The organism is Streptomyces sp. NPDC030991, assembly GCF_055571235.1.
In genome coordinates, this window is sequence record NZ_JBVIFR010000001.1 from 477,780 (window position 1) to 535,059 (window position 57,280).

The following is a 57,280-nucleotide window of genomic DNA, read 5'->3' on the forward strand; positions in this document are numbered from 1 at the left end:
TCAGCATGCTCTTGGACTTCAGGGTCTGCAGGGTCGGCGCGAGGTAGACACCGCCCGCCTGGAGGTAGATGCCCTTGATGTCGGGGTTGGCGTTGAGGAGGGTGTCCAGCTTGGAGGCGGCGGTGTCCGACTCCCACTTGGCCGGGATCTCCAGGACCTTCAGCTTCGGGTACTTCTGCTTGACGCAGTCACGGAACGCCTCCGAGCGCTCGCGTCCGTTGACCGACGCCAGGTCGCCCATGATCTGCACGACCTTGCCGGACTCCACCTGCTTGCCCAGGTACGTACAGGCCTTCTCGCCGTACGCGACGTTGTTCGCGCGCACGACCATGGCGACCTTGCCCTTCTCGGGCGCCACGTCCACGGCGACGACGGGGACGCCCTTGCGCTCGGCCTGGTCGAGCCCGGCGGCGATGGCTGCGCTGTCGAGCGGCGCCACGACGAGTCCCTCGACGCCCTGGTTGAGCTGGTTGTTGATGTCGGTGATCTGCTGCGACGGGTCGCTGTTGGAGTTGACCGTCTTCAGCGCGTCCACCTCCTCGGACTTCGCCATCTTCGGCACGTAGTCGTTGTACGACTGCCAGAACGGCGAGGTGAGCAGGGGCAGGATCACGCCCACCTTGCCCTTGCCGTCGCCGCCTCCCCCGCCCGCCGCGCCCGACGTGTCGTCCTTGGTGCTGCCGCACGCGGTGAGGGCGAGGGCGGCGCACCCCAGCAGAGCCGCCGTGCGCAGGGCTGCCGCTCTCGAACTCTTCGCGCGCTTCGTGGTGCCATTCATCGGACCGCTCCTCGGCTCCGGACGTCATGGGCTCGCGGCCGGGTCCGCCGTCCCGATACCTGGCCGCGCCGGAATATTTATCAGACCACTTCGCTCCTCCAACACCCTTCGGCGCCAACTTCTTGCGGATTTACAGGCCCGAGACCCCCGAAAGGTCCGACCACCTGTCTAGTGGTCGGACCACATCGCTGATTAGACTGCACCGCATTCGGCAGTGGGACCCGCACTCGGGAGGACGCCATCGTGGAGCAGACCGCCCCCCAGAAGGGCACCGTCACGGCGCGGGCGATCGAGCAGATCAAGGCGATGATCGGCGGCGGCCGCCTGGAGCCGGGCCAACGCCTGCCCACCGAGCGGGACCTCGCCGTCCAACTGGGCATCTCCCGCAGTTCGATGCGGGAGGCCATCCGCGCCCTGACCGTGCTCGGGGTCCTGGAGGCGCGGCACGGCTCCGGCATCTACGTCACCCAGCTGGAGGCGGGGGACCTCCTGGAGACGTTCGGGGTCGTCGCGGATCTGTCGCGGGGTCCCCGGCTCGTGGAGCTCCTGGAGATCCGCCGCATCCTGGAGTCGACGGCGACGGCGCTGGCCGCGGCGCGCATCACCCGGCCCCAACTCGCCGAGGTCGAGGAGCACTTGGCGGCGATGGAAGCCACCGACGACCCCGAGGAGATCCTCTCCCACGACCTCGCTTTCCACCGGGCGATCGTGGCCGCGGCGGGCAACGACACCATGGCCGCGATTCTGGAGGGGCTCTCGTCGCGCACGTTCCGGGCGCGGGTCTGGCGCGGCTACCAGGAAGAGGGCGCGTTCGAGCGGACCCGGCGCGAGCACTCCCGTATCCACCGGGCGCTGGTCGCCCGCGACCCGGAGGCGGCGCGGGCCGCCGCGGCGGCGCACGTCGGCGAGGTGGAGGAATGGCTCCGGTCCCAGCTGGACTGAGCCAGGGCCCCGGCCCCGCGCCATAAGCCTTGCCCCCTCACCCGACTGCGGCCCGGCGGAACCTGATCGCGCAGTTCCCCGCGCCCCTCAAAGGTGGTATGTCGGACGCGCCACCGTCGTGGCTGGTCGCGCAGTTCCCCGCGCCCCTGAGATGCGCACTTCGTGCGCCATCTCATGGGGGCCTGGAGCTGCGGCGGAGCCGCTTGCTTCAGGGGCGCGGGGAACTGCGCGAGAAGCCCCACCGGGCCCGCGGGCACCCATGCGACCGGCGGAGCTACGGCGCGGCCGCCACCAAAGCCGCCACCAACAACTCCAACGCGGCTTCAAAGGAACTCCCGCCCATCAACGGCAAGTGCCCCCGCACAGCAGCAAGTTCGGGATACCCCGCCGCCGGCAACCCCGCATACACCCCACCCCAGGCCAAGTCATCCGCCCCCCTCCGCTCGACCGGCAGAGCCAAGTGCGCCGCGTCCAACGCCGCATGCCCCAACACCGTGTCGATGAACGCCGCGTAATACCGCACAGCCGTCTCGTCGTCGAACCCCGCCCGCCGCAACAACCCGATCCCCGTATCGACGGCCCGGAACTCGTTGAGGCGTCGCGTCACCCGGTACGCCGCCATCGCGGCCACCCTCGGATGCCTCCGGTAACCCGCGTGCACCCGCAGCGCCATCTCGCACAGCGCCTCCGCCCACGGCATCCCGTCCGGCTCGAAGCCGGCCTGGGCCTCCCCGATGATCCGGTCGGCGAGCGCGAGCAGCAGGTCGTCGGTGTTGTGGAAGTACCGGTACAGGGCGCTCGGATCGCAGCCGAGCGCCGCGCCGAGCCGCCGCACGCTCAGCGCGTCCGGCCCGTGCTGCCCCACCAGCCGCAGCGCGCAGTCGACGATCACCTCCTCGGACAGCACCACGCCCGACCTGGCCGGTCTACGGCGCCGCCGCTCCACCGGAACACGCCCTTCCACCACTGCACCCACTCCTTCGGCCGACCCGTCCCACCCTTATGTCAACACCATTGACGCAACGCTGACAAGGCCGGTTTGATCGCAGCCTCCTCGCCAACGCCTCGCCGAACCCCGCCCGTCCCCGGTCCCAGGAGCCTGCCCATGAGAAGCGATCCCCCAGCTCTGCGCCGTTCCCTCGGTGTCGTCGACGGTGTCGCCATCGCCGCGTCCAGCACCGCCGCCACGACGAGCATCGGCATCGGAATGGGGGCACTCGCCGCGACGGTGGGCCTCCAGTCGCCGGCCGTGCTGCTGGTCGCGTTCCTCCCGATCCTCGGCATCGCCACCGCGTACGCGCGGCTCAACCGCGACGAGCCGAACATGGGCAGCGGATACGTGTGGGTCGCCGCCTCGCTCGGCCCGTGGCTCGGCTTCCTCACCGGCTGGGTCACGCTCGTCGGCACCGTGATCTTCATGGCGTACACGAGCGCGGTGACCGGCTCGGTGTTCCTTCAGTTCGCCAACAAGGCACATCTGCATACGCTGTTCGGCCTCGACCTGGATCCGAACTCGACGGCCCTCAGCACGGTCGTGGGGCTGGTGGTCCTCGCCGTCGTCACCGTCACCGCCGTCACCGGTGTCCGCAAGGCGACCCGGTTGCAGGCGTGGCTGCTGGTCTTCGAGTACGCGGTCCTGCTCGGGTTCTGCGGCTGGTGCCTGGTCACCGGGGAGCACGGCTTCCAGTGGTCGTGGCTGAACCCGTTCGCCGTGCACGACGGCACGGCGTTCGCGCAGGGCCTGGTCCTCGCGGTGTTCTTCTTCTGGGGCTGGGACGCCGCGTTCAGCGTCACCGAGGAGACGAAGGACGTCCGGGACGTGGGCCGCGGCGGCTTCATCGCCCTGTTCACGATGCTCGCGCTGTTCCTGTACGGGTCGGTGGCCTTCCAGCGCGAGATGTCGCTGCCGGAACTGATCGAGCAGGGGCCGGGGGCGCTCACGTACCTCGGCGCGAAGCTGGCCGACGAGCCGGTCGCGAGCCTGCCGCTGCTCGCGCTGCTCTTCTCCGCGGTGGCATCGCTGCAGTCCAGCGTCATCCCGACCGCGCGCGGCCTGTACGCGATGGGTAGGGACCGCACGATGGGCCGGGTATGGACGCGGATCAGCCCGCGCTACGGATCCCCCGCCCTCGGCACGGTGCTCGTCATGGCCGTCGCGGCCGGCGTCGCGCTGCTCGCCCTCGCCATTCCGAAGCTGAACGAGATGATCCTCGCCGCCGTGAACTCGATCGGCCTGACAGTGGCCCTGTACTACGGCCTCACGGCGCTGGCCTGCGCCGTCCGGTTCCGCTCGGCCTTGCGCACCGCACCCCGGCAAGCGCTGCGTTCGGTGGTCGCGCCCGCGCTCAGCGCGCTGGCGCTGCTCGGCGTCGGCGGCTACCTCGCCCGGGACTACGCCACGATGAGCGACCACTTCGAACTCAGCCCGGACAACGGCTGGTTCATGCTGTCCGTGCCCGTGGCCGTCGTCGGGTCCGGGCTCGCGATGGCGGCCGTCGCCAAGTACCGCCGTCGCTCCCCGTACTTCACGACCCGGCGCGGCACCGACACCGACACCGACACCGGGGCCGTCCCACCGACCGCGCTCGAAGTCCCGTAGCCCCGAAGTCCCGTAGTCCCGTAGTCCCGAAGTTCCGAAGTTCCGTAACCCCCTTACATATCGCAGGAGTTGCCGCTCATGTCCGACACCGCATCCGCCGACCTCGTCCTCACCGGCGGCCCGGTCCACACCGGCTCCCCCGCCCGGTCCCGCGCCACCTCGGTCGCCGTCCGCGGTGAACGCGTCGTCGCCGTCGGCCACGACGAGGTACGCGCGCTGATCGGCCCGCGGACCGATGTCGTCGACCTGGCGGGCAAGCTGCTGATCCCCGGGTTCCAGGACGCGCACATCCATCCGGTCGGCGGCGGCATGGAGATGGGCCAGTGCGACCTGAGCGGGGCGACGACGCTCACCGCCTACCGTGATCTCATCGCCGCGTACGCCCGCAGCCGTCCCGGGCCGGAATGGATCACCGGCGGCGGCTGGTCCATGGAGGCGTTCCCCGGCGGCCTGCCCACCGCCGCCGAGCTCGACGCGCTCGTGCCGGACCGGCCGGTGTACCTCGTCAACCGCGACCATCACGGGGCCTGGGTCAACTCCGCGGCCCTGCGCCGCGCCGGGATCGACGCCCGCACCCCCGACCCGGACGACGGCCGGATCGAGCGGGACGCCACGGGCACGCCCACCGGCATGCTCCAGGAAGGCGCGGCGAACCTGGTGGGAAGGCTGCTGCCGCCCTCGACGCGGGAGGAGCGGATCACCGGGCTGCTGCGCGCGCAGGAACTGCTCCACTCGCTCGGCGTCACCGCCTGGCAGGACGCGCTGCTCGGCTCGCACGCCAATCTCACCGACCCCACGGACGCGTATCTCGCCTGCGCGGACGAGGGCCGCCTCACCGCACGCGTGGTGGGCGCGCTGTGGTGGGACCGGGCGCGCGGCATCGAGCAGATCGAGGAGCTGCTCGCGCGGCGGGCGGCGGGCACCCGCGGCCGACTGCGTTCGACGACGGTGAAGATCATGCAGGACGGGGTCGCCGAGAACGGCACGGCCGCGCTGCTGGCCCCCTACCTCGACGGATGCGGCTGCCGGACGGACAACAGCGGGATCAGCTTCGTCGCGCCCGGGGACCTGAAGAGGTACGTCACCGCGCTCGACGCCCACGGGTTCCAGGTGCACTTCCACGCGCTCGGCGACCGTGCCGTGCGCGAGGCCCTCGACGCCGTGGAGGCGGCGCGGCAGGCCAACGGCTGGACCGACACGCGGCCGCACCTCGCGCACCTCCAGGTCGTGCACCCCGACGACATCGGACGGTTCCGGGCGCTCGGCGCGAGCGCGAACATCCAGCCGCTGTGGGCGGCACACGAGCCGCAGATGGACGAGCTGACCATCCCCTTCCTCGGCCAGGAGCGGACGGCCCGGCAGTACCCGTTCGGGGCGCTGCTGCGCTCGGGCGCGACGCTGGCGGCGGGCAGCGACTGGCCGGTGAGCAGCCCGGATCCGCTCCAGGGCATCCATGTGGCGGTGAACCGGATCGCCCCGGACGCGCCCGCCGGGACGCCGGTGTTCCTGCCCGAACAGCGGATCGGGCTCCTGGACGCGCTCACCGCGTACACGGCGGGCAGCGCGTACGTGAACGGGCTCGACGCGGAGACCGGGACGATCGCCGCGGGCCGGCTCGCGGATCTGGCGGTCCTGGACCGGGACCCCTTCGCGGGCCCGGCCGAGGAGATCGGCGCGACGAAGGTGGAGCAGACGTTCGTGGGCGGCCGGCGGGTGTTCGGCTGACCCCTCGGCGGTTCGGGGCCGCGGGGCGGGGAAGTCCCTTCGGCTCAGGCGCGGTGCAGGGTCCAGGTGGTGGGGGTCCGCTGGTCCGGCGGGTTCTGCGCGAGCCGGCCGTCGGAGTCGGCGTTCAGCGTCATACGGGTGATGGCGTTGGTGAGGAGGAAGCCGCCCTTGTCCGCCGTGAGCTGCCAGCGCTGGAGGGTGTTCTTGGCGTCGCACGTCTCCCAGGTGACGGCGGATCCCGGCTCCAGCGGGACGTTGAGCGTGAGCTTCCCGGCGCGCGTCTCCAGGCAGGCACCGGCCGCGTTCCTGAGCGTGGCGTAGCCGTCGGCGGTGCGGGCGACGCGCACCTGGGCGGGGGCCGTGCGGTGGCCGCGGTCGGTGAGCGTGTACGTGCCGTCGGCGAGCGGCACCCGGGTCAGGTCCCGCACCCCGGGGGCGTGGCCGACGGCGTCGGCGCGGGCGGTGAACCCGGCGAAGTCGGCGTCCGGGTGGGGCGCGCCCCAGGTGGCCTGGGCGATGTGGTTGAGCGGCAGGAAGGCGGCCGTGGCGACCTCGTTCTCGGTCTCGCCGCGCCCGTTGTCGGGCCAGAGGCTGATCTTGGCGCCGGTGATGCCGTCCCGCGACGCGAGTTTCTCGCCCTCGAAGCTGCGCGGGTCCCACCGCTCGTCGTACAGCTTCTCGGTGTCGGAGTGGAAGCCGCCGCGGATGACGTAGAGGGAGTAGGCGGCGTTCATCACCGGGTGGCCCTGCGCGATGAGCCGGCTCGGCTTCACGCTCACGTCCAGCCAGTGCTCGACGGTGGTGCCGGGTTTCACGGGCACGGTGTTGGCGCCGGTGAGTCCGTCGTTCCAGATGCGCAACCGCTTGCCCTTGCTCGCGGCGTACGCCTCGACGCGGTCGACGAAGTCGATGAAGGCGTCCTGCGGGGTGGCGTCCGCGCCGTACCGGGCGCGGGCGTAGGCGAGGACCTGCGGGTACTTGGCGAAGTCGGAGCCGAGCATGTACTCGTCGGCGCCCATGTGCCACCAGGTGGCGGGGAACACCTCGCCGTACTCGTCGATGAGGCTCTTGTAGTAGGTGAGGGCCTCGGGCTTGGTGATGTCCAGGCGCGACGGCTGGGCGTTGCCGTCGGTGTCGACGAGCTGGAGGTCGGGCCGGTCCTGGATCCAGGGGTCCATGTGGCCGGGCGAGTTGATCTCCGGGACGATCGTGACGTGGTACTTCTCGCCGAGGGCGACGAGGCGGCGGATCTCGCTCCGGGTGTAGTAGCCCCAGGAGTTGGCCTCCGGGTGGGCGTCGCTCTTCACCTTGAGTTCGAGGAGGAGCTGGTTGAGCTTGTGGTACGCCATGTCGCGCACCAGGTTCTCCAGCCAGTCGGTGGAGATGTGCACGTAGCAGGCGCAGACGCCGACGCCGCGCTCCTTGTACCGCGGCACGTCGACCGTGCGGCCCGCGGGTATCCGCGTGCTCTGGGCGAGGAGTTGCAGGAGGGTGCGGGTGCCGTAGAAGGCGCCGGTCTCCGCGGCGCCGGTGATCTCCAGGCGCCTGCCCGCGGTCAGCTCGTAGCCTTCGGCGCCCAGTCGCTTCTCGCCCGTGTCCACGTCGACAACGATGTCACCGGTGTGGGACGGGCCGCCCGTGACGGAGACGGTCCCCTTGCCCGCGGCGCGCAGGTCGTCGGCGAGGGTGTGGGCGACGCGGCGGGACGCGGCGTCGTGGGCGACGAGCCGGGCTCGGGAGGAGTACGCGTAGGCGCCTTGCGCGGGCTGCCAGTCGGTGACGGCGGGGACGGTGCGGGGTACCGCGGGCGCCGGGTCCGCGTGCGCGGCGGAGAGCGGTGCGGCGGTCAGCATCAGGGCGAGCGCGGCACCGGCGAGTCGCGGTCCCCGCCGCCCGGAGGGCATTTTCGTACGGAACACGGTCAACATGACATCCGATGATTCGCGAGCGGAAGGAAAGAGTCCATGGATAAACCCGGCGGATGCTTGGACATCCGCCGGGACAGACCCGATGACCGGGCGCGGTGGCCCTGCGCGTCCTAGGGCCTGTCTGACAATTCGCGTCGTCGCCCGAAGGGCGGCTCCGCGGCGTCTGGTGCGTGCTCTCGGCGGGCCGGGTGCGAGGCCTCGTACTGGACGTACTTGGCCTGGTGCCCGGTGCGGCGAGAGTGCGTGCCAGGCGTCGTGGGGCAGACGGGAATTGTCAGACAGGCCCTATCGGCCGCGCCACTCCACCTTGAAGACCCAGACGTGCTCGCCGGCCCGGCGGGCCGCGGCGGGCACGTCGATCACGAACGCCCCGCCCCGCACGGTCCAGTTGAGCGGCCGGTCGTGGCCGAGCATCGTGACCTTGTCGCCGGGCCGCACCGGCACCGGCGCCTCGACGATGAGCTCGGCGCCGGGTTCGGCGAGCGAGTGGATGTAGAACGCCTGGTTCGGCCGGACGGTGAACCGCAGGTCATCGCCGAGCTGCGCCATCCGCGACCAGTACGTGGTGGCGTAGATCGCCTCGCCGTTGGTCCGCAGCCAGTGGCCGGTCTCGCGCAGCCGGGTCTGCATGATCTCCGGGATGGTGCCGTCGGCGCGCGGCCCGATGTCGAGCAGGAAGTTGCCGTTCTTCGACACGATGTCGACGAGGCTGTGCACGACCTCCTCGGTGGACATGTACTTGTCGTCCGGGGTCTCGGCGTTGTAGCCGTAGCTGAACGGGTCGAGGCCGCGGCTGGACTCCCATTTGGCGACGACCGTGTTGTCGTACGTCGTGTACTCGGGCGTCGTGAAGTCGTGGAAGCCGATCCCCGAGCGGTTGTTGACGGCGACCTCCAGCGGTTTCGCCCGGTTCTTGCCGTGGTTGAAGTACTCGGCGAGGACGTGCACCGAGTCGTTGGCGCCGCCGATGTCGCACCACAGCAGCTGGGTGTCGTAGTCGTGGACGAGCTCCAGCATCTGCCGGGCCTGGAACTCCTTCACGTAGTCCTTGCCGGCCGTGTAGCCGGTGTAGGGGACGGGCTCCAGCGTGTACGGGTTGCGCGGCGCGTGGCCCATCCACGGACTGTCCGGGTTGAACCACTCGGGCATCGAGAAGTACAGGCCCCGGTGGAGTTCGGGCGCGTACCGCGCGGAGGCGTCGAACAGCGCCTTGACGAGGTCCCTCCTGGGGCCCATCTTGACGGCGTTGCGGTCGCACAGCTTGGTGTCCCACAGGGCGAAGCCCTCGTGGTGCTTGGACGTGAGGACGTGGTACTGCGCGCCCGCGTCACGGAACAGCTCGACCCACGCGCGCGGGTCGAACTTCTCCGCCGTGAAGCGCGGGATGAAGTCGTCGTAGGCGAAGTCCTCGCCGTAGACCTCCTTGTGGTGCGCGTACGTCGGATTGTTCGGGTCCTGCATCTGGTCCCAGTACCACTCGGCGTACTGCTTGCCGACCGGCGCCCACGCGGGCACGGAGTAGACGCCCCAGTGGATGAAGATGCCGAATTTGGCCGAATCGAACCAGTACGGGGCCTGGTGCCCGGAGAGCGACGCCTCGGTCGGCCGGTAGTCGGGCACTCCGAGCGTCAGTTTCCGCCCGACGGTCGCGGCGCGCCGCCCGCGCCCCGAGGCGATCACCCTGCCGTCCTGCACGGTGCCGGGCGCGATGCCGCCCCGGTTGCGGATGCCGACGCGGACGCGGGCCTGTTCGCCGGGGGCCAGCCACTTCACGCGCGCGGGTTCCACCGTGCGTGCGCCGGGCACGTCGACGCCGATGGTGAGGGCGTCGGAGGCGAGGACGGCGACGGTGCCCGCGTTGACGACGGTGGCCTCGACGCTCTGCGCGCCGGACCCTTCGAGGAGCGAGAAGGTGGAGTGCGCGTCGCGCAGCGCCAGCGCCCGCCCCTCGGCGGCCGGTTGCAGGGTCAGCGCGAAGACGTGCAGGGCCGTCCTGTTCTCCTCGGCGGGTGCGAGCGCCGGCAGCGTGATCGCGACGGCCTCGCGTCCCGCGTCGAGTGCGATCTCGCTGACGCCCATGCCGACGGCGTGCTCGTCCTTGGTGCCGTCCGGCGTGTAGCGGTAGGGGGCGGCGACGGTCCGGCCACCCGCGTACCAGTCCGGGGCGCTCAGACCGGCGGTTGCCGTGGACCCGTCGGCGTAGTCGACGGTGACCTGCCCGGACGCGTCGCCGTAGCTGCCCGCGGCGAGGAACAGGGCGGACAGGTAACGGCCCGGGGGCAGTTCGAGGCGCTGGCCACGGGCGACGACGTTGTTCTTCGCGTCCGCGGCGGAGGACGGGAACGCGAAGGGCACGCCGTCGACCTCCAGCCGTCCGGCGGGCAGTTCCTCGCCGGGGAAGGTGTAGCCGCTGCCGTCGAAGCTGCCGCCCCGGGCGGCGGCGGTATCGATGCCGTCGTTGTCGAAGTAGGCGTCGAGCGGCACCGGGACGGGCGCGGGGACGGTGCCCCAGTCACCTCCGGCGATGTCCGGCGACGCCGCGGCGGCCGGGCCGGCGGCCGTCCACGGCAGCGCGGTCGCCGCCGCCACGACGGCCGCGGCTCCGAGGACCTGACGTCTTGGGTACGCACTCATGCACAGCACTCCCTGAAGCGGCTCGGCTTTGCATTCATCGGAGGTCTGATGATGCTGGCGCACACCAAAGTCGTCAATGGGCCGCGCAAGGACGAGAGTTGAGAGAAGCGACCCGATGACACCCGCATGCGGGGGCGGACCTTCCGTGCGGGGGTGGGGCCCCGCGGGTCCACGGGTCCGGACATACGTGCGCCCGCACCCCCGGACCTCCGGGGATGCGGGCGAACGGCCGGGACGGGGCCGCGAGCTCAGTCGACGCTGGGCAGGATGTGCGGTTCGGCGAGGTCGTCCTCGTACCCGGCTAGGCGGATGGGGGCCGACCGGGCCCAGACATCGAGGCTGCCGAGCTTCTCCGGCCGTCGGCCGGCCCGCTCCGCACGTTCCTTCGGTCGTTGGTCGCGATTCGTCTTCTCTGGTGTCACCGCGCACTCCTTGTGTGTCGGGTAACCCGCTCCGGCTGACCGGCCCAGCGTCGCGCGGGGCACCGGACGCCCGATCGGGCTTGAGTAGAGGGCCAGTTCGGGCGCGGTGGCGCCGGTGTCGCTGGTGGGATCGGCCGTGGTGACCGACCTCTCCCCGGACGGCTCCATGGGTACGGGTGGGACCCACGTGCGGTAACCGTCCGGCTACAGAGTAACCAAATGAGCGAGGGTCCGCTCGATGGGGCTGAAACCCGGACGTCCCGTGGGGGTCGCCGGGTGTTCATTCAGCCACGCGGACTCGGCCCACGCGAGCGTATTTCCGTCGCGCGGGCGTACTCCCTCAGGTCCGGCCGGGTGCTTCGTCCGCTCGGCCCCTCACGAGGTCGGCGCGGGCCGGTTCGTGTCGATGCTGCGGCCGGGCTCGTCGGCCGGTCCGGCCGAGGGGCGCGACGTGGCGTCCGGCGAACCCGTGGGCCGGGCGGGCGCCGGGGCCGGCGGCACCTGGCCGTTCGGCGGGGGCGGGCCCGAGGGGCTGGCGGTCGCGGCGCCCGCCGCCTCGTTCGCGATGCCGTCGAAGTCCACGTCGCCGGTGTTCTCCAGCATGGTGATGTGGTCGAGCACCGTCTGGTTGGCGTCGGTGGCCAGCTCACGCACCAGGGAGTTGCGGGTGGTGTGACGGACCTGGGCGACGAGCGCGAACACCTTGCCGTGCGAGTCCCGCAGCAGATTGGCGAACTTGCGCTCGTACTCCTTGCCGCTCGCCGCGGACATCTCGTTCAGCCAGCCCTGCTGCTGCGCCGACGGCTGGTTCGGGAGCTCCACCCCGAGCCTCCCCGCCACCGAGCGCACCCGCTGGTCGAGATCGGTGTGGCCGACGACGAGATGGTCCCCCGCGTCCCTGACCGCCTGGGTCGGGGCACGCTCCATGGCCTGCTGGCCCGCCGGTATCTCCCAGAGCCCGGCGAGCCTGACCTTGACGAGGAAGTCCCGGTCCGTCGCCGACAGCGGACCCCACTGGGTGGCGACGGTGCTCGCGTCCAGGTTGGCCTGCCCGGTGCCCGAGCGGTCGGCGTACGACCAGATCGGGAAGGCCAGGGCACCGAGGGTGGCGACCAGAGCGGCGAGGATGAGGGTGGTGCCGTTGACGCGACGCAAGCAGTCCTCCCGGAGACCGACGTCAACCCGCACGGACGGCGGGCTACTTGGTGGTACGGGAAGATACGGGTGTGGCGGCCGCGGTGTTCAGCTCCTCGCTGGGTTCGCCCTGCCCCGTCACGGTGCGTACGCGCCGCGGCGAGCGCGCCGGGCGATGAGCGTTAACGCCCCGTTGTCCGCTGCGTCGCGTTCCGGCCCCGTCCCCATGGTCTGCTTCCCGACAGCCAGCGCCTGAGCTTCGGGAGGGATCGGTCATGGAACGCGTCGAGCTGCGCACCGTCGAGGAGCTGATGGCGGCGCTGCACGCCTGCCGGGGCACGTGGGACACCCTCGACCGCAGCGGCGACCCGGTCGATCTGCACGATCACGCGCTCCAGACCGCGGCGCTCCTGCGGCGCGGCCGCCCCAGCGACAAGGAGTTGCAGGTCGCGGGCCTGATCCACGATCTCGGGCACCTCCTGCGACCCGGCGACGACGCCGGGCACGCGGACCGGGCCGCGGACGCGGTACGCGGGCTGCTCGGGGAACGGGTGGCGCGGCTGGTACGCCTGCACGTCCCGGCCAAGCGCTACCTCACCGCGGTCGAGCCCGGCCGGGCCCTGTCGGAACAGAGCGCGCTGACGCTCGGCGCGCAGGGCGGCCCGATGACGCCGCAGGAGGTCGCCGCGTTCGAGGCCGACCCGCTGGCCGAGGACGCGGTGGTGCTGCGCCAGGCGGACGACGCGGGCAAGGTGGTGGGGCTGGAGGCCGGGGTCCTGGAGGACTGGCGCCCCGTGCTCGAACTGGTGGCGGCCAGGAACGTAACTTCCGCGCGCAGTCGCTGACTTCATGCTGCCCCTCGCGATTCCTGCACCACCAGAGCACAGTTGACGCATCGTCAGGCATGGGCCGGCCATGAGACGGTACGCGCATGACTACGCGCCCCGCCGCACCGCGCGCCCTCGACGGCAGGGCGGCCGTCGTGACCGGTGCCTCACGCGGCATCGGCCGGGCCGTCGCCGAGGAACTGGCCCGCGCCGGGGCCGCGTTGTGCGTGACGGCGCGCGACCCTCGCGGCGTGCGGGAGACGGTCGCGGCGCTGCGCGCGCAGGGCGCCGACGCCGTGGGCGTGGCGGGCTCCGTCGCGGACCCGGCGCATCTGTGGGAGGTGACGGAGCGGACGATGGCCGCGTACGGCCGGGTCGACGTCGTCGTGAACAACGCGGCGACGAACCAGCCGTACGGCCCGCTCATGGACGCCGACGCGGACGCCTGGCGCACCGCTTTCGCGGTTAACGTCGAGGCGCCGCTGCGCCTGGTGCAGTGCGCGTGGCGGGCGTGGATGGGCGAGCACGGCGGCGCCGTCGTCAACGTCTGCACCGAGGGCGCCGCCCACGTCGGCCCGAACGTGGGGGCGTACGGCACGAGCAAGGCGGCGCTGCTGCATCTGACGGCTCAACTGGCGGGCGAGCTGGGCCCGTCGGTGCGGGTCAACTCGGTCTCCCCCGGCCTGGTCCGCACCGAGATGGCCCGGTTCGTATGGGAACGGGCGGAGGAGGCGGTCGCGGCCGGGCTGCCCAGCGGCCGCATCGGGGAGCCCGGGGACGTCGCGCGCGCCGTGCGCTGGCTGGTGTCGGACGAGGCGTCCTGGATCACGGGCACGGACCTGCTGGTGGACGGCGGCACGCGGGTGCGGGCCGCGGGGCTCGCCGCGACGGGCTCCGCCGTGCACGAGCGGCTGCGCACGAGCGCCCCGGATCCCGACGACCCCGACGCCTGACCCCGGCGTCTGACCCTGGCGGACGGAGCCGCTCAGAAGATGTCCCGCTCGTCGATGCCCGCTCCCCGCAGCTGGTCACGGAAGCGGGTGAAGCGTTGGTCCCGCCCTGCGCGCAGCTCCTCCAGGGGGAGGTCGCAGCCGAGTTCCGTGAGGAGGGCGGTGAACTGCTGGTCGGATCTGATGGCGTGCGCGGCCTCCGTACCGAAGCGGAGTTCCTTCTCGGCGAACTTGCGGGTCATGTCCATACTCGCGTGGTAGGCGCGGTAGGGCCGGGTCCGCGACGAGAACTGGAGGTTCTCCGGGTACTCGGTGCCGTCGAGGTAGTACGTGAGGAACATACCGTCGTCGAACATCTCGCACCGGAAGAACGGCAGGTCACGGTGGAGGTAGGCGGTGGTCGGCAGCGATGTGCGCAAGTCGTGCAGGGCGGTCAGCGAGACGAAGACGCTCGTCTGCAGCTCCTTGATCTTCCGGGCGATCAGCTCCGCCCCTGCGGCCCCTCCCCGCTCGCGCAGCCGCATCGTCACATGGGCCCGCAGACACTCCTCGGCGCGCGGGTCGATGACACAGAGCCTGATCTGGTCCAGTCGGCGAAACGCCCGCTTCTCGCTGCCGAGAGCCAGCCGGAACGTCGCGAACTCGGCGGCGCCCCCTTTGCTGTCATAGCGCGTCGACGCCTCCAGCAACCCCTGGAACGCTTCCCGGAAGGCCCGCTTCGGCACGTCGGCCGACTCGAAGACTCCGCTGGGAAGGGAGGCCTCGAACCGCTCCTGGAACTGGGAGTGGGCGACGTCGATCGCGTATCCGGCGAGTTCCTGGGCCTGGAGCCGCTGCCGGATCGGGTCGAGGAACAGCGAGACCATGACGTAGATCAGGACCGAGGCGATCACCGATTCGCCGATGGCCGCCAGGGCCGCCGACCACTGGTCGTCCAGGTCGAACAGCGGGCCCCAGAGGGTGAGCACCACGCCCACCGCCGTGGCCACGAGCATGACCACGGTCGCCCATAACCGGGCGTACTGGGCGAATATGCGGACGCCGTCGGTGCCGCCCGGAGCGGGAAGGGTCATGCCGTGAGCCTTTCTGCCACGAGTTCGAGGAGATCGGCGATCTCGTCGGTCGCGAGGCGGCTGATCGCCGTCCCGTGGCGCCCCTCACGCTGCTCCCCGACGGGCACGACCGTGGTCGTCCGCGTGAGGTCGCGGCCCTGCAGCACCACCGTGATCACCGGGTGCCCGGCCCCCGGATCGGCGCGGTGCAGGACACGGTGGTCGAGGGCGTAGGTCCGACCCGGCTCGTACCGGACCGTGCGGAGGGCATCGAGCGTCCCGGCGCCGTCAGGAGTCAGCAGGTAGGCGCCGGTGTCGTCGCGCGACAGCCGGTGCACGGGGGTCCGGCCGCGGCCCCGGTCGAGGGTGAAGCGCGTCTCGGTGAGTTCGCCGGAGACGATGTGGGAGGCGAAGTCCCAGCGGTGGTCGTGCACATCGGACGGGGGGACGACACGGTCCCAGACATGGACCCGCAGCGCCCAGGCGTCGGCGCCCGGGGAGAGCAGCTTCATCTTGTAGAAGCCGTTCGGATGCCAGTAGCACACCGTGTCGGAGAGCGACGCCCTCTCCTTCACCGAGGCGAGCAGATGCTCGCGGAGCCGGCCGCTTTCGCAGACGGTCGCGAGGGTCGGTCGCAGATCCCCCGATCCCGATACCGCAGAGTCGATGAACCCGAGCAAATCGGTCATGGTCGGCATGCTACTGCCGGCCCTGCCGTTCGACGCCGGGTCACTGCGGGACCGTTCACGAGCATGCGCCCCCTCGGCATCCCGTCGGATGCCGGAACGATGCCCATCCCTCGCGCGGCCAACCGCGTCGAGCCGCGGGGAGCGCGTCGCGGCGGCCTGCTCCTGGGGCTCGTCAGCCGCCGGGGCGGCTCACCACTTGCCGGGCTCGTAGTCCTTGAGGAAGACGCCGTACACGTCCTCGCCCGCCTCGCCGCGGACCACCGGGTCGTAGACGCGGGCGGCGCCGTCGATCAGGTCGAGGGGGGCGTGGAAGCCCTCCTCGGCGAGGCGCAGCTTGTCGTAGTGCGGGCGTTCGTCGGTGATCCAGCCGGTGTCGACCGAGGTCATGAGGATGCCGTCGGACTGGAACATCTCCTGGGCGCTGGTCCGCGTCACCATGTTCATCGCGGCCTTGGCGGCGTTGGTGTTCGGGTGGCCCGCGCCCTTGTAGCCGCGGCCGAAGACGCCTTCCATCGCCGAGACGTTGACGACGTAGGAGCGGCCGCTCGACGCCTTCTTCGCGGCGTCGGACATGGCCGGACGCAAGGCGCTGATCAGGATGAACGGGGCCGTGTAGTTGCACAGCTGGGTCTCGAGGAGCTCCACCGGGGAGATCTGCTCGATGGTCTGCACCCAGGTGTTGGAGTCGACGACGTCGGGGACGAGGCCGCCCGCGTCGATGGCGGTGCCGTCCAGGTGCCGGGCGACGCTGGCGTTGCCCGCGACGAGCGCGAGGTCGGCGACCTGCTGCGCGTCGAGGCCGCTGGTGCCGAGGGGCAGCGCGGCGATGCCGTCGACCGCGCCGGAGTTGAACGCGCCGATGACGGAGTGGGCGGGCAGTTCACCGGCGGGCAGCGGCGCGCCCTCGCCGTCGACGAGCGCGGCGTAGGCGGAGGGCAGCCGGCGCACGGTCTGCGTCGCGTTGTTGATGAGGATGTCGAGCGGGCCCTGGGCGGAGACCTGCTCGGCGAGCGCGACGGCCTGGGCGGGGTCGCGCAGGTCGATGCCGACGACCTCCAGGCGGTGCAGCCAGTCCGCCGAGTCGTCCATCGCCTTGAAGCGGCGGATGGCGTCCTTGGGGAAGCGGGTGGTGATGGTGGTGTGCGCGCCGTCACGCAGGAGGCGCAGCGCGATGTACATGCCGATCTTGGCGCGGCCGCCGGTGAGCAGGGCCCGCTTGCCGGTGAGGTCGGCGCGGGCCTCGCGCTTGTCCCGGTTCACGCGGGCGCAGTCCGGGCAGAGCTGGTGGTAGAAGTAGTCGACCTCGACGTAGCGGGCCTTGCAGGTGTAGCAGGAGCGCGGGCGCTGGAGTATCCCGGCGAGCCGGCCCTCGCCGGTCCGCGACGAGGGCAGCAGCCCCTCGGTCTCGTCGTCGATGCGCTGCGCGGAGCCGGTCGCGGTCGCCTCGGTGACGGCCTTGTCGTGGGCGGTCTTGGCGGCGCGGCGCTCCTGGCGGCGGCGCTGCTTCACGGTCCGGTAGACGCCGGCGGTGGCGCGCCGGACCGCGATGGCGTCGGGGTGGTCGACATCGATCGTGTCGAGCTCGTCCAGCACGCTGAGGCAGACGGCGAGCCGCTCGGGGTCGATGCCCGGCCCGTGGGGCACCCCGGAGGAGTCCGGGGCCACCGGGGCCTGGTTGTCGTCTGTCACCGTCATCGCCGCTGCCGTTCCTGAGGTCTGCCGCGTCGCGCGCGATCCGCGCGAGCTTTCGAAAGCGGAATTTTACGGAGCGGCGGCCCCAGTCGCCAAACCCGTTGTGATCATGGAGCGCAGGCGGCGAGCAGCGCACCCAGTTCGTCGGTCACCGCGCGGGCCAGCGCGTCGAGGTCGGGGACGGCCCGGGCGTCGGCGACGAGACCGTAGTGGACGCGGCCCCGGTACGTGGAGACGGCCACGGCGAGCGACTGTCCCTGGGCGAGCGGGGCGAGCGGGAAGACCTCGGTGAGCGGGCAGCCGCCGAGCCGCAGGCCCAGGCTGGGCAGCGGCACGCTGGTGACGAGCAGATCGAACAGCAGCCGCGCGTTCCGCCCGACGAGGGAGCCGCCGAGCCGGTGCCCGAGCGCCGGGACGTGGTCGGCGAGGAGCGCGACGGCGCCCGCTCCCCGGTTCGGTCCCCGGTCCTTGCTCCGGTTCATGGCGGCCCGCACGACGCGCAGCCGCTCCACCGGGTCGGCCTCGGCGACGGGCAGCCGCACGAGGTAGCCGGAGAGCCGGTTGCCCTGCGGGTGGGCGGTGCGCGGGCGGCGCCGCGAGACGGGGATCAGGGCGCGCGGCTCGACGCCCTCGCTGCCGTCGCCGCGCTCGTCGAGCCAGCGCCGCACGGCCCCGGCGACGATCGCGATGAGGACGTCGTTGACGGTGCCGCCGACGGTCTTGCGGATCCGGTGCACGTCGTCCAGGTCGAGGACGACGCCCGCGGTGCGCCGTGCGCCGCTCGCCCGGGAGGCCAGCGCGGGCGAGGTGCGCACGCCCCAGGTGGCGCGCGCCACGGAGGCGCCGATCGCGGCGGCCTGGGTGGCGCCGCTCACCAGGGAGCGCACGTGGTCGGGGTAGCGCCGCGGGTCGAGGTCGCCGAGGGTGATCTCCCGCAGCCCCGGGACGGGGAGGCGCGGTCCGCGGGGCGGCGCCGGCCGGTCCTTCGGCGCTCGCGCGGCGGGCAGGTCCATGGGGTCCATGACGGCGGCGGCCAGGGTCAGCGCGCGCAGTCCGTCGGCGAGGGCGTGGTGGAACTTGAACAGCACGGCGAACGACGCCCCGTCCGCGGCGGGCAGCACGTGCGCCTCCCAGGGTGGCCGGGTCCGGTCCAGGGGGCGTTCCATGAGCGCGCCGGCGGCGGCGTGGAAGTCCGCCGCGGGCGCGGCGAGCCGCACGTGGTCGAGCGGGTCGAACGCGGTGGCGGAGACCCGGGCGGCGCCGCCGACGGGTATGAGCATCCCGGCTATCCGCATCCGCAGCCCCGGGACCCCGGCGGCGCGGGCGGCGAGCAGCTCGTACGCGTGCTGGGCGGCGCCGGGTCCGTCGGCCTGGAAGACGCCCAACGCGCCCAGGTGCATGGGGTGTTCCGGTGTCTCGATGTTCCAGAACGCAAGGTCGAGGGGGGCGAGCAGGTCCGAGCTCTGGGAGGTCATGGAGTGCTCTCGCGTCGACGACGGGGGGAGACAGTGCGGTCGGGGAAGGGCACAGTCAATCGCCTGCGGTCGATTACGGTCAAGTACGATCTAGGCACGTTGAGTTAACACCTGATGAAGACCCGCCTCTCCGGGAGAGGCGGGTCTCGTGTGACGCAAGGGCACTGTTCAATACGTCACTTCAGCGCCGGCGGCGCCGCGTCGGCCCCGGTCCCCCACCGCGAGGGCTCGCCGCCCACCGTGAAGGACAGGTTCCGCAGCCCGCGCAGATCCTCCGTCGTCAGATACGTCTTGCCGTACGCGGCGCCGTCCGTCCGCGCCGACTGGATGTACCGGTCGGCGTCCGACGTGCCGGGCGCCTTCACGGTCAGCTTCCCCCGCGGGTAGTAGCGGCGGTCCAGCGTGAGGTCGACCCGCTCGAAGACGGGCGTCGACAGGCCCCAGGTGTCGGTGCCGGGCTGCACCGGGAAGATGCCGATGGACGACAGGACGTTCCAGGCGGACATCGTGCCCAGGTCGTCGTTGCCGGTCATGCCCGTCGGGGCGTCGGTGAAGAGGGTCAGCGCGGCGTGCACCACGTCGGTGGTCTTCCACGGCTGCCCGGTCGAGAGGTAGGTGTACGGGGCGATCAGATCGGGCTCGTTCTGCGGGTTGTACTTGTCCGCGTTGTAGTAGTCGTACGGACCGTTGACCCACACCTCGCGGGCGGTCTTCGCGGGGTCGGCGACCAGCTGGTCGTAGGCGAAGAAGGAGTCGAGGCGCTTGTTCGCCGCGTCCGTGCCGCCGATCAGACCGACCATGCCGGGCAGGTCCTGCGGCACGAGCCACTGGTACTGCCAGGACGTGCCCTCGTGGAACCCTTCGCTCCGCGCGGGGTCGGCCGGCCCGGTGAAGGCGCCGGAGGCGTCGCGGGCGCGGAAGAACCCGGTCGAGGCGTCGAAGATCTTCCGGTAGTTCTGCGCCCGCTCGGCGTACCGCTTCGCGTCGGCCTTGTGGCCGAGCTCCTTGGCCATCTGGCCGAGCATGGCGTCGGAGAGCGCGTACTCCAGGGTGGCCGAGGCACCGTGGTCGTAGTCCGAGTCACCGGGCTTCACGTGCGCCCGGTCCTTGATGTACGGCGCGAACCCGTCGGCCAGGTACTCCTTGTTGGCCTCGCGGCCCACCGGGGCGGAGTCGGTCGGCGGCACGCCGTCGGCGTTCTTCTTCAGCGCGCGGTAGGCGTCCTCCTCATGCCCCTTCAACAGCCCCTGCTGATAGGCGTTGGTGAGGAACGGGGTCACGGGGTCGCCGGTCATGATGTTGGTCTCGACCGTGCCGTAGCCCCACTTGGGCAGCCAGCCGCTGTCCTTGTCGATCTGGATGACCGACAGTGCCATGTCCCGCGACTCATGCGGCGCGAGCAGCGACAGGAGCTGCGCCTGGGTGCGGTAGGTGTCCCACAGGGACCAGTTCTGGTAGTAGGTGAAGCCGTCGGCGCGGTGGGTCTTCTGGTCCCAGCCGGTGTAGCGCCCGTCGACGTCGCTGCCGATGTTCGGCGCGAGGAACGAGCGGTACAGCGAGGAGTAGAAGGTGCGCCGCAGGGTCTCGCCGCCGCCCTGGGCGCGCACGTCGCCGAGCCGGTCCTCCCACGCGGCCGTCGCGGCGCGGTGCACCTTGTCGAAGGAACGGCCACCCTCCGCGCGGAGGTTGAGGTCCGCGCCCTTGGCGTCGACGTAGGAGATCGCGGTGGTCGCCTCGACGGTGCGGTCCTTGCTGGTGTCGAAGCGCACGTAGGCGCCGTTGCGTTCGGCGTCCGCGGCCGAGGTCTTCGAGCCGGCCGTGACCGTGTCGCCCTTCCAGGTGCCGGACGTGGTGAAGGGGCGGTCGAACTTCGTGACCGTGTAGAGCGTGTACGCCTTGGTGTCCTGGCAGAAACCGCTGCCGGTGATGGCGGTGCGCACGGTGTGGTCGTCGAGGATCTCGACCTTGGTGTGCAGGCTCTTGTGGAGCGACTGGCCCGCGTTGATCAGGACGTTGGCCTTGTCCGTGGCCGGGAAGGTGTAGCGCTGGACGCCGGTGCGCTTCGTGGCGCTCAGCTCGGCGTCGATGCCCGTCCTCAGCCCGACCTTGTAGTAGCCGGGTGAGGCCGTCTCGTCGTCGTGGCTGAACTCGGCGGCGTACTTCGCGTTGTCGGTACTGGTGATGTCCCCGGTCGTCGGCAGCACCGGCAGGTCGCCGCCGAGGCCGCAGCCGACGCCGGAGATGTGGACCGTGGAGAAGCCGCGGATGTGGTTCTCGGAGTAGTCGTAGCCGGTGTTGTGCCCGGTGTCCGGCGAGAACTGCACCATGCCGAAGGGCACGGCGGCGCCCGGGTAGGTGTTGCCCTCGTTCTCGGTGCCGATGAACGGGTTGACCAGATCGGTCAGCCGGTCCTTCGCGGGGGCGGCCGCCTGCGCCACCGGTGCCGCGAGCCCCGTGCCGAACAGCACGGCCGCTCCGAGCACGCCCAGCGCCCGGCGGGTGCTTCTGCCCATCGTCGGCCTTCTCCTCGTACGGGTCGTACGCCTTGTCATCGTGCGCCTTTCGACAACGTTGTCAGGGAGCGCGCTCATTCTTCGTGCGTCCCGATGGCCCGTCAAGACGTCAGACGCCACAGATGGTCCTCCGTCCCGTTGTCGGCGAACTGCACCACTTGGGCACTGTTCGCCGTGGACATCCCGTCCACGCCGAGCACCTTGCCGCTGTGTTCGTTGCGCAGCAGGAACCACCCGTCGCCCTTGTCCACCCGGGTCCACAGCAGGTCCGGCCGCCCGTCGTCCGCGTACTGGACCACCCAGGCGCTGTCGGCGGTGGAACTCCCCCGCACGGACAGGTACTTGCCGCTCTGACCGTTGCGGATACGCAGCTTGCCGCCGCCCGCGTCGAGCAGCTGCCAGGCGTGGTCACCGGTGCCGGAGTTGTCGAACTGCACGACCCGCGCGTCATCCGCGGTGGACATGGAGTCGACGGCGAGGACCTTGCCGCTGTGCTTGTTCTGGACGCGCCGGTACGGGGGCTCCGGCGTCCAGGGGGCGCCGTCGGGGCCCACCGTGGGGAAGGACGTGATGCGCAGGCGCGCCGCGCCCATGGGCACCAGCGTGACTGTCTCGACGCCCGCCCTGCTGCGGGCCGGGCTGGGCTGAAGCGGCGCCACGACGTGTTCGTCGTCCGCGATCCACTCGGGCAGCCGCCGGGCCCGCGCGGCGAGCGTGACGGGGGTGCCGTCGAGGGTGAACGGGTTGGCGGGCAGCGGCCCGGGCCTCCGTCGCAGAGCGGGCGAACTGCCGGGTACGAGGCCGTAGTTCCAGGTGGAGGCTGCTTGCACGTCGTACTCGGGGAAGGTGTCGTCGCCGCCGGTGCGGACGTACTTCTCGGTGATCTTCAACGAGTAGGTGAGCGGCCCATGGTCGACGCTGACGCTGTCGTGGTTGCCGCTCCAGGTGCGCAGGGTGGTGCGCTGGGGCAGGCGCAGGGTGACGCGGTCGCCGTCGCGCCAGGTGCGGCGGATCTCGGCGAAGGACGGCCCCGGATTCGCGTTCACCGTACGGCCGTTGACGGCGAGGCGCGGCCGGTCGCACCAGCCGGGTACGCGCAGTCGCAGCGGGAAGTCGACGGGCCGCTCCACGTGCACGGTCAGCGTGATCGTCTCGTCGAACGGGTAGTCCGTCTCCTCCCGTACGGTCACGGGGACGGCGTCGGCGCCCACCTCGGCCCGCACTTCGCAGGCCGCGTACAGGGCGGCGGCGAGCCCGCCGTCCGGGGTGGCCAGCCAGAGTTCCTCGGTGAAGTAGGGCCAGCCCATGCCGTAGTTGTGCGGGCAGCAGCGGTACTGGTCGACGCCCGGCCGGAAGGACTGCATGGCGAAGCCGTTCTGGAACTGCCCCTGTGTCTTGCGGGAGTTGTCGAGGCTCACGCTGTTGGCGCTGGTGATGTAGTGGGTGCCCTTGCCCTGCGGGTCGAGGGAGGCGGGCAGCATGTTGAAGGCGAGGTCCTCGCAGCGGTCGGCCCACACCGGGTCGCCGGTGATGCGGGTCAGCAGCTCGTGGCTGGTCATGAACTCGACGATGCCGCAGGTCTCGAAGCCCTGGCGCGGGTCGCCGAAGCCGGGCCTGACGTTCTCGTCCCCGGCGATGCCACCGCCGGGGAACTGGCCGTATTCGCGCAGGACTTCGTCGTACGTCCGGTACGTCGCCCGCACCAGGTCGGCGGCGCCACCGGTCGCCCACTGGGCGTACTGGGCGGGTTCGCGGAAGCCCTGGGCGATGTTCACGTTGTGCGGGGTGGGCAGTGCGCCGGTCCAGTCGGCACCGTAGTGGTGCATCTTCTCGACGAGGCTGGTCAGGAACGCGTCGCCGGTGCGGTCGTACAGCCAGCGCGCGGTGTCGATGCCGTCGCCCCAGCGCACGGAGACCCAGCTGCTGTCGAAGGCGCCCTTGCCCTGCGCCTCCATGTAGCGCAGGAAGCGGGTGAGGAACGGCACGATGCGCGCGTCGTGGGTGTACTCCTCGTAGGTGCGCAGGGCCATGAGGAGCGGCAGGAACGGCCAGAAGTCGGGGCCGCCGTTGAGCGAGGTGCGCAGGGCGCGCGGGCCGAAGAACCCGTCGGGATCCTGCGTGGCGAGGATGGCGTCGATCCAGCGCTGGCTGGTGGCGAGCGCGTCGGCGTCCCGGGTGGCGATCGCGAGTGGCACGAACCCCCGTAGCCAGTAGGGGACTTCTTCCCAGCCGCTCAGTTCTGGATGGACCCAGCCGCTGGTGTCCATCGAGAGGAAGTGGGACTTCTCCTCGTAGCGGCCGCAGAGCCCCGCGAGCTGGAGCCTGAGCTGTTCGACGAGCCAGCCGCGGGCGGTGATGCTACCGACGGGGAGGCGGGTGAAGGCGTCGGGGGCGATCCCGGCTCGGGCGGCGGTCGCGGCGGCCGGGGCCGCGCTCGCGCTCGCGGTGCCGCCGCTGCTGCCGAGCACCGCGGCGGCGGCCACGGTGCCGGTCTGGAGCACGCCACGTCGTGTCACGGTCATCAACTTGCTCCCTCACGTAGGTGGTTGGAGCCGATGAGAAGGGGGCGGGCCCGGTGTACGGGCCCGCCCCCGGGGACGTCAGGGATCAGACGCAGTTCTGCACGGTCGCCTGGGAGGCGTCCTTGATCAGCGCCTCCTGGGCGTCGTGCACCCGCTTCACGTCCGGCTTGACGACCCTGCGGTCGTAGGTGATGAGCCCGTTCAGCTCACCTTCCACGTCGGAGATCTGCGTGTAGACGGCGCCGTTGCCGCCCTTGCAGGCCAGCGCGTGCACCTCGTCGAGCTTGGTGAGGTAGTCGTCCGTGTACGTCGCCGGGTCCACGTCGACGTAGGACTGCTGGACCGACCAGGCGTGTCCTGGTACCGCCAGGCCGAGGCCGCCGTACTCGCCCGCGACCAGGGCCCGCTTGCCGTCGGGGTGCGGTGGCAGCGCCGGGCTGGGATAGCCGTGTTCGTCGAGGATGTCGCCGGTGCCGCCGTCACGGCCCAGGTTGATGCCGGACATCGAGTTGACCAGGCGTGTCGGGTCCCAGGACTTGGCCTGGTCGGCGAGGCGCGCCTCGCCGTACTGGCCCCAGCCCTCGTTGAGAGTGACCCACATGATGACCGACGGGTGGTTGGCGTGCTGGTCGATCATGATCTTCATCTCGCGCTCGAACTCGGCGCGGGCCGCGGTGGACGGGTTCACCCCGGCCGTCATCGCCGGCATGTCCTGCCAGACGAGGAGGCCCAGCTTGTCGGCCCAGTAGAACCAGCGGTCGGGTTCGACCTTGATGTGCTTGCGGACGGAGTTGAAGCCCATCTGCTTGTGCATCTTCAGGTCGTACGCGAGCGCCTCGTCGCTGGGCGCGGTGTGCAGGCCGTCCGGCCAGAAGCCCTGGTCGAGGGTGGCCATCATGAAGGTGGGCTTGCCGTTGAGGACGGTGCGCGGGGTGCCGTTCACCTGCTCGACGGCGATCGAGCGCATCCCGAAGTAGCTGCCGACGCGGTCCTTGCCGACGCTCACCTTGAGGTCGTAGAGGAACGGGTCGTCCGGGGTCCACAGGTGCGGCTTGTCGATCTTGAGGGTGAGCGGTTTGCCGGAGACGCCGGTGACGCTGCCGACCTTGCGCTTGCCCGCGTACGCCGTGGCGGTGACCGGCAGGCCGGCCTTCACGCCCGTGGTCTCGACGGCGAGCTTGCCGTTCTTGACGTCCGGCGTCAGCTTCAGGTCGGTGACGCTGTCCTTGGCGACCGGCTCCATCCAGACCGTCTGCCAGATGCCGGACGACGGGGTGTACCAGATGCCGCTCGGGTCCAGGCGCTGCTTGCCCATCGGCGGGTTCTCACCGTTCGCCGCGTCGGTCGGGTCGTAGACGCCGACGATCAGCTCCTGGGTGCGGCCCGGCTTCAGCGCGTCGGTGATGTCGGCGCTGAACTTGTCGTAGCCGCCCTTGTGGTCCGCGACCTTCTTGCCGTTGACGTAGACCTCGGACTTCCAGTCGACGGCGCCGAAGTTCAGCCGGAGCCGCTCGCCCTTGCCGACCTTCCAGTCCTTGGGGACCGTGAACGTGCGGCGGTACCACATACGGTCCTCGTGCCGCTCGATCCCGGAGAGCTGGGACTCGACCGGGTAGGGCACGAGGATCTTCTCGCCGAGCTTCTTGCCGGTCGGCACCGCGTCGCCGTCCTTGGCGGCGGCGAACTCCCAACTCCCGTTCAGGTTCTGCCAGTCGGAGCGGGTCAGCTGCGGCCGCGGGTACTCGCGGTGCGCGTTCTTGGGGGTGACGTCGTCGCCCCACTTGGTGGACAGCTGGTGCGTGGAGTGGTTCGGCCCGCTGGACCAGAACGAGCCGACGGCCGTGCCGTCGCTGCCGACCAGGCCACCCTTGCCGTCGTAGTTCACGTCCGCGAGGCCCGGCGCGTCACCGTCCTTGTTGCCGACGACGGGCTCCGCCAGGCCCACAAGGAGCGCCCGCGGGTCCTTCGGGTCGGCCTCGACGCTCTTCAGCGGCCACTTGGCGCCGCCGATCACCGCCGTGAGGTGGTCGTTGACCTCACTCGGCACGGCGGAGAGCTTCTGGGCGAAGTCGAGCTTGAGCGTGCGGCCGTCGCCGAGCACGGTGGTGCCGATCGCGCCGTCGTACGCCCAGTCGTCGGGGACCCGGAACGCGGAGGAGGGGATCGCCTCCTTCTGCTCGCCCGGCTCCGTCCAGCGCACGTGCAGGTTGGACCCGCCGTAGTGCTCGAAGTACTCGACCTTGAAGTTGACCGCCTGACCCGCGGTCAACTGAACGGCCTGGGAAGTCTGTTCCTTGTCCCAGTCGTCGACCCAGTGGTCGACCACCAGCTGGTCGTCGACCCAGAGCCGGAAACCGTTGTCCCCGGTGATGGAAAACGTTGTCAGACCGGTCTTCTCCGGTACCAGTTCTCCGGTCCAGCGGACGTTCGCGTCGTCGCCACTGCCGGTCGCCGACTGGAGCCGGGAGTCCAGGCTGCCGAAGTCGATCTGCGGATCGAACCCGGTGGCCTTCAACTCGTCGAAGTCGAAGGCTCCCGGGGCGGATTGGGTGTAGTACTCGCCCTTGAGCCCATGCGGCACGACCGGCTCGTCCGCGGCCGTGGCGGACGGTGCCACGGTGAGTGCGGTGAGACCGAGTGCCGCGGTGAGCAGCGGGGCCAGATGTCGGCCAAGTCGTCTGAGGGTTCTGGTGCGCACGGATCCTCCAGTGCCGGACGCGTCCTGTGGAACACGTCGAGGAAGGGTGGCGGCTCGCCGCTCTAGTCGGTACAACTCGTCTGTACAACGTTGGAAGGAACGGCAGTTGGCATGACAGCACGCCATCCGGCGCGCTGTCCAGGGGCATGACACGCGCACCCCGTGAGCGGGCGCGCCGGGCCGAAGGAGATTCCGTGCGGGTGAGCCTCAAGGATGTCGCGGAGCGCGCGGGCGTCTCGATCAAGACCGTCTCGAACGTCGTGAACAATTACCAGCACGTCACGCCCGCCATGCGCGCCCGCGTCCAGCTCGCCATCGACGAGCTCGGCTACCGCCCGAACCTCACCGCCCGCCACCTGCGCAAAGGGCGCACGGGGATCATCGCGCTCGCCGTCCCGGAGCTGGGCAACCCGTACTTCGCGGAGCTCGCCGGCGCGGTGATCGACGCGGCCGCCGAGCACGATGTCACGGTGCTGCTCGACCACACCCGGGGCGAGCGCGAGCAGGAGGTCCTGGTCAGTCAGGGTTTCCGGGCCCGGGTGATCGACGGGCTGATCCTCAGTCCGCTGGAGCTGGAGGCGGAGGACCTGCGCGGCCGGGACGACGATGTGCCGCTGGTGCTGCTCGGCGAGCGCGAGTACGACGTGCCCTACGACCACATCGCCATCGACAACGTCTCCGCCGCCCGCACCGCCGTACGCCATCTGCTCGGGCGGGGCCGCACCCGGATCGCGTATCTGGGCGAGCGCACCGATTCGGCCAATCAGCCCGCGCATCTTCGACTGGCGGGCTGGCGTGCGGAGTTGCTCGAAGCGGGGCTGCCCGCGCCGGACACGCAGGTGGGGGCGACCGGCGGCTGGGACCGGGGCGACGGGGCCGAGGCGATGGCGCGGATGCTGGACTCGGGGGTGCGCCCCGACGCCGTGTTCGCCTACAACGACCTGGTCGCGATCGGTGCGATGCGGGTGCTGCACGAGCGGGGTCTTCGGGTGCCGTGGGACGTGGCGGTGGTCGGTTTCGACGACATCGCGGAGGGCCGGTTCGGGGCGGTCACGCTGACCACGATCTCGCCGGACAAGCAGGCCATCGCCCGGCTCGCGGTGGAGTCGCTGCTGCACCGTCTGGCGCGTCCCGAGGAGCGTTCGGGGCGTGAACTGACCGCCGCGTACCGGCTGATCGAGCGGGAGAGCACCCTCGGCCGCCGCTGACCGTCCGGGCGGCTGCGGGCCGGGTACGCGGGCACGAGTAGCTGCGCGGGGCCTTTACAGCCTCCTTCCAACGATGTAAAAACCTCCCCTGTACCGCCGTTCCGACCGGTCGAACACATCCACCCCGTCAGCGCGTTCACGCGCCGGGCCGTGCCGTTTTGGGGACCACCACATGACGCAGACCGCACTTCCTCGTCGCAGCCGTACCTCCGCCCGGGCCCTGCTCGCCGCCGGCCTCGTCGCGGGCCTCGCGCTCGCCACCGGATGCGCCAAGTCCGAGGACGACAGCTCCGATTCCGACCAGGGGAGTTCAGCAGCGCAGGATGCGAACGCCGGTCAGGAGGTGGCCTCCCCCGGCACCGGCGACACCTGCGACATCTCCGCGTTCGGCGGCAAGAAGCTCGACCTGAAGGGCGCCACGGTCGGGTTCTCGCAGTCCGAGAAGGAAGCCAACCCGTTCCGCATCGCGGAGACGGCCTCCCTGAAGGCAGAGGCACAGAAGCGCGGGGTCAAACTGCTCACGGCCAACGCCCAGTCGCAGTTCTCCAAGCAGATCAGCGACGTCCAGGACCTCATCGCCAAGGGCGCGGACCTGCTGGTGATCGCCCCGCTCAACTCCGACGGCTGGGAGCCCGTGCTGCGCGCGGCAGGCGCCAAGCACATCCCGATCGTCACCGTCGACCGCAAGATCAACGCGACGGCCTGCAAGGACTACGTCTCGTTCATCGGCTCGGACTTCGTGGAGCAGGGCAAGCGCGCCGCCGACCAGATGATCGAGGCCACCGGCGGCAAGGGCACCCTCGCGATCCTGCTCGGCGCCGCGGGCAACAACGTGACCACCGAGCGCACCAAGGGCTTCGAGGACCGGATCAAGGAGAAGGCACCCGAGCTGAAGGTCGTCTTCAAGCAGACCGGCGAGTTCGCCCGCGAGAAGGGCCAGCAGGTCACCGAGCAGCTCATCCAGTCCAAGCCCGACATCACCGGCGTCTACGCCGAGAACGACGAGATGGGCCTGGGCGCCGTCAACGCGCTCAAGAGCGCGGGCAAGAAGGCCGGCGCCGTCAAGATCGTCACGGTCGACGGCACCCGCAACGCGGTGCAGGGCATCGTCGACGGCTGGATCTCCGGCGTCATCGAGTCCAACCCGCGCTTCGGCCCGCTCGCCTTCCAGACCCTGGACTCCTTCACCCAGGGCGACAAGGTCGGCCAGGACATCGTCATCAAGGACAGCGCCTACACCGGTGACAACGCCAAGACGGACCTGAACAAGGCGTACTGACATGTTGTCGGCGAAGAATCTCAGCAAGACGTTCCCCGGCGTGCGCGCCCTCGACGGAGTCGACTTCACCGCGCGCGCCGGGGAGGTGCACGCCCTCATCGGGGAGAACGGCGCGGGCAAGTCCACGCTCATCAAGGTGCTCACCGGCGTGTACCGGCCCGACCCCGCCACCGAGGCCGACACGGACGCCGGCACGCTCACCTACGACGGCCGGCAGGTCGACTTCGCCACCCCGCTCGAAGCGCAGCACGCGGGGATCTCCACGATCTACCAGGAGGTCAACCTCGTCCCCCTGATGAGCGTGGCCCGCAATCTGTTCCTGGGCCGCGAGCCGCGCGGCAGGCTCGGCCTGATCGACTTCCGGCGGATGAACCGGGAGGCGGACGCGGCCCTGCGCGAGCTGGGCGTCCGCGTGGACGTGCAGCGGCCGCTGCGTGAACTGGGCATCGGCGCCCAGCAGATGGTGGCCCTGGCCCGCGCGGTCTCGGTCGACGCGAAGGTCGTCATCATGGACGAGCCGACGTCGTCCCTGGAGCCGCGCGAGGTGCGGACGCTCTTCGGCGTGATCCGCATGCTGCGCGAGCGCGGCATCGCCGTCGTCTACGTCAGCCACCGCCTCGACGAGCTGTACGAGGTGTGCGACGCGGTCACCGTGCTGCGTGACGGCAAGGTCGTGCACACGGGACGGCTGGCCGACCTCGACCGGCTGCGCCTGGTCTCGCTCATGCTGGGCCGCGACATCGGCGACGTACAGGACGAGGGCCTCACCAAGTTCTCCGGCGAGCACGACGCGGCCTCCGAACCCATCCTGCGCGCGCAGGGCCTGACGGTACGTCACCAGTTGCACGGGGTCTCGCTCGACGTGCGGCCCGGGGAGGTCGTCGGCCTCGGCGGACTCCTCGGATCGGGGCGCAGCGAGACCGCGAAGGCGATCGCGGGCGCGCTGCCCACGGACGGCGGGCGGGTCACGGTGGCCGGCGCCGCGGTGCGTACGGGTTCCACGCCCGCGGCGATCCGCGCCGGCATCAGCCTGCTGCCCGAGGACCGCAAGGCGGAGGGGATCGTGCCGGGTCTCTCGGTGCGCGAGAACATCGCGCTCGCCGCGCTGCCTGGCCTCTCCCGCTTCGGGCTCGTCGACGAGGCGCGCATCGACCGCGTCGTCGACACGTTCGTGAAGCGGCTGCGCATCAAGTCCGCGGGGACCCACCAGAAAGTGGGCGAGCTGTCGGGCGGCAACCAGCAGAAGGTGCTGCTCGCCCGCTGGCTCGCGATGAACCCCAAGGTGCTGCTGCTCGACGAACCGACGCGCGGTATCGACGTGGGCGCGAAGGCCGAGGTCCAGAAGCTCATCGACGAACTGGCCGACGACGGCCTCGCCGTGCTGCTGATCTCCTCGGACCCGGAGGAGCTGATCGAGGGTTCGGACCGGGTCGTCGTCCTCAAGGACGGCGCGGTGGTCGCCGAGCTCACCGGTGACGCGGTCACGGAGGACCGACTGATGCGCGCCATCGCCGCGACTCCCGTAGGAGGGCCGTCCGTTGACTGACCTGTCGCTGGGCAGGGCCGGCGTCGACCGCGCCCGGCTGCTGCGCCTGCTCCAGGAGTACGGCGTCTATCTCGGCGTCGCCGTCCTGCTGGTGGCGAACATCGCCTTCACCCCGCACTTCCTGTCGGCCGAGAACTTCCGTACGCAGGCCGTGCAGGTCGCGCCGGTGCTCATCGTCGCCCTGGGCATGGCGCTGGCGATCGGCACCGAGGGCGTCGACCTGTCGGTCGGCTCCGTGATGGCGCTCGCCACCTCGCTGGTCTCCCTCTACCTCGGCTACGGGGTGTGGGTCGCGCTGATCGCCGCGCTGATCGGCGGCGCCCTCGTCGGTGTCGCGAACGGGGCGCTGATCGCGTTCATCGGCGTCCAGCCCATCGTCGCCACGCTGGCGCTGATGGTCGCGGGCCGGGGCCTCGCCCTGGTCCTGCTGCCGCAGCTCAAGGACGTCCGCGACCCGGGCCTGCGCTCACTGGGCACCGGCGACCTGCTCGGCGTCCCCTACCTCGTACTGATCGCGGCGGCGCTCGCGCTGCTCGTCGCGTTCGTGGTGCGGCGCACCACGTTCGGCCGCCAGCTCCTCGCGATCGGCGACAGCCGTCCGGCCGCGAAGCTCGCGGGGCTCCCGGTGCGCCGCGTGCTGATCCTCGTCTACGTCGTCTCGGGTCTGCTGGCCGCGACGGCCGGTGTCCTTGCGACCGCCCGCCTGACCGCGAGCGACCCGACGTCGCTCGGCAACCTGATGGAACTCTCCGCGATCACCGCGGTCGTGGTCGGCGGCACCCCGCTCACCGGCGGCCGGGTACGCATCGGCGGCACGGTCGCCGGCGCGGTCCTCATCCAACTGCTCACGGCCACGCTCATCAAGCACGACCTGCCGCCGTCGTGGACGCAGATCGCCCAGGCCGTGGTGATCGTGCTCGCCGTCTACGCGGCCAGGGAACGGGGGAAGCGATGACGATGACAGACGTCGAAGCGGCACAGCCCGCCGAGGCCGCGCACGAGGAGGCGCTCGGCGCGACGCGCGCGGAGCGGCTGAGCGCATTCGCCCAGCAGCACGGCGCGCTGGTCACGCTGGTGATCGCGGTGATCGCCGCCTCACTCTCCTTCGACACGTTCCTGACCGGCGACAACCTGGAGAACATGGCGCTGTCGTCGGCGTTCCTCGCGATCGTGGCGCTCGGCATGACGTTCGTGATTGTGACGGGCGGCATCGACCTGTCGGTCGGTTCGCTGTTCGCGCTCGGCGGGGTGCTCGCGGCCTGGGGGTCGCGGTACGGGACGGTGGTGGCGCTGCTGCTGCCGCTGGCGGTCTGCGGTCTGATCGGGCTCGTCAACGGGTTGCTGATCGCCCGCTCCCGGCTCGCCCCGTTCATCGTGACCCTTGCGGCGATGCTCGGCGCGCGCGGCATCCTCCTCGCGATCACCGACGAGGGCTCGAAGACGTACCTCGTCGACAAGTCGACGGTCTTCGCCTCGCTCGGCCAGAACAAGCTGTTCGGCGTCGGCCTGCCGGTCTGGATCACCCTCGCGCTCTTCGTGCTCGGCGCGGTGGTGCTGCGGCGTACCCGCTTCGGGCAGTACGTGTACGCGGTCGGCGGCAACGAGGACGCGGCGGCCCTGATGGGCGCGCCGGTGGCCCGCACGAAGATCGGCGTCTACACCCTGTCCGGTCTGTGCGCGGGCCTGGCCGGTGCGCTGAACGCGGCCTGGCTGGTGTCGGGCGTGACGATCCTCGGCTCCGGCATGGAGCTGGAGGCGATCTCGGCGGTCGTCATCGGCGGCACCCTGCTGACGGGCGGTTTCGGGTTCATCAGCGGTTCGCTGGTGGGCGTGCTCCTCCTCAAGGTCATCCAGAACGTGATCAACCAGATCGGTTCGCTGGACTCGGCCTACCAGCAGGTGGTCAGCGGGGCGTTCCTCGCGGTCGTGGTGATCGCGCAAACCTGGCTGGGACGGCGGCGCCGGGTGCTGTGAGGCCCGGTCCGGTCCACCCGTGTGCGGTCGTCAGTGCACCGCCTGGCCCTTGCCCAGGGCGATCACCCCGCCCTTCGAGACCGTGTAGAGCTCCGCGTCCCGGCCCGGGTTGACGCCGATCGTCGCCCCGGCGGGGACCTCCACGTTCTTGTCGAGCACGGCGCCGCGCACCACCGCTCCCCTGCCGATATGCACGTTGTCGTGCAGGACCGAGCCCTGGACGACGGCGCCGTCGGCGATCGTCACCCCCGGCGAGAGGACGGAACCGGTGACCTGGCCGCGGATCACACAGCCCGGGCCGACGATCGACTCGCTCGCGATGCCGGCCGCGCAGAACCTCGCGGGCGGCAGCTGGCCGGAGTGCGTGTAGATGGGCCAGCGCCGGTTGTCCAGGTTGAACATCGGCTCGTCCGAGACGAGGTCCATGTGGGCCTCGTAGTACGAGTCGAGGGTGCCGACGTCGCGCCAGTAGCCGTGGTCCCTGTCGGTCTCGCCCGGGACCCGGTTCTCGTCGAAGTCGTAGACCTGGGCGACGCCGCGCTCGGTCAGCAGCGGCAGGATCGAACCGCCCATGTCGTGCGCCGAGTCCTCGTCCTCCGCGTCCTGCTGCAACGCGTCGACGAGGGTCTTGGTCGTGAAGAGGTAGTTGCCCATCGAGGCGAACACCTGGTTCGGGGTGCCGGGCAGCGCCGGCGGGTCCGTCGGCTTCTCCAGGAACGCCTCGACGCGGGTGCTGTCCCGGGCCGGCGTGATGATGCCGAAGGACGGGGCCTGCGCGCGCGGCACCCGGATGCCCGCGACGGTGACGCCCGCGCCGGACTGGATGTGCTGCTCCAGCATCTGCCGCGGGTCCATCCGGTACACGTGGTCGGCGCCGAACACCGCGATGAAGTCGGGCTGTTCGTCGTGGACGAGGTTGAGGGACTGCAGGATCGCGTCGGCGCTGCCCGAGTACCAGCGGGGGCCGAGGCGCTGCTGGGCCGGGACGGGCGTGACGTAGTTGCCGAGCAGGCTCGACATCCGCCACGTCGTCGTGACGTGCCGGTCCAGGGAGTGCGACTTGTACTGCGTCAGCACGCAGATCCGCAGGATGTCGCCGTTCACCAGGTTCGACAGGACGAAGTCGACCAGGCGGTAGGTGCCGCCGAAGGTCACCGCGGGCTTCGCCCGGTCCGCGGTCAGCGGCATCAGCCGCTTCCCCTCTCCTCCCGCCAGTACGATCCCGAGCACCGAAGGCCCACCGCGCATGCCGCCACCCGCCCCCTCCATGATCCGACGCCCTAGGCGCCGTCGAGGATCTCCCCGTACACCTGAGCCGTACGCCGCGCCACCGCGGCCCAGCCGAACTCCGCCACCGCCCGCTCCCGGCCGGCCTCCCCCATGCGGCGCGCCGCCCCGGGGTCACCGACCACCTCGTTCACGGCGCGCGCGAGACCCGCCTCGAACGCCGCCGGGTCCGCCTCCGCGTACGGGACGAGCAGCCCGCTCTCGCCGTCCGCGACCACCTCGGGGATGCCGCCGACCCGGGAGGCGACGACCGCGGTGGAGCAGGCCATCGCCTCCAGGTTGACGATGCCGAGCGGCTCGTACACGGACGGGCACACGAACACCGAGGCGTGCGTGAGGAGTTGGACGACTTCCGCGCGCGGCAGCATGGACGGGATCCAGCACACGCCGTCGCGGAGCTTTCGCAACTCCTCGACCAGCTCGCGGAACTCGCGTCCGATCTCCGGGGTGTCCGGCGCGCCGGCGCAGAGCACGAGCTGTACCCCCGGCGCGAACTCCCGTGCCGCGCGCAGCAGATGGGGCACGCCCTTCTGGCGCGTGATGCGGCCGACGAAGATGACGTACGGGCGCCGCGGGTCGACGCCGTGGCGCTCCAGCACGTCCGTGCCGGGGTCGGCGTGGTACAGCGACACGTCGATGCCGTTGTGCACGACGCGGACGCGGTCGGGCTCCAGCGCCGGGTAGCAGGTGAGGATGTCGTCGCGCATCGCGCGGGACACGGCGATCACACCGTCGGCCGCCTCGATCGCGGTGCGTTCCGCCCAGGAAGACAGAGCGTAACCACCGCCGAGCTGTTCGGCCTTCCACGGGCGCAGCGGCTCCAGGGAGTGCGCGGTCATCACGTGCGGGATACCGAGGTGGAGGGCGGCGAGGTGGCCCGCGAGGGCGGTGTACCAGGTGTGGGAGTGGACGAGGTCGCGCCCTTCGAGCGCGGCGGCCATGGACAGATCCACGGAGAGGGTGCGCAGCGCCTCATTGGCCCCGTCGAGCACCGGCCACGCGCGGTGGCGGCGTACCCCGTCGGCCGTGCCCTCGCCCCAGGTGTGGACGTCGAGATCGACGAGCGGGCGCAACTCCCTTGCCAGGAACTCGACATGGACCCCGGCGCCGCCGTAGACGTCCGGCGGGTACTCCCGGCTGAGCAGTCCCACTCGCACGCGCGGCCCCCGTATTCGCTCGTCCCCACTCGCTCAGGTCGGTCGTGCTCGCTTCGCGTCTCATGGTCACTCATGGACGCCCCGGGCGGAAGAGTGCCGACGGTACGAGGCACGTCCGCCCCGGCGGACACCCGCCCTGGGGATGACTCGGGACGCGGCGTACTCCATCGGTAGTAGGACCCAATGCCTGCTCAGGTCGGACGACAGAAACGCGTGCGCGAGAGATCGTGGAGAGTATGGAAACCGACCGCGCGCCGCGCCGCACCGCTGGGGGCACGAGATGAGTGCTCTGGCGTTCTCCGTGTTGCTCTCCCTGGTCTCGGCGGTCGCCTACGCGGGCGGGGCGATCGTGCAGGAGCGGGTCGCCCAGACCTCGCCCGAATCGGCGTACGCGCCGCTGCGCAGGCCCGCCTGGTGGGGCGCCGGGTGTCTGAACGGTCTGGGGGCGCTGCTGCACGTGGTCGCCCTCGCGTACGGTCCGCTGAGCCTGGTGCAGCCGCTGGGCGCCCTGACGATCGTGCTGGCGCTGCCGATGGCGGCGCTGTTCGTGCGGCGCCGGGCCGGGGCCACCGCCTGGCGCGGGGCGATCATGGCGACGGTCGGGCTCGCGGGGCTGCTCGCGCTGACCGGCTCGGCCTCGGAGGACTCGCTGGACGGGGCGGAGCGCCTGCTGGTCGGTCTGATCACGGCCGGCGGCGTCCTGGTACTGATGATGTCGGCGCGGGCCGCGCACCGGCATCCCGTGGTGCGCGCGGTGCTGCTCGCGGTGGCCGCGGGCAGCGCGTTCGGTATGGCGTCGGTCTTCACGAAGTCGGTGGCCGTCGACTGGTCGGGGCGGCCCCTGGAGCAGCTCAGCACGTTGCTGGCGATCGCGGCGCTGGCCACGACGGGCATGATGCTGTCGCAGGCGTCCTACCGGGGCGCGGGTCTGGCGGCGCCGCTGGCGACGGCGACCGTGGTGAACCCGGTGGTGGCGGCGGCCGTCGGCATCACCCTGTTCGGCGAGACGTTCCGGCACGGCACCATCGGCACGGTCCTGGCGCTCGGCTGCGGTGTGGTGGCCGCGGGCGGCCTGATCCTGCTGACGACCGAGCGCATCGGCCGCGACCGCACCGCCCAGGTGATCGCCCAGCACACGCCGGGCGCCCCGGAGACCCCGAGCGCGCCGGGCGGCTCCACCCTGGCGGAGAACCCGACCGTGCCGGACAGCCCGGCCGGGCTGGAGAGCATGCCGCACCAGCCGAAGCCGTCCCGCGGCGGGTCGGCCGTGTGGAACGGTGGTTCCCGGAACGTCAGATCCTGACTCCGTGGGCCCGCAGGTAGGCGAGCGGGTCGACATCACTGCCGAAGCCGGGCCCGGTCCGCACCTCGAAGTGCAGATGCGGGCCCGTGCTGTTGCCGGTGGACCCGGAGCGGGCGATGCGCTGGCCCTCCACCACGCGCTGTCCGCTCTTCACGGAGAGCGCCGACAGGTGTCCGTACTGGCTGTAGCGGCCGTCGGCGTGGCGGATCACCACTTCGTAGCCGTACGCGCCGCCCCAGCCGGCCGAGACGACCTGGCCCGCGGCGACGGCCTTGACGGAGGTGCCGGTGGGCACGGCGAAGTCCACCCCGGTGTGGTAGCCCTTCGACCAGGAGGATCCGGCCGCGTGGTACGGGGTGCCGAGGGAGGCGTCGACGGGTGCGACGGCGCCGCGCGAGGCGGTCCCGGCGGTCGTGGCCTTCTTCGGCTGAGTCTTCTTCGGCTCGGCCTTCTTCGGCTGTGCCTTGTGGGGCTGGGTCTTGTGGGGCTGTGCCTTGTGGGGCTGCGGGGCCTTGGGTGCGGCGGTCTTCGTGGCCGCTCCCGGCATCGAGAGCCGCTGTCCCGGGATGATCAGGTCCGGGTCGGCGCCGATCGCCCGGCGATTGGCCGAGTACAGCCGCTCCCAGCCGCCGGGCACCTTGCGGGCGTCCGCGATGCCGGAGAGCGTGTCGCCGCCGATGACCGTGTACATGTCGGCGCGGGACCCGGCCGACTGCGGGGTCGTCTCGGGCTTCACGTCCTGCACCGTGCGGACCGGGGCGGGCCGCTCGGCGGTGCGGGTCAGGCCGGCCCGCTGCGAGCAGACCGGCCAGGCGCTCGGCCCCTGCGCCTTCAGCACCTTCTCCGCGACCGCGATCTGCTGGTCCTTGGCGGCCAGGTCGGCGCGGGGCGCGTAGGCCGTGCCGCCGTACGCCGCCCAGGTGGAGCCGGTGAACTGGAGGCCGCCGTAGTAGCCGTTGCCGGTGTTGACGGTCCAGCTGCCGCCCGACTCGCACGCGGCGACCTTGTTCCACGTCTGCACGTCCGCGGCCTGGGCCGTCCCCGCGCCGATGAGCGGGATCGCCATGCCGGCGCCACCGATGGTCACGGTGAGCGACGCCCGGTTGACCCGGCTCGGCTGGTACCGGCGATGCCGGCCGCGTAACGCCATGGGAAGCCCCCTCGGTAACCTGACAGGCACAGTAGGAGCCGCAAATTAGCGGCTCCCCCACAGCGCTGACAAGAGTGCCGTGCGCCACCCTGGCTGCTTTCAGCCCCTCAAGTGGCCGGGAATCCAGCGCAGTTGTACGGCCTGCTGGAAGGCTCCGCCGCCCTCGTGGTCGTTGAAGGCGTACACCTCCATGGAGCGCTCGGCGCCCGCCCAGTGGTTGTACGCCGCGAACACCGTCGACGGCGGGCAGGTCAGGTCCTCCAAGGCGGCCGAGAAGAGGCCGGGCGCGGTGGCGCGGGCCGCGAAGTTCATGCCGTCGAAGTAGGAGAGCGTCCGGAAGACCCGCTCGTCCTCCCCGATGTGCGCCTTCAGGTAGAGCGCGATCTCCCGGTACGGGTGACGCTCGGTGAGCGTGGCCGCGCGGCCGAAGTGGCACAGGAACGGCACGTCGGCCGCGGCCGCCTTCAGGTCCGGCACGAGACCGGCCACGGCGATCGTGATGCCGCCGCCCTGGCTGCCGCCGGTCACAGCGGTGCGGGAGGCGTCGATCAGCGGGTGCGAGCGGGCCGCTTCGACGGCGCGCACCGCGTCCGTGTAGACGCGCCGGTAGTAGTACTCCTGCGGGTCCTGGACACCCCGCGTCATGAAACCGGGGGCCGCGGGTCCGCTGCCGACGGGGTCCGGGGTGTCGCCGACACTGCCGCCGCTGCCCTGGCCGCGGGTGTCCATCACGAAGTGCGCGAACCCGGCCGCGGCCCACCTGAGGTGGGTGTGCGGCAGGCCCCGGCCGCCGCCGTAGCCGATGTACTCGACGACGGCCGGTATCGGCTCCCTGGTGCCCGCGGGGAGGATCAGCCAGCCCTTCACGGGATGCCCGCCGAAGCCCGCGTACGTAACGTCGAAGACGTCCACCGCGGTGAACGGGACGTCGACCGGCTCGAAACGCGCGTCGAGGTCGTGTTCCCTGGCTTCGGCCAGGGTCTTCTCCCAGAAGGCGTCGAAGTCGTCGAAGGCCGTCAACGCGGGCTTGTACGCACGCAGTTCGTCGAGCGGCAGATCGAAATGAGGCACGCGCGGCTCCAGCATCGTAGAGAGTTCGGACGAGGGCTCATGGGGGGCGGAGGCCAACGCTACGCCCAGCCACGCGCCAACTGAACAGAAACTTTCAATTTCCCAATCCAGGAGCGACAGGCATGAGCACTACAGCCCAGATCGGTGTCAGCGGGCTCGCTGTCATGGGGCGCAACCTCGCCCGCAACTTCGCGCGGAACGGATACACGGTCGCCCTGCACAACCGCACGGCGTCCCGGACGCACCAGCTGGTGGAGGAGTTCGGCGAGGAGGGCATCTTCGTCCCGACCGAGACCGCCGAGGACTTCGTGGCCGCCCTGGAACGGCCGCGCCGGCTCGTGATCATGGTGAAGGCGGGCGACCCGACGGACGCGGTGATCAAGGAGTTCGCGCCGCTCCTCGAACCCGGTGACATGATCATCGACGGCGGCAACGCGCACTTCGCCGACAGCCGGCGCCGCGAGAGGGAGCTGCGCGAACAGGGCATCCACTTCGTCGGCACCGGCGTCTCCGGCGGCGAGGAGGGCGCACTGCACGGGCCGAGCATCATGCCCGGCGGCAGCGTCGAATCGTACGCATCGCTCGGCCCGATGCTGGAGAAGATCTCCGCGAAGGCGAAGGACGGCACCCCGTGCGTGACGCACCTCGGCCCGGACGGCGCGGGTCACTTCGTCAAGATGGTGCACAACGGCATCGAGTACGCCGACATGCAGCTCATCGGCGAGGCCTACCAGCTGCTGCGGGATGTCGCCGGGTACTCCCCCGCGCAGATCGCGGACGTCTTCCGCACCTGGAACACGGGCCGCCTCGACTCCTACCTCATCGAGATCACGGCGGAGGTTCTCTCCCACGAGGACGCCGTCACCGGCAAGCCGTTCGTGGACGTCGTCCAGGACCAGGCCGAGCAGAAGGGCACCGGTCGCTGGACGGTGCAGATCGCGCTGGACCTGGGTGTCCCGGTCTCCGGCATCGCGGAGGCGGTGTTCGCGCGCTCCCTGTCCGGCCACGCCGAACTGCGCGCCGCCGCACAGGGGTTGGCGGGACCGACAGCCACCAGGCTGAGCGGGTCGGAGGCCGCGGCCTTCGCCGACAAGGTCGAGCAGGCCCTGTACGCCTCGAAGATCGTCTCCTACACGCAGGGCTTCCACGAGCTCGCCGCGGGCAGCGAGGAGTACGACTGGAACATCGATCTCGGCGCGGTGGCCCGCATCTGGCGCGGCGGCTGCATCATCCGGGCGGCGTTCCTCGACCGGATCACCGCCGCGTACGAGGCCGAGCCGAACCTGGTCTCGCTCCTGTCGGACAAGAGCTTCGCAGACGAGATCGCGGCGGCGCAGGACGACTGGCGTGCCGTCCTCGTCGCCGCGACCACGCAGGGTGTGCCCACGCCTGGCTTCGCCGCCGCGCTCGCGTACTACGACGCGCTGCGCGCCGAGCGCCTGCCGGCCGCGCTCACGCAGGGCCAGCGGGACTTCTTCGGCGCGCACACGTACCGCAGGGTCGACCGGGAAGGCTCGTTCCACACGCTGTGGGGCGGCGACCGCTCGGAGACCGACGCGTAGCGCCCGGCGTCAGCGGGTCCGCGTCACACGGGTGACGGTTCGGGCTCCGGCGGCGTCGGGTCGGGCTCCGGCCCCGGTCCCGGCGGCGCCGGGGCCGGCGGGGGCTGCGGCACGGGCCCGGGCTTCGGCGTCGGGAAGGGGTCCGGCAACGGCGCCGGGTCCGGGACGTCGGGCCCGGGGCCCGGGACCGGGGTGGGGCTCGGCGGGACGGGATCGGGGAACGGCTGGGTCATCGCACTGCCTCCAGGGGTTCGGAGGAAAGGTCCTGTCCACTGTCTCCCGGCCCGCCTGCCCACGCCCGCCGAGCTCACGCGTCCGGCGGACCCGGATCAGCCGTCCGTACGGGTCAGGCGCACCACGGGGATGTCCCGGCTGGTCTTCTTCTGGTACTCCGCGTACGCCGGGAACAGCTCGACCAGGGAGTCCCAGACCCGGGCCTTCTCCTCGTGCGGCAGGGTCTCGGCGCGTGCGGTGAACCGCTCGGTGCCCACGCGCAGCCGCACCTCCGGGTCCGCCTGCAGGTTCAGGTACCACAGCGGGTGCGCGTCGGCGCCGCCGTACGAGGCCACGATCAGGTAGTCGTCGCCGTCCCGGCCGTAGATCAGGACGGTGCGCCGCCACTGCCCCGACTTGCGCCCCTTGTAGTCGAGCAGCAGGCAGGGAACGCCCTGGAGGGTGGTGCCCTTGGTGCCGCCGGACTCCTCGTAGGTGCGGGCCTGCTTCGCGACCCATCCGGTGGGGCTGATGGCGACGTCGCTGTCATGGTCGGTCATGTCGGCTCCTCTCGCTCGGTTCACTCGGTGCTGCCGGGCGTCAATTCTGCCCGCCCGGGGCCTTCTTGGTGGACGCGCAGCGCGCGGCGGCGGCGTCGAGGCCGGGTCGCGGGCTGGAAAGCACCGGTAGCGAGGTGCGAGCGCGATCCGCGGCGTCGGCCATGGATGCCTGCGCCAGGACGACGGCGTCGGCGCCGGTGACGGAGTCGACGGCGGCCGCGACCCGGTCGAGGTAGCCGTCCCGGTCACCGGCCAGGAACCGCTCCCAGGCCCCCTCGACGAACACGGTGCGCACGGCCACGTCCCGCCCGGCGCGCCCGGCCTCCTCCTCGACGAGGGCGACGGTCGGCGCGAAAGTGCTGTGCACCGTGGCGACGACGGTGACCCGCGACCCGGCGGCGACGGCCCGCGCGGCCATCGGACGGTCCACGCGCAGCACCGGCACGCCGAGCGCGGGCGCCAGCTCCTCGGCGACGGCGCCGATGCTGGAGCAGGTGCACAGCACGGCGTCCGCGCCGTCCCGCTCCGCCGCCTCCAGGAGCGTACGCACGTCGTCGGCGACGGAGCCGGGGCCGCTCTCACCGGCCCGCACCAGCAGGTCCTCCCGCACGGTGTGGCGCAGCGTGAGGCCGGGGTGGCCGGCGTCGCGCAGGCCGTCGAAGACGGGGATGTGCGCCGGTGAGGTGTGCAGGAGCGAGAGGATCATGCCTGGCAGCCTAGGGCTGTCCTGAGCCGTTCCGACCGTTCCGGGGTGCGGGGTTCACCACTTCCGCGGGTCGGCGGCGAGCGCCTGTGCGGCGGCGTCGAGGAGGTCGCGGGGCGCGGCGGGGGCCTCGCCGGGGTGCCGCTCGGCCCAGTGGGCGACGAACGAGCAGAGCGGGGCGACGGCGACCGTCTCGCGGGCCGCCATCGCGTACAGCTCGCGCGCGAGCGACCCGGCGATGCCCTTGCCCTCGTGCGCCGGCTCCACGACGGTGTGCGCCGCCACGAGAGCGCTCTGCGGCTCGTCGAGCACGAAGTACTGGATGCGGCCGACGATCTCACCGTCGCCGCCGCCCTCGCGGGCCGTCAGGAGGCCCCGGTCGCGGTCGTCGTGGATCTCGATGTCGCTCATGGGGCACTCCCGTGTGGCTGGGGCGAGGGGGCGGGCGGCGGGTCAGGCGGACACGGCTTGCGGGCTCCGCTCGGTGTCGCTGCCGGGGACCGGTGCGGAGGGGTCCGCGCCGAGTGCCACGATCGCGTTGTCCCGGTCCACGTGCACGACCCTGGGCCGCAGCGACCGCGCCTCGGCGTTGTCGACCTGGGCGTAGCTGATGATGATCACGAGATCACCCGGGTGCACGAGGTGGGCGGCCGCCCCGTTGATCCCGATGACACCCGAGCCGCGCTCGCCCTCGATGACGTAGGTCTCCAGGCGGGCGCCGTTGTCGATGTCGACGATGTGCACGAGCTCGCCGGGCAGCAGGTCGGCGGCGTCGAGCAGGTCCGCGTCGATGGTGACCGAGCCGACGTAGTGCAGGTCGGCCTGGGTGACGATGGCTCGGTGGATCTTGGACTTGAACATCGTACGCAGCATGGGGGTACTCCCAAAAGTAGGCTCCCTGCCTGCGTTTTTGCAGGTCAAGGGCTGTTTCCATACCCTATAACGAGTCGCGTGTCCGCGGAATCCCACCGTGACGACGACCCAAGCCTACGCAGCAGCCCCTGGAGGAGGTCCGTGATCACCGTCACGCCGACGGTCCGGGCCGCGGTCCGGAGCGAAGGGGCTCGACCGGAAGAGGCCGTCGAAACGGCGGTCTCCATGAGGGGTAAGCGGAGCGTGACCCGCCGAGCGCCACAGGTAACTCTCCGTAGCGAGAACCAGGCCAGTCCCCCTCTGTCCCCGAGAGATCACACGGACAACGGATCAAGCTGTCCCGCTCCACAGGTACCGTCAGGGTATGAGTCATCCGCACCCCGAACTTAAAGCCGCCCCTCCCCTTCCTGAAGGAGGGCTGCGCGTCACCGCCCTGGGCGGCCTGGGTGAGATCGGCCGCAACATGACCGTCTTCGAGCACGCCGGCAAGCTGCTCGTCGTCGACTGCGGTGTGCTGTTCCCCGAAGAGACCCAGCCCGGCGTGGACGTGATCCTGCCGGACTTCACCTCGATCCGGGACCGGCTGGACGACATCGTGGCTGTCGTTCTCACCCATGGCCACGAGGACCACATCGGCGGCGTGCCGTACCTGCTGCGCGAGCGGCGCGACATCCCCGTCGTCGGCTCCAAGCTGACCCTGGCGTTCCTGGAGGCCAAACTCAAGGAACACGGCATCCGGCCGCGCACGGTGCGCGTGCGGGAGGGAGACCGGCGGCGCTTCGGCCCCTTCGACTGCGAGTTCGTGGCGGTCAACCACTCCATCCCGGACAGCCTCGCGGTCGCGATCCGGACCAGCGCCGGCATGGTGCTGCACACCGGCGACTTCAAGATGGACCAGTTCCCCCTCGACGACCGCATCACCGACCTGCGCGCCTTCGCCCGCCTCGGCGAGGAGGGTGTGGACCTGTTCCTCACCGACTCCACCAACGCCGAGGTACCCGGCTTCACCACCTCGGAGCGGGAGCTGAACCCGGCGATCGAGCAGGTGATGCGTACCGCGCCGCGCCGCGTCATCGTCTCCAGTTTCGCCAGCCATGTGCACCGCATCCAGCAGGTACTGGACGCCGCCCACCAGCACGGCCGCAAGGTCGCCTTCGTCGGCCGGTCGATGGTCCGCAACATGGGCATCGCCCGTGACCTGGGCTATCTGAAGGTGCCGTCCGGTCTGATCGTGAACACCAAGGAGCTGGAGAAGCTCCCGGACCACAAGATCACTCTGGTGTGCACCGGGTCCCAGGGCGAGCCGATGGCCGCGCTGTCGCGGATGGCCAACCGCGACCACGTCATCCGCATCGGCAAGGGCGACACCGTCCTGCTCGCCAGCTCCCTGATCCCCGGCAACGAGAACGCGATCTACCGGGTGATCAACGGACTCACCCGGTGGGGCGCGCACGTCGTCCACAAGGGCAACGCCAAGGTGCACGTCTCCGGGCACGCCAGCGCCGGCGAACTCGTCTACTGCTACAACATCGTCAAGCCCCGCAACGTCATGCCCGTGCACGGCGAATGGCGCCATCTGCGGGCCAACGGCGACCTCGCCATCCGCACCGGCGTCGACCCCGATCGGGTCGTCATCGCCGAGGACGGCGTCGTCGTCGACCTCGTCGACGGGCGCACGTCCATCACCGGCAAGGTCCCCGCGGGCAACGTCTACGTGGACGGCATGGAAGTCGGCGGGGCCACCGAGGCGTCCCTCAAGGACCGCCTCACCCTCGCGGAGGAGGGCGTGGTCACGGTGGTGGCGATCGTCGACGCGGACACCGGCGCCCTCGCCGAGGCACCCGACTTCCTGGCCCGGGGCTTCGTCCACGACGACGCCACCTTCGAGCCGGTCGTCCCGGTCATCGAGAAGACCCTGGCCGCGGCGGCCGAGGAAGGCGTCGGGGACGCCCGCCAGCTCGAACAGCTCGTCGCCCGCGCGGTGGCGAACTGGGCCTTCCGCACCCACCGCCGCAAGCCGCTCATCATCCCGGTCATCATCGACGCCTGAGCCGGGCCCGGCAGCCCGGCCCGCGGTCCCGGTCTCGCCGGGGCCGCGGGCCGGGCACGGGAGTCGGGGGTCACCGGAGTCGGCGGTCACCCACCTGTACGCCGACACCGGCGACGCGCCACCGGGCCCGGCCGGGGCGGCCCTCCACCTCATCGACCGGCACCGGCAAGCGGTCACCGGGCGGGAACCTGCGCTCGGCCGGGTGGAAACCGTCCAAGGGTGCCGTGGGTGCCATACCATCTGGCCAGCTCCGGGCTTTCGCGGGTCCTCGCGCCGCCGGGACCGAAACCCCGAGTACCAGCGAGCGGCAAGGAGCCACGGTGACCGTATACGAGCCTGGAGACGGCGGTCCGGCCCGTGGTACTCCCGGGGCCGGACACGGCCGGGACAAGGGGATGACCTTGGCGGGGACGCTCGCGGCGGCGGAGACGGCGGCGCCCGTGGAGTCGCTCGACGTCGTCGCGCGCATGCTCAAGGAGCACCTCGGGGCGCATTCGGTGTCGTTCCTGATCACCGACTTCACCGGCGGCTCGGTCGTACGGCTGGGGGCGGCGGGCAGCGTCGACACCGACGAACCCGCCCGGCGCATCGCGCTGCGCGGCACCCTGTACGACGACGTGATCCGGACCCAGCGCCCGAGCATGGAGGACACGGGCGAGGGCACGCTGGTGCGGGTCGTCGCCCCCGTGACCAACCGCGGGGACGCCATAGGGCTCCTCGAACTGTTCCTGCCCGCGGCGCCGGACGCGGAGGTGATGCGGGAGATCGGCGAGACCGCGCACGCCCTGGCCTACATCGTCATCGCGAACCGGTCCTACACCGACGTGTACCAGTGGGGCCGCCGTACCGTCCCGCTGAGCCTGGCCGCGGAGATCCAGCACCGGCTGCTGCCGTCGTCGCTGGCGTGCGAGGCCGCGCAGTTCGCGGTGGCCGGGGCGCTGGAGCCGGCTGACCACGTCGGGGGCGACACCTTCGACTACGTGATCGACCGGGACACGGTCCAGCTCTCCGTCACCGACGCCATGGGGCACGATGTCGACGCCGCGCTGCTGGCCACCCTCCTGGTGGGCGCGCTGCGCCGGGCCCGGCGGGCCGGCGCGGACCTGGCCGAACAGGCGCGCCAGGCCGACCAGGCCATGCGCGAGCACGGCCGCCACGGCTACGTCACCGGTCAGCTTCTGCGGATCAGCCTGATCGACGGCAAGACCGAGTTCATCAATGCAGGGCACCCCTGGCCCCTGCGGATGCGGGACGGACAGGTACAGGAGATCGCTCCGGAGATCGATATGCCGTTCGGCTTCACCGCCCCTCACGACTACCGGGTCCAGTCACTGGACCTGCGCCCGGGTGACCGGCTGGTGATGCTGACCGACGGCATGCTGGAGCGCAACGCGGGCAGTCTCGATCTGGCCGATCTGATCGTGCTCACCCGCGATCTGCATCCCCGCGAGGCGGCCCGCACCCTCATCGCGGCGATCGTCGACGCCAACCACGGTCACCTGCAGGACGACGCGACGGTCATGTGCCTGGACTGGCAGGGCGTCGGCCACTCCCGGCGTGATGCCGACACCGGTGCCGACCTCGCCGACGCGTCCGCCCCGTCCCGGACAGCGGGGCGGCACGCGTCACCGCACCCTCAGTAGGCGGCCAGGCAGATGGCGAGGTAGTGCGCGGCGAAGGCGGCCACGGTCAGGGCGTGGAAGACCTCGTGGTACCCGAACCACCGGGGTGAGGGGTCGGGCCGCCGCAGGCCGTAGACGACCGCGCCCGCGCTGTAGAGGACGCCGCCGACCACGATCAGGACGACGACGGCCGCTCCGCCGGCGTGCAGGAAGTCGGGCAGGTAGCTCACCGGCGCCCACCCCAGGGCCAGATAGCACGGGGTGTACAGCCAGCGCGGAGCTCCGACCCACAGGACCCGGAACGCGATGCCGGCCGATGCTCCGATCCATACGATCCACAGCAGCACGGACCGCTGTTCCGGCCGGAGGAGGAGCACGGCCAGGGGGGTGCAGGTGCCGGCGATGATCAGGAAGATGTTGGCGTGGTCGAGTCGCCGTAGCAGAGCCTCGCCCACCGGTCCCCAGGTGCCGCGATGGTAGATGGCGCTCGTCGCGAACAGCAGCAAGGCGGTGACCGAGTACACGGCACAGGCCAGGACCGCTTGCGGAGTACGGGCCAGGCAGATGATGACGATGCCCGCGATCAGTGCGGCGGGGACCATTCCGGCGTGGAGCCAGCCCCGCAGTTTCGGCTTGATCGGTTCGGCCAGGTCGGCCGCCCGCTCCACCAGTGCGGAGACCGAGTGCGCCGTCTCCCCTGCGTGTTCGCCTTGCGATCCGTCAGGCGACCCGTCCGCACGGCGCTCTCCACGCCCTGAGGCGACGTGACCGTATTCGGCTTCCGCGGCATCACGGGACACAGCTTCTCGTTCTCCCTCGGGCGACTGGGCGTCTTCGACAGCAATGCGGTGCTGCGGCCATGCTAAAAGACCCGCTCCGGCTGCCTTCATGGGAGGTCGGCCCGGGGCTCCAGGACCCCCGTCGCCGGGCTCGGGGCCGCCTTGCCGCCGCGCGGGCTCCAGCCCCGTCGGCCTCCCGCCGATCGGGGTCGCCGAAGCCGAGTAGAACGGCCGGCCCTGGGAAAGATCAGAGCTTCCGAACGGGCAATCTCCGCTCGCCTACGCGCAAGGATCGCCGATGCTCCCTGAGGTCCGCCCCCACGTATCCGCCGCCCTCACAGACCAGTTGGAAGACCAGCTGGACCTGGCTCCGCACCTCGAGGCCGGAAAGCTCGATGTGGAGGGCGTCGCCGGCATCGCGGTCGTCGCGGCCGCCCACTCCGACGGCTATGCGGCCACCGGCCATCTCCTCGGGCTGCTGGCCGCGCTGCCTGCCCCCACCAAGGCGGGAGAACGCTTCTGGTCGGACCTGTGGAGGTCGTCGGGAACCGCGTACCTGCTACCCGTCAACATGAAGGCTCAGGTGCTGCGTTCTCTTGGAGGAGAGGGAAGCGCCCTGGCCAGGCAGATCCTCTCGGCCGTCGATGAGATGACGTCGTCCCAGCGCGTGGCGGCCGGGGAGGTGATCGGTCAAGCCCTCGCCGCGTCCGACCACTTGCCTGATCTCAAGACGCAGGTCATCGGAGAGTTGTGGCTCCGCGATCTCGAACTCACCGCCTGGCGCGTTCTGCACGCGGATCGCAGAGGGGACGATCCGGAGGGACGGCAAGCGTTCCTCGCCGCCTGGACGGGCGCCTGAGCGACCACTGCTCCAGACCGCGCGAGCAGAGGCGCGGCGTGCGGCGCCCGTCGCCGCTCGACAGAGCAGGGCCGCGCGGCGAGAGCTGCGCGGCCCTGATCCTGTGCCCGCACGGGGCGACGCTCACCGGACGCGGTGTGCGCGCTCCCCCCGGGCGAGCCTGCGAGCCTCAGGCCAGGTTTATGTTCTCGGCCTGCGGGCCCTTCTGGCCCTGGGTGACGTCGAACGTCACGGCCTGGCCCTCCTGGAGCTCACGAAAGCCCGTGGAGTTGATCGCGGAGTAGTGCGCGAAGACATCCGGGCCGCCGCCGTCCTGGGCGATGAAACCGAAGCCCTTCTCCGCGTTGAACCACTTCACAGTTCCCGTTGCCATGTCTGACGCCTTCCAGTCGATGAACGCCTCCCACTCCATGCGGAAGGCAGCGGTGATCGCCCTGGTTCCTGCGGCACAACACAGCAAAACGCCCACACCAGCGGCGTGGGCAAGAGGGAGTTCCGAACCAAGACAGCTGACGCAGACGCTACACGTCCGCACGTCGCGTCACCATAGGGAACGATCACTCCGCACGGCAGATCAGGTGTGCGCGGTGCCCGTCGAGAGGGACGGGCACGCTCGTCTCACGCTGCCGCGGTCGACTTCGCCGATTCGGTGGCGCGGCGGTATTCGGCGTTGAGGCGCTGGGCCTCCTCGAGTTGGTCCTCGAGGATGATGATGCGGCAGGCGGCCTCGATGGGGGTGCCCTGGTCGACGAGTTCCCGGGCGCGGGCGGCGATGCGCAGTTGGTAGCGGGAGTAGCGGCGGTGTCCGCCCGCGGAGCGCAGCGGGGTGATGAGGCGGGCTTCGCCGATGGCGCGCAGGAAGCCTTGTGTGGTGCCGAGCATCTCGGCGGCCCGGCCCATGGTGTAGGCGGGGTAGTCGTCGTCATCGAGACGGCCGAACGTGTCGTCTGCGGTCATCGCACCTCTCTGCGGAACATGTGGAGGGGCCCTGGCGCCGTACTGGCACCAGGGCCCCGAAGGAACTACTACACCATCTGCCGGCCCTGATACTGCACCGGCCGTCTGTTTCCGCGGACCCGACCGAGACGCTGTCGGGGGCGCGGGGATCGCGGTTGCTCGACCGGAGACCACCTCACTATCGATGTCCTGCGGTACCCGGGCTCAGCTCACTCGGCCCGGGCGATCCTGATGGCGCTCGGCTCCTCCGTTCTTCCCTCTTGGTCAACTACTCACTGACGGAGACTACGAACTGCTGGTATTGCGAACTGCTGATACCGCGAACTACAGGTACTGCGAACTACTGGTGGCCTTGATAGCGCCACTCTTCGGCAGCCAGCCCCGTCGCCCGTCCTGCGTCTGCCCTGGCTTGGAACCCCACTGCCGAACCTCTCGGAGCGCGCGCCCGCAGCCGACGCCTTCACCGAGGTACTGCCACTGCGGTACTGCTCATGGCGGCCCCTGATCACTGCGGGCCACCCGGTCCGGTCGTCAGCCCCGTCGCCGTCCTGCGACCACTCTGGCTTCGGAACTCCACCACCGCACCGTCATGCCAACTGCAACTGCGTACTGCTGCCCCGCAGTTCTTGTCTGCCGGGCCTTGCTCGATCTCGGCTACAGGAAAAACCATAGCTACACCGCCGCCGCATGTCTACTCCCGCTGGCATAGATTTCCGCGCTCTCGAAGATGAGGTAGTCGGGAGCAGGCCGCACAGCAGTGTGGGCCCCACCGGTGTACCGGTGGGGCCCACACTGCTGCTCAGGTGTCGATTCGTGCGTGTTTACCCGGTCGGACCGCCGCCCCTGGTGAGCTGGCGACGGGCCGGCTTCCTGACCACGAAGTTCTAGGCCACCGCGCCGAGGCCGGACTGGCGTACGGGGGCGCGCCTGGCCGCCGAGGCGGGGCGGCGCCGGCCTCGCGAGGAGGTGCGCTTGGGACGCTCGACCACCGGTGCGGTGATGACGACCGGGATGCCGGACGGGGTCTGCGCTCCGGTGATACGGCTCAGAGCCTCGTCGCCCGAGCGGACCTGGGTCGTCTGCGGACGGATTCCGGCGTCCGACATGAGGCGGGTCATGCTGCGGCGCTGGTTCGGGGTGACCAGCGTGACGACACTGCCCGACTCGCCGGCGCGGGCGGTACGGCCGCCGCGGTGGAGGTAGTCCTTGTGGTCGGTCGGCGGGTCCACGTTGACGACCAGGTCGAGGTTGTCGACGTGGATGCCGCGGGCGGCGACGTTCGTGGCGACGAGCACGGTGACGTGCCCCGTCTTGAACTGCGCCAGCGTGCGGGTGCGCTGGGGCTGCGACTTCCCACCGTGCAGCGCCGCGGCCCGCACCCCGCTGTTGAGCAGGTCCTGGGTCAGCCGGTCGACAGCGTGCTTGGTGTCCAGGAACATGATCACGCGCCCCTCGCGGGCGGCGATCTCGGTCGTGGCGGCGTGCTTGTCGGCGCCGTGGACGTGCAGGACGTGGTGCTCCATCGTGGTGACGGCACCGGCCGACGGGTCGACGGAATGCACGACGGGGTCGGTCAGGTAGCGGCGCACCAGCAGGTCGACATTGCGGTCCAGAGTGGCGGAGAACAGCATCCGCTGTCCCTCCGGGCGCACTTGGTCGAGGAGCGCGGTGACCTGGGGCATGAAGCCCATGTCGGCCATCTGGTCGGCCTCGTCGAGGACCGTGATGCCTACGTGGTTCAGCCGGCAGTCGCCGCGGTCGATGAGGTCCTTGAGCCGGCCCGGGGTCGCGACGACGATCTCGGCCCCGCCGCGCAGCGCGCTGGCCTGCCTGCCGATCGACATGCCGCCCACGACCGTGGCCAGCCGCAGCCGCAGGGAGCGGGCGTACGGGGTGAGCGCGTCGGTGACCTGCTGGGCGAGCTCGCGGGTGGGGACGAGGATCAGGCCGAGGGGCTGGCGGGGCTCGGCGCGCTGTCCGGCGGTGCGGGCGAGCAGGGCGAGGCCGAAGGCGAGCGTCTTGCCGGAGCCGGTGCGACCGCGGCCGAGCACATCGCGGCCCGCGAGGGAGTTCGGCAGCGTCGCTCCCTGGATCGGGAAGGGTGCGGTGACGCCCTGGCGGCCGAGTTCGGCCAAGAGCTGCTCGGGCATGTCGAGTTCGGCGAAGCCCTCGACGGCGGGCAGCGCGGGGGTGATCGTCCTGGGCAGTGCGAACTCACCTTGCACCGCGGCGGGCCGACGGCCGTAACCGCCGGAGCGGACGGGACCGCCGGTACGGCGCGGAGCCTGCGAGCCGTAGCCGCTGCCGCCCCTTCCGGCGTCGGCACGGCCGTCGCGGCTGCGGGCGGGGCGGTCGCTCGTGTACGTGCGGTTCATGCGGAACCTTCCTCGATGCGGCGCATATCAAGGAATTCCCGCTGCGATGAATGGCACGGAGAATCACAAGTATGGACCGGTGGCAAAAGAAAGCAGATCTGGCCGTCCGGAATCCCGGGGGGCGCAGGTGCTGGAAATGGTGACGCGATGGGGACCTTGCGATCCGGGCGTCGGCTGCGGGGCAGCGCTTCAGATGCGTCTGCGCCCCGAGGGAGGAACCGCTCTCAGCAGTACCGCGGATTCCTCCGGGCGTCCCGCGGGCGAAAACCGCCGCGGAATACGCACGCAGCTGGGGCCCGCACCCCGGAAGGATGCGGGCCCCAGCTACAGATGGTGCGTGAGCGTCAGGCGGGAACGATGTTCTCGGCCGTCGGGCCCTTCTGGCCCTGCGCGATGTCGAAGGTGACCTTCTGACCCTCGAGCAGCTCACGGAAGCCCTGCGCGGCAATGTTCGAGTAGTGGGCGAACACGTCCGCGCCGCCACCGTCCTGCTCGATGAAGCCGAAGCCCTTTTCAGCGTTGAACCACTTCACGGTACCAGCAGCCATGTCATATCTCCTTCGGGGCAGTGCATAGGCGTCCGCACCGTGCGAACGCCATGTTGTCGCGATGATTACCCCGCCCGGAAATGACCGGAAATACAAAAGTGCTCCCGACCGGCAGAAAGCTGGTGGGGGCACTTGAAGTCTTGGGAACCACAACTGCAACTGAGATCGACAGTAGCACGCTGGAACGGTCCATGTGCGTCGGACAATTCCATTCCGCCCGTCGCGGCAAAAACTCGTGCTGCGTGGTCCGTAGAACTCTGACCTCTCCGGCACAGATATTGATTCATAGGGAGGGCAGCGTCTCCTGAGGAGACGCCGACAGCGTGTCCCGTGTCCGGAGCGTCCCCCGGGTTTTTTCCTGGTCCCCGCCGAGCAGGCACAAGTAGGTTGTCCTGCCACGTATCCCTGCTCGACGACACCGGGAGCTCCGCCGTGAGCTGCCCGGACCTTATCCATCGAAGGAGCCCGCTGTGCCCGACCAGCCGATGCTCGTCCTCGACCCCTCAAGCGCCGACCACCATGCCGAGGACCGGGCCTTACGCGAACGGGGCCCGGCCACGATGGTGGACATGCTGGGGGTGCGTGCCTGGTCCGTCTCCGATCCGGCGCTGCTCAAGGAACTCCTGACCAGCAAGCGGGTGTCCAAGGACGCCCGTGCCCACTGGCCGGACTTCGCCGACACGGTCTCGACCTGGCCGCTGGCGCTGTGGGTGGCGGTCGAGAACATGTTCACCGCCTACGGCAGCGACCACAGCCGCCTGCGCCGCATGATCGCCCCCGCCCTCTCCGCGCGGCGTACCACCGCGCTCAAGGCCGACATCGACGCGCTCGTCTCGGGCCTCCTCGACGACCTCGACGCGCTGCCCGCCGGCGAAGTGACCGATCTGCGCGAACAGTTGGCCTACCCGTTGCCGATCGCCGTCATCGGGCAGGTGATGGGCATGCCCGCCGAGCAGCGCGGGCAATTCCGTGACCTGGTGGACCGCGTCTTCGCCACCAACCTGTCCGCCGACGAGGCGACGGCGAACACGGCCGCGCTGTACCAGGTTCTCGCCGAGTTGATCGAGGCCAAGCGGGCCGAGCCCGGCGAGGACATGACCTCCCTGCTGATCGCCACCCGCGACGAGGAGGGCGACGGCCGCGCGCTGAGCGACGCCGAACTGCGCGACACCCTGTTGCTGATGATCAGCGCCGGCTACGAGACGACCGTCAACGTCATCGACCAGGCCATCACCACACTGCTGTCCGACCCGGAGCAACTGGCCCACGTCCGCGCCGGGCGCTGCACCTGGCAGGACGTCGTGGAGGAGACCCTGCGCCACGAGCCCGCCGTCAAGCACCTGCCCCTGCGCTACGCGGTCGAGGACATCCCCCTGCCCTCGGGCCGCACGATCAGGGCCGGGGAAGCGATCCTCGCCTCCTACGGCGCCGCCAACCGCCACCCGGACTGGCACGACGACGCCGACCGCTTCGACGCCACCCGCGTCAACAAGGAGCATCTGGCGTTCGGGCACGGCGTCCATTTCTGCCTCGGCGCCCCGCTCGCCCGGCTCGAACTCGTCAGCGTCCTGTCCCAGTTCTTCGAGCGCTTCCCCGACGCCCGGCTCGCCACGGCCCGCGAAGAACTGACGCCCCTGCCCAGCCTGATCAGCAACGGGCACACCAGCGTGCCCGTGCGCCTGCGTCCGGCGGCCGTCTGACCGCCGTTATGCGTCGGCCGGGACGGCGCTGTCGTGCGGCTCGGCCGCGACGACGAGAACACCGTCGGCTCCTTGCGGCATCGAGGCGCGGCGGATCAACGCCTCCCAGGAAGGGGGCCAGAAGGTGGTGGCGTCCCAGATCACCCCTTGCAGCGGCACCCCTTCCAGATCGGTGTCGCGCAGGTCCGCCCCGATGAAGTCGCTGCCGGCGGCCTCGACCTCGGCCCGCGCGCGGGCCAGGGCGACGGCCGCGCGGCGGGCGTGCTCCAGGTCGTCGGCGAGGTCCTGGGCGACCAGGCTCAGTCCGCTGTCCTCTCCGGGGGCATCGGTGAGCAGGAGAGGCGCCAGTTCGTCCTCGAACATCTGCTGGGCGCTGTGGACGAGGCAGAACAGCTCGGCCGCCGGCGCCGCCAGGAGCCGCTCCACGGAACGGAGGTAGCCGGGGGCGCGCCACCGTGCGGCCGGGGAGCGGGGGTCCGGCAGCCGCAGGACTTCGTCGAGCCGGCTCGCCACCTGCTCGACGGCGTCCTGACCCACGACGAAGGCAAGCCCCTCCTCCCAGGTCCTCGTCAACTGCTCCAGCGCGCCCAGCGCGGCGAGCAGGGCGGCGTCCAGGTCGCTGGGCCAGTACCAGGCGATCAGGCGCCGGGTCTCGTCACGGTGCCGCAGCCGGAGTGCGGCGGGGCGGCGCTTCAGGTTCCGCTCGTTGTGGGCGTGGGGGTGTCCGGTGCCGCCGCCGTCGGGGCCCGGCTTGTGCTGCTCCAGGCGGATCGCCACCGCGGTCTCGGTCTCGCGGTGCGCGGAGGCGAGCAGCCGGTCCAGCGCCAGGTCGGGATCGTGCAGGTCGGGGATGCCGCCGGTCGCCGTCAGCCGGTCCTGCACGGCAGTGCCCAGATGCTCGTTGACGGCGGTCAGCAGATCGTTCAGGACGTGATCGGCGGTGGCGGACAGGTGCGGGTTCACGCTCATTGCACTCCCCTCGGCATGTCGTGGTGCGGCGCCTTTTCCAGACCCAGCGCGGCCTTGAGGGCGGTCCTGGCACGGCTGAGGTTCTGGCGTACGGCGCTCTGTGTGGTGCCCATGGCCAGGGCGCTCTCCTCGGCGGTGAACCCGTCGAGGTACCAGGCCATGGCCGCCCGCTGTTTGGCGGACAGTGACAACAGCAGGGCGATGATGCGCCGTTGCTCCTCGCCGATCTCCGCCGCCTGCGCGGGGGTGTGCCATTGCAGGTTCACGACAGGTTCGGGCAGCTCGGCGCAGGTTTCCTCCAGTCGCACCTGCTGGCGCACCCATGACCGCCACGCGACCGTGCGCAGCCACGCCTTGGGGTGGGTCACCGAGACGCCGGGCGCGCACATCTGGGTGAAGGCGTCCTGGGCGGCGTCCTGGGCCTCGGTCCACGAGGCGCCGTTCAGCAGGAGGAAGCGGACGAGCGCCGGGTACTGGGCGTGATGGAGCGCTTCGGCCAGTTCCCTGCCCGGGGTGGGGACGGCGGTCTCCTCCTGCCGCTCCGCCACACTGACTTCACTGCTCAAGGCGTCCTCCATCACCGCCACCTCCTGCCGCCGCCACGGTCACGGACCGGCCCTGGCTCTCGGCCCCGCGTCGGTCGGATGCGGAGGAACAGGCAGCACGCAGGCGCCGGGTCTGCCCCTCGTCAGCGATGCGCGCCAGTTCCACCCGTGCGGCGATACGACTGTGGGCGACTTTCACCATGCCGCTCACCACGCTGACGCAGACGGTCACAACCGCCCCAAGTACCACTGGATCCACTGCGTTGTCTCCCTGTCCGTTCCTTGCCGCACGGCGGCCCGATGGGCACCTGCACACACAACAGTGCGCAGGCGCAAGGGAGTTGTGACATTTGCCTGGTGAGAGTCGTGGGCCGGGAGTCAGTGCGGGGTCTCCGTCGAGCGGCCCAGGTACCAGACGGGGCCGGGGTCGGGCACGGCCAGGAGGCGGAACCCCAGCCGGTCGTAGAAGGCCCGGGCCGAGGTGTTCGCCCGGACCATGCACAGGTGCACGGCCGGAACGCCGTGCCGCCGCAGCGCCTCCAGAAGGGTCCGCATCAGGGCCCGGCCGTGCCCGCGGCCCTGCCACCCGGGCAGCAGATCGATGTGGAGATGGGCCGGGAACCCCGTCAGCTCCTGCCGGACCATGCGTTCCGGGGTGTGCAACAGCCCGAGCATCTCCTCCGTCGGCGTGCGGGGCTCACCCGTGACGGCCGGGTACCGCTCCGCGACGCGCGGCAGCCATTCGGTACGGAACCTCTTGACGAAGGTGAGGGTGTCCGGCGCGGCCAGGACGTAGCCGACCGCGTGGCCGTCTCCGTCGTCCAGGACGAAGGCGAACTCCGGGGCCAGTTCGACGTACGGGTAGGCGAAGATCGTCGGCATCAGCTCCGGGTCCGGATAGAGGGATGACGAGTCCTGGCCCTCGTGCGCCGTACGGACACAGATGTCGGCCAGGGCGACGCGGTCGGAGGGGCGGTAGGGGCGGACGAAGGGCCGCGTGGTCATGCCGGTTGTCATGCCGGTCACGATCCCAGCATGGGAGCGCTCCCGCAGCCCATTTCGCGCGCTTCGGCGCCCGGCGGGGGCGGTCAGCGGAGCAGTCGCGTCACGACATCGGAGAGCGCCTGGCCCAGCGGCAGACCTACGCGGTGGGCCGCCAGGGCGTCGCCGCGGCCGGGGCCCTGGTTGAGGATCAGTACGGGCGTACCGGCCTGCGCCGCCTGCCGTACGAAGCGCAGGCCGGACATGACCGTCAGCGAGGAGCCGAGCACCAGCAGCGACGCCGCCTCCCCCACGAGGCGGCGGCAGGTCGCGACCCGCTCCGCCGGAACGTTCTCCCCGAAGAAGACGACGTCCGGTTTGAGTACGCCGCCGCAGATCTCGCACGGCACGAGGTGGAACTCCCGGACCGCCTCGTCGGGGAGTTCCACATCGCCGTCGGGGTTGACCCGCGCCGCGGCCGCGTGCCGCTCCGCCGCGACCTCGAAGTCCGGGTTGGCCGCTCGCAGCCGCGTGTCGAGTGCGGCGCGCCCGCTCAGGTCGCCGCAGTCGAGGCAGATCACGCGGTGGAGGCTGCCGTGCAGCTCCACGACGTCGCGCAGCCCCGCCGCCTGCTGGAGCCCGTCGACGTTCTGCGTGATCACGCCGGTGACGAGACCCGCTTCGGCCAGCGCGGCCACGGCCCGGTGGCCGCTGTTGGGCAGCGCCCGGATCATGGCCCGCCACCCCACCTGGCTGCGCGCCCAGTAACGCCGCCGCGCCCAGGCGTCGCCGATGAACTCCTGGTACGTCATGGGGGTGTGCCGGCGCAGGGAGCCGTGCTCCCCGCGGTAGTCAGGGATGCCCGACTCGGTGGAGAGCCCCGCGCCGCTCAGCACGAGGACGCCGCCCGCCCGCACGGCATCGACCACCGGTGCGAGGTCGGTCGAGGCCGGGGGCAGACCGGCGACGGGTTCCCAGGTCAGCGTGGGGCGCATGCGCATACCTGCCAGCTTACGCAGCGAACGGGCGGACCCGGAGAGGCGCCGGACCCCAGGCCCCGGTAGCCCGGCGGAGAGTATCCGGGGCCGGTGCACGTGATCGCCGCGCGACCGGGTAACGGTGAACACTGGAGACAGACGTAGGGCACACGGTCCACTCGGCACGGGAGGTCATCCATGATCGCGGCAGAGAACATCCGGGACTGGCGCGGGCACGATGTGGTGGATCCGGACGGCCACAAGATCGGCTCTCTGGAATCCATCTACGTCGACACTGTCTCCGACGCCCCGTTCTTCTGCACCATCACCGTGGGCCTGCCGACCAGGCGCCGCCTGGTCTTCGCTCCTCTGATGGGGGCCGCGGTGGGACCGGCCTATCTGAAGATCCACTTCTCCAAGGACCTGGTGAAGGACGCCCCGTCCATCGACAC

General features: G+C 71.1%; 47 protein-coding genes (2 of these 47 only partly in view). 17 read left to right on the plus strand and 30 right to left on the minus strand.

Annotated elements, in window-relative coordinates; all coding sequences use genetic code 11:
• Positions 1–778 carry the 5' portion of a sugar ABC transporter substrate-binding protein gene (locus ACZ45E_RS02335; protein ID WP_468215435.1) on the minus strand. It extends 305 nt beyond the left edge of the window, so only the first 778 of its 1,083 coding nucleotides appear in the window; it begins with the start codon at positions 776–778; its stop codon lies beyond the left edge, outside the window.
• 243 nt (positions 779–1,021) lie between these two features.
• Between ACZ45E_RS02335 and ACZ45E_RS02340 the strand changes: the two genes are divergently transcribed.
• Positions 1,022–1,720: a FadR/GntR family transcriptional regulator gene (locus ACZ45E_RS02340; RefSeq protein ID WP_468215436.1), complete on the plus strand. Its 699-nt coding sequence runs from the start codon at positions 1,022–1,024 to the stop codon at positions 1,718–1,720.
• 274 nt (positions 1,721–1,994) lie between these two features.
• Here ACZ45E_RS02340 and ACZ45E_RS02345 read toward each other — a convergent pair whose 3' ends face one another.
• A complete protein-coding gene (locus tag ACZ45E_RS02345; protein WP_468216020.1) occupies positions 1,995–2,684 on the minus strand; it encodes a TetR/AcrR family transcriptional regulator in 690 nt (229 codons plus the stop codon).
• 141 nt (positions 2,685–2,825) lie between these two features.
• On the opposite strand from ACZ45E_RS02345, the gene ACZ45E_RS02350 reads away from it, so the two are divergent.
• Both ACZ45E_RS02350 and ACZ45E_RS02355 read left to right on the plus strand, forming a co-directional pair.
• Positions 2,826–4,319, plus strand: a complete 1,494-nt coding sequence (locus ACZ45E_RS02350; RefSeq protein WP_468215439.1) for an APC family permease — start codon at positions 2,826–2,828, stop codon at positions 4,317–4,319.
• 78 nt (positions 4,320–4,397) lie between these two features.
• Positions 4,398–6,044 (plus strand): amidohydrolase, encoded by a 1,647-nt coding sequence (locus tag ACZ45E_RS02355; protein WP_468215440.1) that lies wholly within the window; start codon positions 4,398–4,400, stop codon positions 6,042–6,044.
• A 44-nt stretch (positions 6,045–6,088) separates the two neighbouring features.
• On the opposite strand, the gene ACZ45E_RS02360 is transcribed toward ACZ45E_RS02355, so the two are convergent.
• The 4 genes from ACZ45E_RS02360 to ACZ45E_RS02375 form a co-directional block, all read right to left on the minus strand.
• Positions 6,089–7,972, minus strand: a complete 1,884-nt coding sequence (locus tag ACZ45E_RS02360; protein WP_468215443.1) for a family 20 glycosylhydrolase — start codon at positions 7,970–7,972, stop codon at positions 6,089–6,091.
• Positions 7,973–8,257: 285 nt separating this feature from the next.
• A complete protein-coding gene (locus tag ACZ45E_RS02365) occupies positions 8,258–10,606 on the minus strand; it encodes an alpha-L-fucosidase (protein ID WP_468215445.1) in 2,349 nt (782 codons plus the stop codon).
• Between the two features lie 248 nt (positions 10,607–10,854).
• On the minus strand, positions 10,855–11,028 hold the full coding sequence (locus ACZ45E_RS02370; RefSeq protein ID WP_468215448.1) for a hypothetical protein: 174 nt from the start codon (positions 11,026–11,028) through the stop codon (positions 10,855–10,857).
• A gap of 375 nt (positions 11,029–11,403) precedes the next feature.
• On the minus strand, positions 11,404–12,183 hold the full coding sequence (locus tag ACZ45E_RS02375; protein ID WP_468215450.1) for a DUF4142 domain-containing protein: 780 nt from the start codon (positions 12,181–12,183) through the stop codon (positions 11,404–11,406).
• Between the two features lie 254 nt (positions 12,184–12,437).
• On the opposite strand from ACZ45E_RS02375, the gene ACZ45E_RS02380 reads away from it, so the two are divergent.
• Both ACZ45E_RS02380 and ACZ45E_RS02385 read left to right on the plus strand, forming a co-directional pair.
• Positions 12,438–13,007: an HD domain-containing protein gene (locus tag ACZ45E_RS02380; RefSeq protein WP_468215452.1), complete on the plus strand. Its 570-nt coding sequence runs from the start codon at positions 12,438–12,440 to the stop codon at positions 13,005–13,007.
• 86 nt (positions 13,008–13,093) lie between these two features.
• Positions 13,094–13,942, plus strand: a complete 849-nt coding sequence (locus ACZ45E_RS02385) for an SDR family oxidoreductase (protein WP_468215455.1) — start codon at positions 13,094–13,096, stop codon at positions 13,940–13,942.
• Between the two features lie 32 nt (positions 13,943–13,974).
• Here the strand turns inward: ACZ45E_RS02385 and ACZ45E_RS02390 are convergent, their stop codons facing one another.
• The 7 genes from ACZ45E_RS02390 to ACZ45E_RS02420 all read right to left on the minus strand — a co-directional run bounded on the left by ACZ45E_RS02390 (position 13,975) and on the right by ACZ45E_RS02420 (position 26,580).
• Entirely contained in the window at positions 13,975–15,012 is a 1,038-nt protein-coding gene (locus ACZ45E_RS02390) for a hypothetical protein (protein ID WP_468215457.1), read from the minus strand.
• Positions 15,009–15,680 carry a hypothetical protein gene (locus tag ACZ45E_RS02395; protein WP_468215459.1) on the minus strand — a complete coding sequence of 224 codons (672 nt, stop codon included), beginning with the start codon at positions 15,678–15,680 and terminating at the stop codon, positions 15,009–15,011. Before ACZ45E_RS02395 ends, ACZ45E_RS02390 begins: the two co-directional genes overlap by 4 nt.
• A 189-nt stretch (positions 15,681–15,869) precedes the next feature.
• Positions 15,870–17,375: an SDR family NAD(P)-dependent oxidoreductase gene (locus ACZ45E_RS02400; protein ID WP_468215460.1), complete on the minus strand. Its 1,506-nt coding sequence runs from the start codon at positions 17,373–17,375 to the stop codon at positions 15,870–15,872.
• 104 nt (positions 17,376–17,479) lie between these two features.
• The gene (locus tag ACZ45E_RS02405; RefSeq protein ID WP_468215462.1) at positions 17,480–18,847 is read right to left on the minus strand and encodes a wax ester/triacylglycerol synthase family O-acyltransferase; all 1,368 of its coding nucleotides are present in this window, start codon (positions 18,845–18,847) and stop codon (positions 17,480–17,482) included.
• A 176-nt stretch (positions 18,848–19,023) separates the two neighbouring features.
• The gene (locus ACZ45E_RS02410; RefSeq protein WP_468215463.1) at positions 19,024–21,360 is read right to left on the minus strand and encodes a GH92 family glycosyl hydrolase; all 2,337 of its coding nucleotides are present in this window, start codon (positions 21,358–21,360) and stop codon (positions 19,024–19,026) included.
• Between the two features lie 101 nt (positions 21,361–21,461).
• Positions 21,462–23,882: an RICIN domain-containing protein gene (locus tag ACZ45E_RS02415; RefSeq protein WP_468215465.1), complete on the minus strand. Its 2,421-nt coding sequence runs from the start codon at positions 23,880–23,882 to the stop codon at positions 21,462–21,464.
• Between the two features lie 85 nt (positions 23,883–23,967).
• Positions 23,968–26,580, minus strand: coding sequence for a PA14 domain-containing protein (locus tag ACZ45E_RS02420; protein WP_468215467.1), 2,613 nt, complete (start codon positions 26,578–26,580; stop codon positions 23,968–23,970).
• Between the two features lie 194 nt (positions 26,581–26,774).
• On the opposite strand from ACZ45E_RS02420, the gene ACZ45E_RS02425 reads away from it, so the two are divergent.
• From ACZ45E_RS02425 to ACZ45E_RS02445, 5 genes are all read left to right on the plus strand, one after another.
• The gene (locus ACZ45E_RS02425) at positions 26,775–27,788 is read left to right on the plus strand and encodes a LacI family DNA-binding transcriptional regulator (RefSeq protein ID WP_468215468.1); all 1,014 of its coding nucleotides are present in this window, start codon (positions 26,775–26,777) and stop codon (positions 27,786–27,788) included.
• Between the two features lie 172 nt (positions 27,789–27,960).
• Positions 27,961–29,067 carry an ABC transporter substrate-binding protein gene (locus ACZ45E_RS02430; protein ID WP_468215470.1) on the plus strand — a complete coding sequence of 369 codons (1,107 nt, stop codon included), beginning with the start codon at positions 27,961–27,963 and terminating at the stop codon, positions 29,065–29,067.
• 1 nt (position 29,068) lies between these two features.
• Positions 29,069–30,613, plus strand: a complete 1,545-nt coding sequence (locus ACZ45E_RS02435; RefSeq protein WP_468215472.1) for a sugar ABC transporter ATP-binding protein — start codon at positions 29,069–29,071, stop codon at positions 30,611–30,613.
• Complete coding sequence (locus tag ACZ45E_RS02440; RefSeq protein WP_468215474.1) at positions 30,606–31,568, plus strand: ABC transporter permease; 963 nt, start codon at positions 30,606–30,608, stop codon at positions 31,566–31,568. Before ACZ45E_RS02435 ends, ACZ45E_RS02440 begins: the two co-directional genes overlap by 8 nt.
• A 2-nt stretch (positions 31,569–31,570) precedes the next feature.
• Positions 31,571–32,587, plus strand: a complete 1,017-nt coding sequence (locus ACZ45E_RS02445; protein WP_468216022.1) for an ABC transporter permease — start codon at positions 31,571–31,573, stop codon at positions 32,585–32,587.
• A 30-nt stretch (positions 32,588–32,617) separates the two neighbouring features.
• On the opposite strand, the gene glgC is transcribed toward ACZ45E_RS02445, so the two are convergent.
• Both glgC and glgA read right to left on the minus strand, forming a co-directional pair.
• A complete protein-coding gene (gene glgC, locus ACZ45E_RS02450) occupies positions 32,618–33,835 on the minus strand; it encodes a glucose-1-phosphate adenylyltransferase (protein WP_468215477.1) in 1,218 nt (405 codons plus the stop codon).
• Between the two features lie 32 nt (positions 33,836–33,867).
• Positions 33,868–35,025: a glycogen synthase gene (gene glgA, locus ACZ45E_RS02455; RefSeq protein ID WP_468216025.1), complete on the minus strand. Its 1,158-nt coding sequence runs from the start codon at positions 35,023–35,025 to the stop codon at positions 33,868–33,870.
• A gap of 286 nt (positions 35,026–35,311) precedes the next feature.
• Here glgA and ACZ45E_RS02460 point away from each other — a divergent pair, with 286 nt between their 5' ends.
• Positions 35,312–36,334, plus strand: a complete 1,023-nt coding sequence (locus ACZ45E_RS02460) for a DMT family transporter (RefSeq protein ID WP_468215479.1) — start codon at positions 35,312–35,314, stop codon at positions 36,332–36,334.
• On the opposite strand, the gene ACZ45E_RS02465 is transcribed toward ACZ45E_RS02460, so the two are convergent.
• Entirely contained in the window at positions 36,324–37,484 is a 1,161-nt protein-coding gene (locus tag ACZ45E_RS02465; protein ID WP_468215481.1) for a transglycosylase family protein, read from the minus strand. The two genes, ACZ45E_RS02460 and ACZ45E_RS02465, sit on opposite strands and share 11 nt — an antisense overlap.
• Positions 37,485–37,583: 99 nt before the next feature.
• Positions 37,584–38,555 (minus strand): acetylxylan esterase, encoded by a 972-nt coding sequence (locus tag ACZ45E_RS02470; RefSeq protein ID WP_468215484.1) that lies wholly within the window; start codon positions 38,553–38,555, stop codon positions 37,584–37,586.
• 122 nt (positions 38,556–38,677) lie between these two features.
• Here ACZ45E_RS02470 and gndA point away from each other — a divergent pair, with 122 nt between their 5' ends.
• Positions 38,678–40,117 (plus strand): NADP-dependent phosphogluconate dehydrogenase, encoded by a 1,440-nt coding sequence (gene gndA, locus ACZ45E_RS02475; protein ID WP_468215486.1) that lies wholly within the window; start codon positions 38,678–38,680, stop codon positions 40,115–40,117.
• A 329-nt stretch (positions 40,118–40,446) separates the two neighbouring features.
• Here gndA and ACZ45E_RS02480 read toward each other — a convergent pair whose 3' ends face one another.
• Genes ACZ45E_RS02480 through panD form a run of 4 tightly spaced genes read right to left on the minus strand, consistent with a single transcriptional unit; the run spans position 40,447 to position 42,466 of the window.
• Positions 40,447–40,890 carry a nitroreductase family deazaflavin-dependent oxidoreductase gene (locus ACZ45E_RS02480; RefSeq protein WP_468215488.1) on the minus strand — a complete coding sequence of 148 codons (444 nt, stop codon included), beginning with the start codon at positions 40,888–40,890 and terminating at the stop codon, positions 40,447–40,449.
• A gap of 40 nt (positions 40,891–40,930) precedes the next feature.
• Entirely contained in the window at positions 40,931–41,596 is a 666-nt protein-coding gene (locus ACZ45E_RS02485) for an aspartate/glutamate racemase family protein (protein ID WP_468215490.1), read from the minus strand.
• A 54-nt stretch (positions 41,597–41,650) separates the two neighbouring features.
• On the minus strand, positions 41,651–42,004 hold the full coding sequence (locus ACZ45E_RS02490; protein WP_468215493.1) for a GNAT family N-acetyltransferase: 354 nt from the start codon (positions 42,002–42,004) through the stop codon (positions 41,651–41,653).
• Positions 42,005–42,046: 42 nt separating this feature from the next.
• Complete coding sequence (gene panD / locus ACZ45E_RS02495) at positions 42,047–42,466, minus strand: aspartate 1-decarboxylase (RefSeq protein WP_468215495.1); 420 nt, start codon at positions 42,464–42,466, stop codon at positions 42,047–42,049.
• 364 nt (positions 42,467–42,830) lie between these two features.
• Between panD and ACZ45E_RS02500 the strand changes: the two genes are divergently transcribed.
• Together ACZ45E_RS02500 and ACZ45E_RS02505 are read left to right on the plus strand one after the other, a co-directional pair.
• On the plus strand, positions 42,831–44,516 hold the full coding sequence (locus ACZ45E_RS02500; RefSeq protein WP_468215497.1) for a ribonuclease J: 1,686 nt from the start codon (positions 42,831–42,833) through the stop codon (positions 44,514–44,516).
• Between the two features lie 395 nt (positions 44,517–44,911).
• Entirely contained in the window at positions 44,912–46,159 is a 1,248-nt protein-coding gene (locus ACZ45E_RS02505; RefSeq protein WP_468216027.1) for a PP2C family protein-serine/threonine phosphatase, read from the plus strand.
• Here the strand turns inward: ACZ45E_RS02505 and trhA are convergent.
• Positions 46,153–46,938: a PAQR family membrane homeostasis protein TrhA gene (gene trhA / locus ACZ45E_RS02510; protein WP_468215500.1), complete on the minus strand. Its 786-nt coding sequence runs from the start codon at positions 46,936–46,938 to the stop codon at positions 46,153–46,155. The genes ACZ45E_RS02505 and trhA overlap by 7 nt on opposite strands.
• A 277-nt stretch (positions 46,939–47,215) precedes the next feature.
• On the opposite strand from trhA, the gene ACZ45E_RS02515 reads away from it, so the two are divergent.
• Positions 47,216–47,776, plus strand: coding sequence for a hypothetical protein (locus tag ACZ45E_RS02515; RefSeq protein ID WP_468215503.1), 561 nt, complete (start codon positions 47,216–47,218; stop codon positions 47,774–47,776).
• 169 nt (positions 47,777–47,945) lie between these two features.
• Here the strand turns inward: ACZ45E_RS02515 and ACZ45E_RS02520 are convergent, their stop codons facing one another.
• From ACZ45E_RS02520 to ACZ45E_RS02535, 4 genes are all read right to left on the minus strand, one after another.
• Entirely contained in the window at positions 47,946–48,149 is a 204-nt protein-coding gene (locus ACZ45E_RS02520; RefSeq protein WP_030052720.1) for a cold-shock protein, read from the minus strand.
• 245 nt (positions 48,150–48,394) lie between these two features.
• Positions 48,395–48,733: a MerR family transcriptional regulator gene (locus tag ACZ45E_RS02525; protein WP_468215505.1), complete on the minus strand. Its 339-nt coding sequence runs from the start codon at positions 48,731–48,733 to the stop codon at positions 48,395–48,397.
• 884 nt (positions 48,734–49,617) lie between these two features.
• The gene (locus ACZ45E_RS02530) at positions 49,618–51,108 is read right to left on the minus strand and encodes a DEAD/DEAH box helicase (RefSeq protein WP_468215508.1); all 1,491 of its coding nucleotides are present in this window, start codon (positions 51,106–51,108) and stop codon (positions 49,618–49,620) included.
• A gap of 344 nt (positions 51,109–51,452) precedes the next feature.
• Complete coding sequence (locus tag ACZ45E_RS02535; RefSeq protein ID WP_023586116.1) at positions 51,453–51,656, minus strand: cold-shock protein; 204 nt, start codon at positions 51,654–51,656, stop codon at positions 51,453–51,455.
• Positions 51,657–52,126: 470 nt separating this feature from the next.
• Between ACZ45E_RS02535 and ACZ45E_RS02540 the strand changes: the two genes are divergently transcribed.
• Positions 52,127–53,356 carry a cytochrome P450 family protein gene (locus ACZ45E_RS02540; RefSeq protein ID WP_468215510.1) on the plus strand — a complete coding sequence of 410 codons (1,230 nt, stop codon included), beginning with the start codon at positions 52,127–52,129 and terminating at the stop codon, positions 53,354–53,356.
• A gap of 6 nt (positions 53,357–53,362) precedes the next feature.
• Here the strand turns inward: ACZ45E_RS02540 and ACZ45E_RS02545 are convergent, their stop codons facing one another.
• The 4 genes from ACZ45E_RS02545 to ACZ45E_RS02560 all read right to left on the minus strand — a co-directional run bounded on the left by ACZ45E_RS02545 (position 53,363) and on the right by ACZ45E_RS02560 (position 56,852).
• A complete protein-coding gene (locus ACZ45E_RS02545) occupies positions 53,363–54,325 on the minus strand; it encodes a hypothetical protein (protein ID WP_468215513.1) in 963 nt (320 codons plus the stop codon).
• Positions 54,322–54,891, minus strand: a complete 570-nt coding sequence (locus tag ACZ45E_RS02550) for an RNA polymerase sigma factor (RefSeq protein ID WP_468215515.1) — start codon at positions 54,889–54,891, stop codon at positions 54,322–54,324. The genes ACZ45E_RS02545 and ACZ45E_RS02550 overlap by 4 nt, the downstream gene beginning before the upstream one ends.
• A 357-nt stretch (positions 54,892–55,248) precedes the next feature.
• Positions 55,249–55,875 (minus strand): GNAT family N-acetyltransferase, encoded by a 627-nt coding sequence (locus tag ACZ45E_RS02555; protein ID WP_468216029.1) that lies wholly within the window; start codon positions 55,873–55,875, stop codon positions 55,249–55,251.
• A gap of 83 nt (positions 55,876–55,958) precedes the next feature.
• Positions 55,959–56,852 (minus strand): NAD-dependent protein deacetylase, encoded by an 894-nt coding sequence (locus ACZ45E_RS02560; protein WP_468215517.1) that lies wholly within the window; start codon positions 56,850–56,852, stop codon positions 55,959–55,961.
• Positions 56,853–57,026: 174 nt separating this feature from the next.
• Here ACZ45E_RS02560 and ACZ45E_RS02565 point away from each other — a divergent pair, with 174 nt between their 5' ends.
• Positions 57,027–57,280, plus strand: partial view of a PRC-barrel domain containing protein gene (locus ACZ45E_RS02565; RefSeq protein ID WP_468215520.1) — the 5' portion only. 103 nt of this gene lie beyond the right edge of the window; only the first 254 of its 357 coding nucleotides appear in the window; it begins with the start codon at positions 57,027–57,029; its stop codon lies off the right edge, out of view.

Bases quoted from the DNA above. Each gene is read 5' to 3' on its own strand.
- ACZ45E_RS02525 (WP_468215505.1), bottom strand. From the start codon at position 48,733: ATGACCGCAGACGACACGTTCGGCCGTCTCGATGACGACGACTACCCC.
- ACZ45E_RS02395 (WP_468215459.1), bottom strand. From the start codon at position 15,680: ATGACCGATTTGCTCGGGTTCATCGACTCTGCGGTATCGGGATCGGGG.
- ACZ45E_RS02350 (WP_468215439.1), top strand. From the start codon at position 2,826: ATGAGAAGCGATCCCCCAGCTCTGCGCCGTTCCCTCGGTGTCGTCGAC.
- ACZ45E_RS02545 (WP_468215513.1), bottom strand. From the start codon at position 54,325: ATGAGCGTGAACCCGCACCTGTCCGCCACCGCCGATCACGTCCTGAAC.
- ACZ45E_RS02355 (WP_468215440.1), top strand. From the start codon at position 4,398: ATGTCCGACACCGCATCCGCCGACCTCGTCCTCACCGGCGGCCCGGTC.
- ACZ45E_RS02490 (WP_468215493.1), bottom strand. From the start codon at position 42,004: ATGAGCGACATCGAGATCCACGACGACCGCGACCGGGGCCTCCTGACG.
- ACZ45E_RS02400 (WP_468215460.1), bottom strand. From the start codon at position 17,375: ATGACGGTGACAGACGACAACCAGGCCCCGGTGGCCCCGGACTCCTCC.
- ACZ45E_RS02505 (WP_468216027.1), top strand. From the start codon at position 44,912: ATGACCTTGGCGGGGACGCTCGCGGCGGCGGAGACGGCGGCGCCCGTG.
- ACZ45E_RS02465 (WP_468215481.1), bottom strand. From the start codon at position 37,484: ATGGCGTTACGCGGCCGGCATCGCCGGTACCAGCCGAGCCGGGTCAAC.
- ACZ45E_RS02560 (WP_468215517.1), bottom strand. From the start codon at position 56,852: ATGCGCATGCGCCCCACGCTGACCTGGGAACCCGTCGCCGGTCTGCCC.
- ACZ45E_RS02445 (WP_468216022.1), top strand. From the start codon at position 31,571: ATGACAGACGTCGAAGCGGCACAGCCCGCCGAGGCCGCGCACGAGGAG.
- ACZ45E_RS02530 (WP_468215508.1), bottom strand. From the start codon at position 51,108: ATGAACCGCACGTACACGAGCGACCGCCCCGCCCGCAGCCGCGACGGC.
- ACZ45E_RS02500 (WP_468215497.1), top strand. From the start codon at position 42,831: ATGAGTCATCCGCACCCCGAACTTAAAGCCGCCCCTCCCCTTCCTGAA.
- ACZ45E_RS02555 (WP_468216029.1), bottom strand. From the start codon at position 55,875: ATGACCACGCGGCCCTTCGTCCGCCCCTACCGCCCCTCCGACCGCGTC.
- ACZ45E_RS02410 (WP_468215463.1), bottom strand. From the start codon at position 21,360: ATGGGCAGAAGCACCCGCCGGGCGCTGGGCGTGCTCGGAGCGGCCGTG.
- ACZ45E_RS02480 (WP_468215488.1), bottom strand. From the start codon at position 40,890: ATGACCGACCATGACAGCGACGTCGCCATCAGCCCCACCGGATGGGTC.
- ACZ45E_RS02390 (WP_468215457.1), bottom strand. From the start codon at position 15,012: ATGACCCTTCCCGCTCCGGGCGGCACCGACGGCGTCCGCATATTCGCC.
- ACZ45E_RS02405 (WP_468215462.1), bottom strand. From the start codon at position 18,847: ATGACCTCCCAGAGCTCGGACCTGCTCGCCCCCCTCGACCTTGCGTTC.
- ACZ45E_RS02520 (WP_030052720.1), bottom strand. From the start codon at position 48,149: ATGGCAACGGGAACTGTGAAGTGGTTCAACGCGGAGAAGGGCTTCGGT.
- ACZ45E_RS02430 (WP_468215470.1), top strand. From the start codon at position 27,961: ATGACGCAGACCGCACTTCCTCGTCGCAGCCGTACCTCCGCCCGGGCC.
- ACZ45E_RS02435 (WP_468215472.1), top strand. From the start codon at position 29,069: ATGTTGTCGGCGAAGAATCTCAGCAAGACGTTCCCCGGCGTGCGCGCC.
- ACZ45E_RS02385 (WP_468215455.1), top strand. From the start codon at position 13,094: ATGACTACGCGCCCCGCCGCACCGCGCGCCCTCGACGGCAGGGCGGCC.
- panD (WP_468215495.1), bottom strand. From the start codon at position 42,466: ATGCTGCGTACGATGTTCAAGTCCAAGATCCACCGAGCCATCGTCACC.
- ACZ45E_RS02460 (WP_468215479.1), top strand. From the start codon at position 35,312: ATGAGTGCTCTGGCGTTCTCCGTGTTGCTCTCCCTGGTCTCGGCGGTC.
- ACZ45E_RS02485 (WP_468215490.1), bottom strand. From the start codon at position 41,596: ATGATCCTCTCGCTCCTGCACACCTCACCGGCGCACATCCCCGTCTTC.
- gndA (WP_468215486.1), top strand. From the start codon at position 38,678: ATGAGCACTACAGCCCAGATCGGTGTCAGCGGGCTCGCTGTCATGGGG.
- ACZ45E_RS02535 (WP_023586116.1), bottom strand. From the start codon at position 51,656: ATGGCTGCTGGTACCGTGAAGTGGTTCAACGCTGAAAAGGGCTTCGGC.
- ACZ45E_RS02380 (WP_468215452.1), top strand. From the start codon at position 12,438: ATGGAACGCGTCGAGCTGCGCACCGTCGAGGAGCTGATGGCGGCGCTG.
- ACZ45E_RS02415 (WP_468215465.1), bottom strand. From the start codon at position 23,882: ATGACCGTGACACGACGTGGCGTGCTCCAGACCGGCACCGTGGCCGCC.
- ACZ45E_RS02360 (WP_468215443.1), bottom strand. From the start codon at position 7,972: ATGTTGACCGTGTTCCGTACGAAAATGCCCTCCGGGCGGCGGGGACCG.
- ACZ45E_RS02365 (WP_468215445.1), bottom strand. From the start codon at position 10,606: ATGAGTGCGTACCCAAGACGTCAGGTCCTCGGAGCCGCGGCCGTCGTG.
- ACZ45E_RS02515 (WP_468215503.1), top strand. From the start codon at position 47,216: ATGCTCCCTGAGGTCCGCCCCCACGTATCCGCCGCCCTCACAGACCAG.
- glgC (WP_468215477.1), bottom strand. From the start codon at position 33,835: ATGCGCGGTGGGCCTTCGGTGCTCGGGATCGTACTGGCGGGAGGAGAG.